Source organism: Candidatus Regiella insecticola LSR1, assembly GCF_000143625.1.
Taxonomy (GTDB): domain Bacteria; phylum Pseudomonadota; class Gammaproteobacteria; order Enterobacterales; family Enterobacteriaceae; genus Regiella; species Regiella insecticola.
On the sequence record NZ_GL379589.1, the window covers coordinates 326,841 to 384,511 of the forward strand.

Consider the following 57,671-nt stretch of genomic DNA (forward strand, 5'->3'; position numbering starts at 1 on the left):
AGCTTGTACAGATGACTGCTTTACTTTTTTTATCAACGAGCACTTGTGTTTTTAAGGTGTGTCGTTTCTTTTTTCCTGAGTAAAACGGCTTTTGTTTTTTTGGGGACGTTCAATCGGCGTTTCTGTGGCATCAATAAGAACCAGCTCATACTCCCTATCCCTTTTTAATACAGCTTTGCGTCCAGGTAGGGCAAAATCAGGATGCTTTATTAGCGTATTCTCTATCCATTTAATCGTTTCATAGCATGTGCTCTCACTCACGCCATAGCTTTGGCTGACATGAAAATAAGTGCGATATTCTCGTATATACTCCAGTGCCATTAATAAGCGCTCTTCTAAACCCCGCTTGGGTTTCCGACCTCCTTTCCCTTGCTTACTCTTATCTGCTTCATTCAATATCTTTATCATCTTTTCAAATGTACTGCGTTTAACACCCGTTAAGCGACGAAATTTTTCCTCTTCCAGTACTTTTATTACTTCATATTTCATGGCGGCTCCTTGTTCAGGAGTGTTTTACCAAAATTCTTATATGAATGCTAGTTTCCGAAGAGGTCTATTCAACCCTTTTATCTGATCACAGTGAAATCGTGCTTAACGACGATGCGGTGAAACATGTCAGTCTTGTGCTACGTATGAAAAAAGGACAATTGCTGCACTTATTTGACGGTAGCAATCGACTTTTTACTGCTGAAATTATCCGGCTGGATAAAAAAAAGGTATTTGTTCGAGTGGATGCAGGCTGTGTGGAAGATCGTGAATCGCCTTTACATTTACATCTAGGGCAGGTTATTTCGCGGGGCGAAAGAATGGAATTGACTATCCAAAAATCTGTTGAATTAGGTGTCAATGTGCTGACCCCCTTGTTTTCAGAACGTTGCAGTATCAAGCTATCAGAGGAACGTTTGGAGAAAAAAAATCAGCAATGGCGAAAAATAGCTATCGCGGCCTGTGAGCAATGTGGTCGCAATGTTATTCCTGAAATTCGTGCGGCTATGTCTCTGTCCGATTGGTGTCAACAACAGGATGACAGCTTGAAATTAACGCTGGATCCGCAGGCAAAAAAACAGATGAATACTTTACCGCTATCCGTAGATAAGATTCGTTTACTGATAGGCTCAGAAGGCGGTTTATCTGCTGATGAAATTGACATGACGTTTAATAATGGCTTTGAAGGTATCCGCATGGGGCCACGTATTTTTCGCACAGAAACGGCCGCCATTGCTGCGATTACTGCGATTACTGCGATTACTGCGTTACAGTTGCAGTTTGGTGATCTGGGGAGGGGAAAAAATGATCAAGCTTGGTATCGTGATGGATCCTATTTCATCGATAAATATAAAAAAAGATAGCAGTTTTGCGATGCTGCTAGAAGCGCAACGTCGTGGCTGGGAACTGTATTACATGGAAGTCGTTGATCTTTATCTAGAAAATGGTAAAGGTAAGGCATGTATGCGTCCAGTGGAAGTCACTGACGATCAGAAAAATTGGTATCAGTTTGGTAATGAGCAGGATCTGCCATTAGATGAGCTTGACGTTATTCTGATGCGTAAAGATCCCCCCTTTGATACTGAATTTATTTATGCCACTTATATTTTAGAGCGAGCGGAAGCTGAAGGCTCTTTAGTGGTTAATAAACCGCAAAGTCTGCGCGACTGTAATGAAAAATTATTTACCGCTTGGTTTCCTGAATTAACGCCACACACGCTGGTAACGCGCCAAAAAGAAAAAATCCGTGCATTTCATCAAGATCATGAAGATATTATTCTGAAACCGTTAGACGGTATGGGAGGAGCATCAATTTTTAGGATAAAAAAAGATGACCCGAACCTATCGGTTATTATTGAAACCTTGACGCATCACGGTCAACATTTTTGTATGGCGCAAAATTTTTTGCCGGCTATTGCAGAAGGCGATAAGCGTGTATTGGTTGTGGATGGTGAACCTGTGCCTTATTGTTTAGCACGTATCCCGGCTCAGGGTGAAACCAGAGGTAATTTAGCCGCTGGTGGGCGTGCTGAAGCAAAGCCACTGAGTGAAAGTGATTGGCAGATTGCGCGTACCGTTGCTCCGCGGTTAAAAGAAAAAGGATTGATTTTTGTTGGATTAGATATTATTGGCGATCGTCTGACTGAAATTAATGTCACCAGTCCAACCTGTATTCGCGAAATTGAGGCGGCGTTTTCGATTTCTATTACTGGTATGCTAATGAACGCCATTGAAAATATCATAGCTAAGAAACAACGGTAATGATTAATCGCACTATTATGGCTTTTGATTTTGGTACTAAAAGTATTGGTGTCGCTATCGGCCAAACTATCACAGGTACAGCAACGGCTTTATCGGCATTGAAAGCACGGGATGGCATTCCTGATTGGTTGCAGGTAGAAAAATTACTGGGGGAATGGCAACCGGAATTAGTGGTAGTTGGATTGCCCCTGAATATGGACGGCACTGAGCAACCCTTAACAAGCAGAGCCCGTAAATTCGCCAATCGTTTGCACAGTCGTTTTAACGTAAAAATTGCATTGCATGATGAACGCCTTAGTACAGTGGCTGCGCGGGCTCATTTGTTCAATCATGGGGGATATCGGGCGCTGGATAAAGGCAACGTTGATGCTGCCTCGGCTGCTGTTATTTTATGCAGTTGGTTTGAACAACATGCACAATAATTTAGCAAAATTCGCCGGAAACCATAACCCAATGCGGGCGGGGATATAAGGCCTGATTCTGAACATATTTCTTAACAACTTAATGTCAGCTATTAATTTTAGGAGAAGAGGAGGTCATTTTTTTCTTCAATTGGAGTATACGTTGATAATTATCCTCAATTATGTCCGGATGAATTTTGCCTGATATTACTACTGCACGGTAAATGAGATCGATGATGGCTTCAGGGTTTTGCCAATCTTCAGCTGGTTGATTCGAAACTGACGGATGGCCAAAAATCAACATATTGACGCCCGCATTGATAGAAAGTTCGAGTGCTTCCTCCAGCGTATAATTATCTTGAATCGCTTTCATCTGCATGCAGTCGCTGACAACAATCCCCTGAAACCGGATTTTTTGGCGCAATATTCCTTCTATTATCGCTCGAGATAGGGTGGCAGGTTTGCCGCTGGGATCGAAGGTGAGATGGGTAACATGTGCCGTCATAACCATGGAGCAAGCATCTTCCTGATTCAGTAAGGATTTATACGGCCCTAATTCTTCTGATTGCCAAGTTTTCGTCACGTCGACAAAGCCCTTATGACTATCGCCTGCGGCGCTACCATGTCCTGGAAAATGTTTATAAGTACAGTCTATTGTGGCATTTTTATGAGCTTGAGAAATTAATTGGGCATTCTCTGCTACTTCTTTTGGTAACGCTGAAAAACTGCGTTCTGCGCCGGCAATAAAGGTTTCTGGCCTATGTAAATCAACAACTGGGGCAAAATTGGTATTGACCCCCGCATCTACCAATGTTTCAGTCATGCTTTGAACTAGTTGTTGTTTTTGCTTAATAGGCAGCTGGGCAAACTGTTGAGCAGAGTAGGTTGTTGGAAAATAATGATGCTTGAACCGATTGACCTTTCCACCTTCGTGGTCAACCGCAATGATTAAATGTTGGCCAGATTTTGCTGCCAAACGTTGCAAGTCTGTTGTTAATTGTTTTACTTGAGCGGGATTTTCAATATTCCGCAGGTATAGAACAACACCCCCGATCTCTCCGTTTTTGATCAGGTGAGCAATTGGACTGTTCTCTTCTACCGTAGTGCCATGAAAACCCACAATCAGCATTTGCCCTATTTTTTCTTTCAATGAGACTTTATCCGGCAACTTCTCTGTTATCTCTGATGGAGATAAGCAGCCAGTAATCTTATTATTTCCACCCTAGAATTTGGGAGGCTGCTCCGTAGTCATACGGATTCCTGATAATAATTCTGCAATCTTGCTATTTGGTGGATTTTTTTCCCCCAGAAATGGCATATCACTCGTATCATTTGAGGGAACTCGAGGGCAAAAACCATAAGTCATAAGAAATTTCCACTTAATCTATAAATAAACAATAGTAAGCACAAAAAACCTAAATAGGAAAAAATCTTGTAAACAGATGTTTCGCTCTGTTATACCCTTTGCCTTTCAAGTTACGGCGGCTTCAAAGACGAAGGGTATAACCTAAATCATTCTGATCACTCCAAGGTACCCACGATATCCAAATCAATATTATCGGGTATCTCATTATAAGAGAGGACATTTAAGCCTTCAGCAAACAGCCGAGCATAACGCGCGATGATCGGCCTGATTTGCGGTGCTACCAATAGTATCTGCGTGCCGCCTTGCGCTTTCATTTTTTCTTTAATGATCGGCATATCTTTTTGTAACTGATTTAAAATATTAGGGTCAACAGGGAAATTATCTAGCGCGACTTTACTGGTTTGCTGAGCATGGTTTAATGCCTCGAGCAATATGTTTTCTAGCTTATTATTGATGGTATAAACCGGTAGATCTTTTTTACCTTTATTTAATTCGTTGACGATAGCATGACGTAACGCATAGCGCACATCGGCGGTCAATAACATCGGATCTTTGGTTATCGCCGCGCTTTCTATCAGTGTGGCCGCAATACGTACGATATCTTTTAACGGCACTTGCTCAGCCAATAGTTGGCGATAGATGCGCAATAATTGACTAAAATTTAGCGTCGTGGCCAGATCTTCGGCTAAACGGGGTGATAATCTAGCCAATCTTCCGTGCAGTGGCGTAATATCATCATAATTAAACAACTCGGGCAGATGGTGACGTACGACTTTATTGACATGGGTCGCCAATACACTCGCACAATCGACCACCTGATAGCCTAGCCCTAGCGCCTGAGGTTTCTCCTCAGGATCAATCCAAACAATGGCGATGCCATAAGCCGGATCGTTATCCAATATTCCATCGATTTCACCGTATAACTCAGGGTGGGGATAGCCATCAATTTATCGACATGCACTTCACCCTCGGCGACCTTGACGTTATTAATGTTAATAGAATAGACCTCTTCGGAAACTATCATTTATCTAATTTCCATGTTATAAATTGCAGCAATCAGATTAAATCTTAATCCAAAACGTTTTCGCCTGTTTCGATAACGGTCTGATACAATTTTAAATCTTTTAATCATACCAATGACATGTTCGTTTAATACACGCTGGCTTGATAACGCACGATTGTTGCGTTTATCTTCTTTTGTTAAGGGATTTTTCTTTGTCTTTTTCTTAGGCAACGCCGAGTTTGAATGAATCTTGCCAAGCCCTTGGTAACCTGTATCGGTAACTGTTTTGATGTCAGGATGTATTCGCACACCAGACTCCTTAAACAACCTAAAATCATGGCGCCTCCCATTCGTAAAGCTTGTACAGATGACTGCTTTACTTTTTTTATCAACGAGCACTTGTGTTTTTAAGGTGTGTCGTTTCTTTTTTCCTGAGTAAAACGGCTTTTGTTTTTTTGGGGACGTTCAATCGGCGTTTCTGTGGCATCAATAAGAACCAGCTCATACTCCCTATCCCTTTTTAATACAGCTTTGCGTCCAGGTAGGGCAAAATCAGGATGCTTTATTAGCGTATTCTCTATCCATTTAATCGTTTCATAGCATGTGCTCTCACTCACGCCATAGCTTTGGCTGACATGAAAATAAGTGCGATATTCTCGTATATACTCCAGTGCCATTAATAAGCGCTCTTCTAAACCCCGCTTGGGTTTCCGACCTCCTTTCCCTTGCTTACTCTTATCTGCTTCATTCAATATCTTTATCATCTTTTCAAATGTACTGCGTTTAACACCCGTTAAGCGACGAAATTTTTCCTCTTCCAGTACTTTTATTACTTCATATTTCATGGCGGCTCCTTGTTCAGGAGTGTTTTACCAAAATTCTTATATGAATGCTAGTTTCCGAAGAGGTCTATTGGATTATGGCTATCCTTACCGCCTGCTACCGCTCAATCACTTGGTTCGTTAGTTGATATCGAAGGGATCCGGGGTAATCAGTTGGTCGGTTATAGCTTGGTGGTGGGATTAGACGGAACCGGAGATAAAAATCAGGTTAAATTTACCGGTCAATCCATGGCAAACATGTTGCGTCAATTTGGCGTACAGCTGCCAGCAAAGATTGATCCTAAAGTCAAAAATGTCGCGGCAGTCGCTGTCAGTGCTACTCTGCCATCGATGTATGGCCGTGGTCAGTCAATTGATGTTACGGTTTCATCCATTGGTGATGCTAAAAGTTTGCGCGGTGGAACACTATTATTGACACCGTTACGTGGTGCCGATGGTGAAGTTTATGCTTTGGCGCAAGGCAATTTGGTCGTGGGTGGGGTGAAAGCGGAAGGCAATAGCGGCTCCAGTGTGACGGTCAATACCGCCACCGTGGGGCGTATTCCCAATGGGGCGAGTATTGAACGCCAGGCGATCAGCGATTTTCAAACCAACAACCAAGTGATCCTCAATTTAAAGCAACCTAGCTTTAAATCGGCCAATAATGTTGCGGGTGCACTGAATCGAACATTTGGTGCTAATACCGCAATGGCGCAAAGTGCCACTAACGTGGTAGTCAATGCGTCCCAAGATCCTGGTGCGCGTGTGGCTTTTATGTCGATGTTGGAAGAGGTACAAATTAATGCGGGCAAACCGACACCACGCATCATATTTAACGCCCGTACTGGCACGGTAGTGATTGGCGATGGTGTCGCCGTGCGAGCGGCGGCAGTCTAACTGTAAATATTCGTGAAGATTACAAGGTCAGTCAACCCAATGCGTTAGCTGGGGGGGAAACGGCAGTGACACCGCAAAGTGATATTGATGTGATGGCTATTTTGCAAGCATTACATGAAGCCGGGGCATTGGATGCTGAATTAGTTGTTATTTGAGGAAAAATAACCATAACAGTAAATTAAATACTGCAATCGCATCAAAAATAGCTGAAGAAAAATCCCCGGGTTTTTTGAGAGATTTAATTCGTCAAGCTTATAAAAATAAATAGCATCGAATAGCCAATCTATAGTGCTCGTTAATATTATTAGTCAAATCAGTTTAGTTTGATTTATACCCTTCGCCTTTGAAGCTGCCGCGTTGTTGGCTGCGGGTGTTCGCCGAATCACGTAGTATGTCTACGCTCATCGGTCTCACCCCCTTGCCGCCTAGCGGCAACTTCAAGGGCTGTGGGTATAAGTGTTGTCGTCGCTTGCCGTACTATTTGTATTGTCTGCGCTCCTCCGCCTTGAATCAAATTAAACTGATTCAGCTCTATCAGGCTGTTAAGCCTAAGTCAGAGTGAGTCGTTTTGCTGTTAAAGATGAAATATAAAAAAACGATTTATTATTATTGGTTAATACGCAGGAAAATGTCGAGATGGGTGATCTTCATATTATAACAAGTGGATTAAAAGTTGCCCAAGCCGGGTTAAAAACTGTTGAAACGAATATGGGAAATAAACTGAATTCAAACTATTCAAACCAAGAGATGACGATCAGTACCACTGGCCCTGGCTTAAATAGTGGTATCAATCCGGGCAATGGGGCGAAAATTGAGGGGATTTACCGTAGGGTCAATGAATCTCATATTAAGCAAGAATCACAGACGAGTAGCGAGTATCATTATTCTGAAACCATGAGTGACTCTTTAACGTCACTGGAAAAGTCTGTTACCGTTAATTTAAAAAACCGATTGCAATTAAAGCTGAATGATTTTGTTGTCCAATTATCCGAAGCCGAACTTCATTCTACAGATAAAACTACCCGTCTTTCAGTCATCGAAAAAGCCAAGGGGCTGGCATCCACTTTTAATGATTTTAATCAACAGATTAATCAACAAAAAGAAAATTTGGCTGAAAAAAGTAAATCTGTGGTTAACGATATCAATCAATTGTGCGCTCAGATCGCTCAGGCTAATCAAAAAATCATCGAATACCAAAGCAATGGCACTACTAATAATAGTTTATGTGATCAACGCGATGCTACTGTGAGAGAACTCAGTACTTTATTGGAAATGGATCTGCATAGAGATGCTAAGGGTCAGTATAATATTTCGTTGAAAGACGGCAAGCAGTTAGTGGATGGTAATATGGCAAGAAAGCTGGAACTCACGCCATTACCACAGGGAGGGCAAACAGTAAAATTGCACTATTCACACACCTCTGATGCCATTAATCCCGCTTGTGGGGGACAATTAGGCGCCATAAACGATCTCGCTTTCGAGACGCTAAGCGATCTGCAAAAAAATATTCAGACTATTGCACAAACCCTCGCTGATAAATTTAATCAGCAGCTACAAGCGGGGTATGATTTAAATGGAAATAAAGGTGAGCCATTATTCAAGTTTTTTAATAATGATCCTCAAGGGAAAATATTGCAAGTTGAGCAAATCACCCCTGATCAATTAGCCTTTTCTGCTGATGCTACTTTGCCTAATGATAACGGCAATATAAAAGAATTAGAAAATTGTCTCATTCTCAATAAAGAAGTACGCATTAATACTATGAGTGAAATGACGATTAGAGAGACTCTCGATGCAGTGATTAATCAATTTACGATGGGAGTAGCAGGACATCAAGAAGTCACTAAATTAGCAAAAATGAATTTGGAAGAAATATATCAAATACGTACAAGTCTCAGTGGAGTAGACGAAAATGAGCAATACGCAAAATTTATGGAATTTACGCAACATTATCAATCCATGATGGAATTAATATCGTCTTATAAAAAGATATTTGATTCACTGTTAGCAGCAATAAGATAATCAAAAAGGGGAAATCATAGATGAATACTTCTGTTGGTTTTATAGAAAATGGAATGAGAAATCCTATTGCGGTGATACAAAAAGAGATTAATCGAACCTCCAAACAAATTGAAAATGAAAAACAAGTGAATTGCCCTTCAGAAAATCCTATCGCCAGTGCTTATAACACGCTAATAGAGCGCGAAATAAAACAGCTGGGATCTTATAAGAAAATTAATCAACATCTCACCTCTAGCTTTTCGAGCCAAAAAAATTCTATGGGGAATATTGAAGACACATTAAATAGGATAAAAGATATATTATTGCTGGTAGCAAATGATGTGCACTCCACTGAAGATAGGCGGGTTTTTGGTCAGAAATTAGCGGGGAATATTGAGCGGATAATGTCGAGTCTTAATGCTCAAAATGAGGAAAGGAATTATCTTTTTGCTGGCACTAAAAGCAATGAGCAGGCAGTGAAGGAAAGCAGTGGCAGTTATAGTGATAACGGTAATCAACAGTATAAAGAAGTGAGCGTAGATAAGAATAGACGCATGAAAACTAACGTTAATATCACATCTGCTTTTTCAACCAATAATGACACTCGCTTGGATCTGCTCGATAGACTCAAAAAGCTCAGTGATGATATGAAACAGGACAAACCTCTGGCTGATTATCAAGGTGAAATCAATGATCTCTTGGAGCCAACCGAAAATGCGATAAACAGTATCATCGCGGCAAACGCTGAATTGGCAATACGAATAGAAAGTCTAGCCTCGTTAGATAAAAATCAACAAACGAAAATTGAACTCCATAAAAATTTATCGCAACAACTTGTGGGAATGAATGAGATAGAAAAATACCAATTCATAGATCGATTACTTGAATTACATTTAAGTAAGGAAGTTTTATCGAAGATCCTTAGTAAAAATAGCGAGTTTAGTATTTGGCAATCTATTAGGTAAAAAAATTTATATGTCGGTAAAATTACAGACCACCGCAGCAGCAAGCAAAGGGCTAAGAAAACAGCGGGCTGTTGCCAAAGTTAATCACAGCAGAGTGCAAAAAAGTCGTCAATTAATCACCACTTTTCCTGATTATCCGCTGATTTCTAGTACGCCATTACGTTATAACGTGCAGCTAAATCAACAGCTCACCTCGGTTCAGCAAGCTTATGATTATTTAATTAAACTCGAATCTCAGTTATCCCATCTGTATTCGATAATAGATCAGGAAAAAGATCTGAATGTGATTCAACAGCAGGCAAATACATTATTCTCATTGTTATTGCAGAGAACCACACTTTCTGCTGGTACTGTGGATAGACAGCTAAAAATTGTATTGGCCGGCAGTGCAAAAGTTAATTTTTTCTCAGATGAGTTTGATAAGTTATTACAACAATCAGCAGGTGAAACCCTCCTCTTTTCTTTAACGGGGCAAAAAGAGGAGATGATTGGGCTGAAGTTGCCAGAACAAAGCTTGCCGAAACAAAGATTACTACAATTAAATAAAGGATTAGGGCGTTTAGGCATTCATGGCCGATACAATGATCATGATCAAGTGGTATTTACCATAAATGAAAGCCGTTGGCGCCGTCTCAATAATCATCTTAAAGTGAAGGGGGAAGGCCACTGTTATCCTGAAAATGAATTTGTTTTAGTCCAATTGCGGCTTGAAAGTGCATTGGAACAACAGATCCAGCACATCATCAGCGATCCTAGCGGTGCTAAAAGCTATCTTGATCAGATAAAAGCTTCTTTACATCAGATAACACAACAGCTGCATTGGCTTGCAATACATAAAAAAAATGTCGGTAACCGTATTACAGCGATGTCTACTTTTCCTGAAGCCGGGACGGCGATATTAGCTTCGCATGCTTTATTTCAGCAGCTCAGTGATGACAATATAAGTTACAGCACACTATCACAAGCCATTAGTGGGCAAGGCAATGTGCGTACTGCGACGGTGAAGAACTTGCTGTTGGGTTATGCCTAAGAGCCTATTCGAAATCTCTTATGCTCGCTGATACTTCGTCAACAACGAGCTCAAAGAAGATTTCGAATAAGCGTTAAATTTGGTAAAAGGCGGATTAACGTACTGAGTATCGGTGGCACGAATCGAAATCTATACCCTTCGCCTTTCAAGTTACGGCTTTGTTGTCTGCGCGGGTGTTCGCCGAATCACGTAGTATGTCTACGCTCATCGGTCGGTCGCCCTGGTCGCCTTGCCGTAACTCGAAATTCATTGGGTATATACCAAAAATGCTCCTGAGGTGTAAAAGTTTTATGCCAAGAGTTTAATACCGTGATCACTGTGATCTTGCGCTGGCTCAAGCGTTAATTCCATTGCTACTATCATGTCATTCAATCGCTGATGAAAAGTTCGCAATGTTGTTTCCAGCTTATCTTGTACTTCTAATGTTTTAATTTTTTCTGCCTGCCAACCTTTACTTTTACTGTATAAACCCAGTTGATAAATATAAGTGAATCCTCCTTCTTTAGGTTTTAGTTCTACCCACCAGCCCCAAAACTGGCGTTTTTCAGCACTCAGTTTCACATTGATGCATATCGCTAAACAATCAAAAAAGAAGTGGTCATTTCGGCATTGATCTTCACGCAAATAGGGTCCTAACAGGGCGAAATTTTTCATCAATTTACTTTTTGGATGAGCATTTAACGTCATTCTTCAATCTCCTTATTTTTATTACAATCTGTTCCAAAGCTTCTTGAGCGACACTCAATTGATGAAATTAATGAGATTCCGTTATTTTAGTATCGGGTAATGTTAAGCGTAGCAGAAGATAACCTGTCACTGCCGCAGCTGTTGAACCCAGTAAAATGCCCAGTTTGGAATAAGTCAGTAATGCGCTATCTACTTCATCAAAAGCCAGTGAAGCGATGAATATAGACATGGTGAATCCGATACCACAGAGTACAGAAACTGCAAAAATATGTTTAAGATTAATTTTATGAGGCAATTTAGCAACACCGGATTTAACCGCTAACCAACTAAAAAGAAAGATACCGAGCGGTTTACCGATGAATAAACCACAGGCAATACCCAAGGGTAATAAAGTGGTTAGACCCGATAGCGACACGCCTGAAAGAACCACGCCTGCATTTGCAAATGCAAATAATGGCAAAATTAAATAAGCAACCCATGGATGCAGACTATGTTCTAATGTTTCAGAAGGGGTAGCTTTTGTTTTAGTATGCAGTGGTATCATAAACCCAAGGATAACGCCAGCTAAGGTAGCGTGTACACCTGATTTTAGTATTGCCACCCAAAGTATGAGTCCTACGCTCAAATATACTGAAGTCTTTCCTATCCCACGATAATTCATGTAACTTAACAACGCTATTGCTGCTGCGGCAACCCAGAGTGCAGGCAAAAAAACCTGATTAGTATAGAAAAAAGCAATAATAACGATAACCCCGAGATCATCAATAATAGCCAAGGCTAATAAGAAAACTTTTAGACTGGTCGGCACTCGGTTACCCAACAGCGCCATCACGCCTAAGGCAAAAGCAATGTCTCTGTGGCGGCAGGAATCGCCCATCCTTGCCGAGTTATCTCATCGGCACCATTAAATAGTAGATAGATCATAGCGGGCGCTAACATGCCGCCTAACGCTGCGATAGCAGGAAAGAGCGCTTTATCATATCCGGCTAGGGATCCTTTCAATAACTCCCGTTTTACTTCTAATCCTACCACTAGAAAAAAAATGGCCATTAAGCCATCGTTAATCCATAACAATAGTGGTTTACTGATATTCAGTGAAGCAATTTTCACCGCAATGGGTAAATCGAGAAACAACTGGTAAACATAATCTAGGGGGCTGTTCGCTAGTATGAGCGCCATAATGGCAGCAACCATTAAAATGAGACCACTGGCTGCCTCTAACCGTAAAAATTGACGAATAATATTTGTCACAATGAATACTCCTTAAGCATCAGACTAAACGCCAGGATTTGGCTGGAAAATAAAGTATGAGCTTGAATTAAATATCAATAAACTTCTTGCATAACCTACTGCGTGGCGCGAATTCTACGTTACGCGGTGCTCATAATAACGAGGGTTGTGGGGGCAGAGTGCTTTGATTTCACTTCCCTCGCTACGGTTTCGCAAGAAGTCTAATTAAAAAACGTGCTGTATAGCCAAATCAGTTTAATTTGATTCTGCGTTGTCGTCGCTTGCCGTACTATTTGTCGCTTGCCGTACTATTTGTACTGTCTCACTCCTGCCGCCTTGAATCAAATTAAACTGATTCGGCTATAATTAAAGATACCAAAACATTTTATTTATAATAGCTCTTTACACTACTGATGTTACCCCCTGATTCATCTGTAAAAGTTGTTGAGTGTAGGTGATCACCGGACAGTGTGATTGAGGTGGCGGCGTTTACCATGGCGGTTTTGATGCCGACTAGGTACGGTTAATTTTTTGAGTTTTTTTAATCAATGAATATTAAATATACCCACAGCCAACAACGCGGTGGCTTGAAAGGCGAAGGGTATATAGCCGAATCAAATTAGACTGATTTGGTTATACGCTGGGACTTGCGCTTACAAGAACGCTCCCACGATAAAAAAATCCTCGCTTTAATCGAGGATTTTTATTTTACTTAGCAAATTTCGATGAAAAAACAACAAGAGGCTCTTAATCAACGCGTTAAATGATCAACAAACTTTTTAACCCGATCTAAAAATTTTTGAGAGAGTGGACTATTTTTTTCACCTGCGCTACCTGAAAAACTTTCGTTCAACTTAGATAACAGCTGTTTTTGTTCTTCATTCAATTTAACCGGTGTTTCAACGATAACACGACAGTGTAAATCACCTGGGCCATCACTACGAACAGATTTAACACCTTTGCCAGCACAACGAAACAATTTACCGGTTTGCGTTTCTGCGGGTATTTTTAATTTAACAGGTCCCTGTAAGGTAGGGACTTCAATTTCACCCCCTAGCGCTGCTAGCGTAAAATTGATCGGCACTTCACAAGACAAATTATTGCCGTCACGTTGAAAAATGAGATGAGGTTTGATCTGCATTTCAACATAGAGATCGCCCGCGGGTCCACCGTGAGTACCCGCCTCTCCTTCCCCCGTTAAACGAATACGATCCCCCGTATCGACGCCGGGGGGAATTTTTACTGCCAGGGTTTTTGATTTTTTTATCCGCCCCAGCCCATGACACTGAGTACACGGATCCTTAATGATAGCTCCCTGTCCATGACATTTCGGACAGTTTTGTTGTATCTTCAAAAATCCTTGACCCATAATCACTTGTCCAGCGCCACCACAGGTCGAGCAAGTCATTGGAGAGCTTCCTGGTTTTGCACCGCTACCATGACAATAGCCACATTTTTCTTGTGTTGGAATGGTGATTTCTTTGGTGACTCCTTTTACTGCTTCTTCCAAAGTTAAGCTAATTGGATAACCGAGATCTGAGCCCTTTGATGGACTACGATTACGGCCTCGTCGAGCACCGCCATCAAAAATATCAGAAAAATGGCTAAATACGCTACCGAAAGCCTCTTCGAATTGCGTATTATAATGAGCTCCGCCGCCTTGCTGATCAAAGGCAGCATGGCCATATTGATCGTACGCGGCACGTTTTTCCTTATTGCTTAAAATTTCATTGGCTTTGTTAACTTCTTTAAATTTAGCTTCAGCATTTTTGTCGCCAGGACAACGATCCGGATGACATTTCATTGCTTGTTTTTTATAGGCTTTTTTGATTTCATTCTCTGTCGCATTTCTGTCGACGCCTAAAATTTGGTAATAATCTTTATCCGCCATTTGTTTTTTTCCTACCCCTCACATGCGTGCACAGGCGTATATCCTTCGCCTTTGAAGCCGCCGCGTTGTTGGCTACGGGTGTTCACCCGAATCACGTAGTATGCCTACGCTCATCGGTCTCACGCCCTTGCCTCCTATAGCCAAAGCAGTTTAATTTGATTTAAGTGTTGTCGTCACTTGCCGTACTATTTGTACTGTCTGCGCTCCTCCGCCTTGAATCAAATTAAACTGATTCGGCTATAGCGGCAACTTGAAGGACTGTGGGTATAGAGTTGCCTCGACGCCCGTGCCGGTTTCCAGCTATAGTAAATATTACTACTGCTGTGCCCGCCGCTTAAGGGCGATTATTTTTTATTCTTCTTTTGTTCGTCATCTTTCACTTCTTCAAATTCAGCGTCAACAATATCCTCTTTTGGTGGGGTATTGTTATTACTATCAGCACCAGCAGCCGGATCATTAGTGTTTTGTTGCGCTGCTATTTCTTGTAATTTGCTAGAGACTTGAATTAACGCCTGGCTCTTCGCTTCTATATCAGCTTTATCTTCACCTTTTTTCGCGGTTTCCAATGCTTGCAATGCTGCTTCAACGGCGGTTTTATCTTCTGCTGCTAGCTTATCACCAACCTCTTTTAACTGTTTTTCTGTGCTATGGGTCAGTTGGTCGGCTTCGTTACGTATTTTTACTAATTCTTCAAATTTACGGTCGGTTTCAGCATTTGCCTCAGCATCTCTGACCATTTTTTCAATTTCCTCCTTACTGAGACCTGAAGATGCTTGAATGGTTATTTTCTGTTCTTTTCCACTATTTTTGTCTTTAGCAGAGACATGCAAAATACCATTAGCATCAATATCGAAGGTGACTTCGATTTGCGGCATACCCCGTGGTGCGGAATTAATACCATCGAGGTTAAATTGTCCTAAAGATTTATTATCGCTAACACGTTTACGTTCACCTTGTAACACATGGATGGTGACGGCAGATTGGTTATCTTCTGCAGTAGAAAACACCTGGCTATGTTTAGTAGGGATAGTGGTATTTTTTGAAATCAGTGGTGTCATTACCCCACCCATGGTTTCAATACCCAGCGACAGAGGAGTTACATCGAGTAACAGTAAGTCTGTTACATCACCAGAAAGCACCCCTCCTTGAATAGCAGCACCGACCGCAACCGCTTCGTCGGGATTGACGTCTTTACGGGGTTCTTTACCAAAGAATTTCTTCACTTTTTGCTGCACCAGCGGCATACGTGTCTGGCCACCCACCAGAATGATATCGCTAATATCACTGACAGATAATTTTGCATCCTCTAATGCCTTTCTCAACGGCTCAATAGAACGGTCAACCAGATCTTCTACCAATGATTCCAGTTTTGCCCGTGTCACTCTGATATTCATGTGCTTAGGGCCGCTGGTATCGGCAGTAATATAGGGCAAATTAACATCCGTCTGTTGAGCAGAAGAAAGTTCGATTTTCGCTTTCTCTGCTGCTTCTTTTAAACGCTGCATAGCTAAGGGATCATTAGTGAGATCAATTCCCTGATCTTTTTTGAATTCAGCTACTAAATAATTAATCATTCGATTATCAAAGTCTTCACCACCGAGATGGGTATCACCATTGGTAGCCAGTACTTCGAAAACTTTATCACCGTCGGTATCATTTATTTCAATGATTGAAATATCGAAAGTTCCCCCGCCGAGATCATAAACAGCGATAGTACTGTCACCTTTATCCAATCCGTATGCCAAAGCAGCGGCAGTGGGTTCATTGATAATACGTTTTACTTCTAAACCGGCAATGCGCCCCGCATCTTTAGTGGCTTGGCGTTGTGCATCGTTAAAATAAGCCGGCACGGTGATAACCGCTGCTGTGACTTCTTCCCCCAAATAATCTTCCGCCGTTTTTTTCATTTTTTTCAGGATTTCGGCAGAAATTTCCGGCGGCGCTTTTTTCTTATCTTTGATATCAACCCAAGCATCGCCATTAGCAGCTTTAACGATTTTATAAGGCATGATTTTTTCATCACGTTGAACTTCTTGATCCTCGAATTTACGACCAATCAAACGTTTGATAGCATGCAATGTGTTTTTCGGATTGGTGACGGCTTGCCGTTTCGCAGGTTGTCCGACTAATGTTTCGCCGTCGTTGGTATAGGCAATAATTGAAGGCGTGGTACGATCTCCTTCCTGATTTTCTATAACTTTAGCTGTCTTGCCTTCCATCACAGCAACACAAGAATTCGTTGTACCTAAATCGATCCCAATAATTTTACCGCTACGTTTTTTTTGTTCAGTCATCTGAAGTTACTCCCAAAGAAATTTATAATCGATATGTGAACGGATTGTTAACTTTAATGGTCTATTAATTTCACCACGCCACAGTATTATTCATTACAGTTAGGAGATAAGATGGGGTCATGCATCCCAGCATCAAGGGGAAAAATGAAAAAATTATTTTTTATCGCGTTAAATCGTTTTTATTTCTCGTTGAAAACAGTTATTTAACACGAGCAACATATTCACCGGAGCGGGTATCAACTTTAACAATTTCACCGATTTGGACAAATAAGGGTACCTTAACGACCGCGCCGGTACTCAAGGTGGCGGGTTTACCACCGGAACCTGCCGTATCTCCTTTTAAACCAGGATCAGTTTCAACAATTTCCAGTTCAACAAAATTAGGTGGGGTGACCGCAATAGGCTGACCATTCCACAATGTCAGAATACATTCGGCCTGTTCAACTAACCATTTCGCATTGTCGCCAGTGGCTTTAGCATCGGCGGCGAGTTGCTCAAAAGTATTATTATTCATAAAATGCCAAAACTCGCCATCGTTGTACAAATAGGTTAAATTCATATCAACTACATCTGCAGCGGCTACGGTATCGGTAGATTTAAAGGTTTTTTCTAATAATTTTCCGGAAATGAGTTTACGAATACGGGTACGAGCAAAGGCTTGGCCTTTGCCGGGTTTAACGAATTCACTTTCAATCACTGAACAAGGTTCCCCGTCTAACATGATTTTAAGACCGGAACGAAATTCGTTGCTAGAATAAGTTGCCATGATGACCCTCTTGAAATGAGTAACTAAATCAAAAAATGACGACCATTGTAACCTTAAATAAGCCAATTATAGAAGATTGGTTGCAACAGCTTGCGAACGTGATCACTGATCCTGATGAGTTGTTGCAGCTTTTGCAATTGGATACCCATCCTGAGCTTCCGCAAGGCAAAAGCGCGCGGCGCCTGTTTCCTCTGCGGGTTCCTAGAGCGTTTGTGGCACTAATGAGAAAGGGTGATGCCAATGATCCATTACTGAGACAAGTGCTCACTTCCTCTGCTGAATTTATCAGCCCAGAAGATTTCATCACTGATCCACTGGCAGAACAGCGCACTGCGGCACCGGGTTTGTTACATAAATACGGTAATCGGGCGCTTTTATTAGTGAAAGGAAGCTGCGCTATCAATTGTCGCTACTGTTTTCGTCGCCATTTCCCTTATCAAGATAATCAAGGCAATAAAAAAAATTGGCAATTAGCCCTAGATTATATTCGCCAGCATCCTGAATTGGACGAAATCATTTTTTCCGGGGGGGATCCTTTGATGGCGAAAGATCGCGAACTCAGTTGGTTAATCGATGCGTTAGAAAAAATTGCGCATATTAAGCGATTACGTATTCATACTCGTTTACCCGTCGTAATCCCCGCACGTATTACTATCGCACTCTGTCAAAAATTTCATGCATCACGTTTACAAATTGTACTGGTGACACATATTAATCATGCTAATGAAATTGACAACGTATTATGCGATAGCATGGCAAAACTTAAAACAAAGGGGGTCACTTTACTCAATCAAAGTGTATTACTCCGTGGTGTCAATGATAACGTCGAGGTGCTGGCTCAGCTTAGCAATGCTCTGTTTAATGCAGGTATTTTACCTTACTACCTTCACGTTTTGGATAAGGTAAAAGGTGCCGCCCATTTTATGGTCAATGATGATGAGGCTCGACGACTCATCAACGGATTATTAGGCTGTATTTCTGGTTATTTGGTTCCACGTTTAGTGAGAGAGATTGCTGGAGAAAAAAGTAAAACGCCGCTGACGCTAAGCTAATACAAAATCAAGGCTCGTTTTTGCAAAACCATAGCGATTTGACAAGTGGTCTAAGAGCCTGTTCAAAATCTTCTTGAGTGACGTTCAATATGAGAAAAAAATGAGCGAAAAAATGCAGTTTCTTTTTATACTTATGCGCTCTTTTTTGACAAAGTATTAGCGAGTACAAGGGATTTAGAATAGGCGCTAATAGACTTCTTGCAAAACCGTAAGTAGGTTATGTAAGCAGTCTAATGATAAACTATCGACAAACCGTTTAAAAAAGATGAAAGGAATACCGTCGTGTCAGATGATTTAAAAAATGACGTGGATCCAGTTGAAACCGGCGACTGGCTACAAGCCATCGAATCGGTTATCCGCGAAGAAGGGGTTGAGCGTGCCTATTATTTGCTTAACCAAGTGTTGAATGCTGCCCGCAAAGACGGCGTTAACATTACCCTGGGTGCCACAGATTATATTAATACTATCACCTTAGAGGAAGAGCCGGCTTATCCCGGCAATCTGGAGCTAGAACAACGTATCCGTTCTGCTATCCGTTGGAATGCAGTAATGATGGTACTGCGCGCATCGAAAAAAGATTTAGACTTGGGTGGCCACATTGCCTCTTTCCAATCTTCAGCGACCTTTTACGAAGTGTGTTTTCATCATTTTTTCCGTGCCCGTAACGAAAAAGACGGTGGCGATTTAGTTTTTTTCCAAGGCCATATTTCTCCAGGGATATACGCCCGTGCTTTTCTTGAAGGCAGGCTGACGAAAGAGCAGCTAAATAATTTCCGTCAAGAAATCGACGGTAAAGGGCTTTCTTCTTATCCTCATCCTAAATTGATGCCCGAATTTTGGCAATTTCCGACCGTTTCTATGGGATTAGGGCCAATCAATGCTATTTATCAGGCAAAATTCCTCAAATATCTCAATCACCGTGGCTTAAAAAATACCTTGGGGCAAAGGGTTTATGCTTTCCTCGGTGATGGTGAGATGGATGAGCCTGAATCTAAGGGTGCAATTACCGTAGCCAGCCGTGAAAAACTGGATAACTTGGTTTTCGTGATCAATTGTAACTTGCAACGCCTGGATGGTCCGGTTATCGGTAATGGTAAAATTATCAATGAACTAGAAGGTATCTTTGCCGGTGCGGGTTGGCAAGTGCTAAAAGTCATTTGGGGCGATCGCTGGGATGCCTTATTACGCAAAGATACCAGCGGTAAATTAATTCAACTCATGAATGAAACCTTGGACGGCGATTATCAAACCTTAAAATCTAAAGACGGGGCTTATGTCCGTGAACATTTCTTTGGACGTTTTCCAGAGACCAAAGCATTAGTCCAAGACATGAGTGATGATGAAATTTGGTCACTCAATCGCGGAGGGCATGATCCCAAGAAAATTTTTGCTGCCCTGAAAAAAGCACAAGACACTAAAGGCAAACCGACGGTGATCCTTGCGCATACCGTCAAAGGTTATGGTATGGGTGAAACCGCGGAAGGCAAAAATATCGCTCACCAAGTCAAAAAAATGAATATGCTGGGGGTTCACCACTTACGTAATCGCTTTGAGGTACCTGTTACCGGTGCCGATATTGAAAAATTGCCCTACATCACTTTCGATAAAGATTCCGAAGAATATCAATACCTCCATGCTCGCCGTGAGGCATTGTCAGGTTATTTACCAACTCGATTAACAAAATTCACTGAAAAATTAACCTTACCCACCCAGGCAGATTTTAGTGCGCTGCTAGAAGAACAAAGCAAAGAAATTTCCACTACCATTGCTTTTGTACGTGTATTGAATGTGTTGTTAAAGAATAAATCGATAAAAGATCGCATCGTGCCTATTATTGCTGATGAAGCACGGACTTTTGGTATGGAAGGGTTATTCCGCCAAATTGGTATTTACAGCCCAGAGGGTCAACAATACACCCCGCAAGATCGTGAACAAGTGGCTTACTACAAAGAAGATACAAAAGGACAAATTCTACAAGAAGGCATTAACGAATTAGGAGCAGCCGCCTCTTGGCTCGCCGCGGCAACATCATACAGCACTAATGATTTGCCGATGATCCCCTTTTACATTTACTACTCGATGTTTGGTTTCCAACGTATTGGCGATCTCTGTTGGGCAGCCGGTGATCAACAGGCACGGGGCTTCCTTATCGGCGGCACCTCGGGTCGTACTACGCTCAATGGTGAAGGTTTACAACACGAAGATGGCCATAGTCATATTCAATCACTCACCATCCCCAACTGCATTTCTTATGATCCGGCCTATGCATATGAAGTAGCCATTATTATGCATGACGGCTTAGAACGCATGTACGGATCAAAGCAGGAAAATATTTACTACTACATCACCACATTGAACGAAAATTACCACATGCCTGCCATGCCAAAGGGGGTAGAGGAAGGTATTTGCAAAGGTATTTACAAATTAGAAACGCTTGAAGGCAGTAAAGGTAAAGTGCAGTTGATGGGATCAGGCGCTATTTTGCGTCATGTGCGTCAAGCGGCGCAGATCTTATCTGAAGACTATAACCTAGGCTCTGATGTGTATAGTGTCACTTCTTTTACCGAATTAGCACGTGATGGTCAAGATTGTGAACGTTGGAACAGGCTGCATCCAACAGAAACACCACGTACACCTTATATCACGCAAGTGATGCATGATGCCCCTACCATTGCTTCGACTGACTATATGAAATTATTCGCTGAGCAGATCCGGAGCTATCTTCCAGCCCGTCAATTTTGCGTATTAGGCACGGATGGCTATGGTCGTTCTGATAGCCGCGAAAATTTACGTCATCACTTTGAAGTTGATGCATCTTATGTGGTGGTCGCTGCCTTAAGCGAATTTGCTAAACAGGGTGACATTGATAGCAAGGTAGTGGCAGAAGCCATCATTAAATTTGGTATTGATGCTGATAAGATCAATCCTCGTTTGGCATAACAGGCTAGCAATATAAAGGTAAAACTATTTATGTCTATTGAAATCAAGGTACCGGATATTGGTACTGACGCAGTGGAAATCACCGAAATTATGGTCAAAGTAGGTGATACGATTGAAATTGAACAATCATTGCTGACCGTTGAAGGGGATAAAGCGTCGATGGAGATCCCTTCTCCTCACGCGGGTATCATCAAAGAAATCAAAGTGGCGCTAGGTGAAAAAATCGAAACGGGCAAGCTTATCATGATCTGTGAGGCAGCTAGTGATAATCATACCCCTGCGCCCGCGGCTGGCAATGTAGAAGAAAAAACCGCTGTGGAAACAGCGCCTATCGCCACGGATAACAGTCATATTGATAAGACAAAAATCGATAACAACGAGGCGGATCACAGTCAAATAGCAAACACTGATGATTTTACCGAAAACTCAGCTTACGTGCATGCAACACCCGTTATCCGTCGCTTGGCACGTGAGGTCGGTATTAATTTGGCAAAAGTGACGGCCACTGGTCGTAAAGGACGCATCCTACGTGAAGATTTACAGCGATATGTAGAAAAAGTGGTCAACGCTGCTGAATCGGGTGCCGTTACTACCGGGGGCTTGCCAGGCATGTTACCTTGGCCGCGAGTGGATTTCAGCAAGTTCGGTGAAGTTGAAGAAGTCGAATTGGGGCGCATTCAAAAAATTTCAGGTGCCAATCTAAGCCGTAACTGGGTCGTTATTCCACATGTCACTCAATTTGATGAAACCGACATCACTGAGCTTGAAGCTTTCCGCAAACAACAAAATAGCGAAGCAGAAAAGAAAAAATTGGCGGTAAAAATCACCCCATTAGTGTTTGTCATGAAAGCGGCAGCCAATGCACTCGAGGCTTATCCACGTTTTAACAGCTCGCTTTCCGCAGATGCACAGACACTCACGCTAAAAAAATATATCAATATTGGTGTAGCGGTTGATACCCCTAATGGTTTAGTTGTCCCTGTATTTCGTGATGTTAACAAAAAAAGCGTTATAGCATTGTCACGGGAATTGGCCTTAACTTCTCAAAAAGCACGTGAAGGCAAGCTGACGGCGGCTGATATGCAGGGGTGCTGTTTTACCATCTCCAGCTTGGGAGGCATTGGTGGTAAAGCATTTACGCCTATCGTTAATGCGCCGGAAGTGGCGATCCTGGGTGTTTCCAAATCTTCTATCAAACCGATATGGAATGGTAAAGAATTTGAGCCGCGCTTGATGTTACCGCTCTCCCTTTCTTTTGACCATCGTGTGATCGACGGGGCAGCGGGTGCCCGTTTTGTTAGCCATATTGGCAGTATCATGGCGGATATCCGTCGTTTGATTATGTAATCATTATCTATACCCACAGTCCTTCAAGTTGCCGCTAGGCGCGGCCAGGGCGTGAAACCGATGAGTGTAGACATACTAGGTGATTCGGGCGAACCCCCGTGGCGGCTTCAAAGGCGAAGGGTATACTAGACAAAAAATGCAAGAGGGCATGATGAGTAAAAAAATAAAAACTCAGGTGGTGGTAATAGGCGCTGGTCCGGCAGGCTACTCGGCTGCTTTTCGCTGCGCAGATTTAGGCCTAGAAACCGTATTGGTTGAACGTTACGACACCTTGGGTGGTGTCTGCCTCAACGTTGGCTGCATCCCTTCCAAAGCGTTATTACATGTGGCGAAAGTGATCAACGAAGCCAAGGCGATTGGTAATCATGGCATTGCGTTTGGTGAACCTAGCATTGATCTGGATAAAGTGCGGGGCTGGAAAGAAAAAGTCATCTCGCAATTGACCGGTGGTTTAGCGGGGATGGCCAAAGGCCGTAAAGTTAATGTGGTCAATGGAAAAGGTAAATTTACCGATGCTAATACATTAGCAGTAGAAAATACAGCAGGTGAAATTACTGCCACTATTACTTTCGATAATGCCATTATCGCCGCAGGCTCTCATCCAACAAAACTTCCCTTTATCCCTCATAAGGATCCGCGCATATGGGATTCCACCGATGCACTGGAGCTGAAAAGCGTTCCTAAAAAATTGCTTATCATGGGTGGAGGCATTATTGGCTTAGAAATGGCGACGGTTTATCGTGCGTTAGGCTCTGAAATTGATGTGGTTGAAATGTTTGATCAAGTGATCCCAGCGGCAGATAAAGACGTCATTAAGGTTTTCACTAACAAGATCAGTAAACAATTTAACTTAATGCTCGAAACCAAAGTCACCAAGGTTGAAGCGAAAACAGATGGCATCTACGTGACGATGGAAGGCAAAAAGCCTACAGAGCCTCAGTGTTATGACGCGGTTCTGGTTGCGGTTGGCCGCGTAACCAATGGCAAATCTCTGGATGCGGGAAAAGCAGATGTTGAGGTAAGCGAGCAGGGTTTTATTAACGTTGATAAACAGTTACGCACCAATGTGCCACATATTTTGGCCATTGGTGATATCGTTGGCCAACCGATGCTAGCACACAAAGGGGTACATGAAGGTCATGTTGCTGCAGAAGTGATCGCAGGCAAAAAACATTATTTCGATCCCAAAGTGATCCCCTCTATCGCCTACACCGAGCCAGAAGTAGCTTGGGTGGGTGTAACCGAAAAAGAAGCAAAAGAAAAAGGCATCAGCTTTGAAACGGCAACATTCCCATGGGCCGCATCAGGGCGAGCGATTGCCTCTGATTGTGCTGAAGGGATCACCAAACTGATTTTTGATAAAGAAACTCACCGCATCATCGGTGGTGCCATTGTTGGCAGCAATGGTGGCGAATTATTAGGTGAAATCGGTTTAGCGATTGAAATGGGTTGTGATGCAGAAGATCTAGCGCTGACCATTCATGCACACCCAACCTTGCATGAATCAGTGGGGTTGGCGGCTGAGATATTTGAAGGCAGCATTACTGACTTACCTAACCCGAAAGCTAAAAAGAAATAAATTTTTTTCAATAGACTTCTTGCAAAACTGCTCTGCGTGGCGCGAAATCAAGTCGCCCGCGACGACGCACAGCAATCTTCGTCAATATAAGTACATGAGGATTGCGTGCACCGGGTAACGCAAGATCCGTATTTTGTAGTAGGTTATGCACGAAGTCTACTGATGATTCAGATTTATCTTAATCATCCTGCCAGATTTGTTCTGTTTTTGTGTCGGAAGACGTTGATGGTTGTTGATGATTGTCATCCCACTTAAAAGCCATGTCTTCCGATGTTTTTTCTTCTACCGGCAGCATTTTGGGCTGAGTATTGATGAAATTCATCACATCCCAACAAAGTGCCTCAACACCATGCCGATTGACCGCCGAAATAGTATAATATTTTTCCTGCCATCCTAAAGCAGCGGCAATGGTTTTAGCGCGTACTTCGGCTTCTTTTTCGTCGATTAAATCGACTTTGTTGAAAACTAACCAACGGGGTTTATCAACAAGGTTGGCATTGTATAGCTGTAGTTCGTTAATAATGATTTTTGCATTTTCAACCGGATCGGAGCCATCTATAGGCGCGAGATCAATCAAATGTAATAACACCCGGCATCGTTCTAAATGTTTCAAAAAACGAATACCTAAACCGACTCCCGCCGATGCCCCGGCAATTAATCCAGGAATATCCGCCACCACAAAACTTTGTTGATGATCCATTCTCACTACACCCAGGCTTGGGATCAAAGTAGTAAAGGGATAATCGGCAACTTTAGGTTTAGCGGCAGAAACCGCGCGAATAAACGTAGACTTGCCGGCATTCGGTAGCCCTAACATGCCTACATCGGCCAACAATAATAGCTCTAATGCCAGCTCTCGCGTTTCACCTGCTGTACCCAATGTTTTTTGGCGAGGGGCGCGATTAATCGATGATTTAAAACGTGTATTTCCTAATCCGTGGAAGCCTCCTTTTGCCACCATCAGACGTTGCTGGTGATGCAGCATATCTCCTAGTATTTCGCCCGTAGTTTGGTCAAAAATACGGGTTCCTACTGGCACATGAATGGTAATATCTTTGCCGCGTTTCCCTGTACAGTCACTGCTTTGCCCATTTTGGCCGCGTTCGGCACGGAAAGTTTTTATAAAACGGTAGTCGATCAATGTATTCAAATTTTCATCAGCCAGTAAGTAAATATCGCCGCCATCACCCCCATCGCCTCCGTTAGGGCCACCGTTGGGAATATATTTTTCGCGTCGAAAACTAACACAGCCGTTACCACCATCACCTGCCACGACCAGGATGGTAGCCTCATCTACAAATTTCATTTAATACTCTCCATAATTCATTGGCCTGGCTACTATACCCTTCGCCTTTCAAGTTACGGCTTTGTTGTCTGCGGGTGTTCGCCTCATGGTATGTCTACGCTCATCGGGTCTCACACACTGGCCGCCTTGCCGTAACTTCAAGGAATGTGGGTATATAATGGGTCGATTGGTTGTTTGTCTTGCCTCTCTTTTGACAAAGTATCAGCAAGCACAAGAGATTTCGAACAGGTGTTAAGTCATCTTTTTTATCAGGGGCTATAGCAAAAAGCCCCGCAATTTCTGCGAGGCTTATATCTTATTCGATAAAATAAAGAAAATTTATTCAGCTTCAATGCTAACAAATTTACGATTTTTTGCACCCTGAACATTGAACTTTATCTTGCCATCAGTCAAGGCATATAAAGTATGATCTCTACCGCAACCGACGTTAACCCCAGCGTGGAATTTTGTACCGCGTTGACGAACAATAATACTACCTGCTAGAACCGTCTCTCCACCAAAACGTTTTACGCCAAGACGTTTACTTTCAGAATCGCGACCGTTACGTGTCGAACCACCTGCTTTTTTGTGTGCCATAAATTCGCTTCCTTAATAAAACTAAGCGCTGATGCCAGTTATTTTAATATCAGTAAATGACTGACGGTGGCCTTGTTGCTTACGGTAATGCTTACGACGATGAAATTTAACAATTTTAATTTTTTCACCTCGACCATGAGCCATTACGGTAGCTGTAATTTTTACACCATCAAGCCAAGGCGCTCCAATTTTGATGTTTTCACCATCCGCTACCATTAGCACTTGATCGAACTCAACTATTTCACCTTCTTGGACGTCTAACTTTTCTAGACGAACGATGTGTCCTTCGCTGACTCGGTGTTGTTTACCACCACTTTGGAAAACCCCGTACATATAAACTCCGCTTTCCGTACACCCCCACCATAGTTAACCGAGAGCGCACTATAAATATTCACATGAAAGCGGAAATTCTACGTAAAAAGAGTACAGATCACAAGAATAGAATCAAGACTAAAATAGAAAAAAGAGTGGAGTGCCAACATAACGTTTATTTAGCGCATTTTTTAAGTACAATAAGACAATTTCAAAAGCTGAATAATGAGAAAAAATGCTGAATAATGCAAGTATATTGGATGAAGTTAAAGAATTAACAGCAAAAGATATGGCTACCGTTAACGATACGATTGAAGAGCAAATGCGCTCTGATGTTGCATTAATCACAGAAATTAGTCACTACATTATCAATAATGGCGGCAAACGTATTCGTCCTATGATTGCTATTCTTGTTGCTCAAGCACTAGGATATAAAGGTAATCAGCATATTACCATTGCCGTATTAATAGAATTTATTCACACCGCTACATTATTGCACGATGATGTGGTCGATAATTCTGATTTAAGGCGCGGCAAAGCAACAGTTAATGCTCAATTCGGTAATGCAGCAAGCGTATTAGTCGGCGATTTCATTTATACCCGTGCTTTTCAAATGATGACTCAACTCGGCTCGATGCGTGTATTAGAAGTGATGTCTACCGCAACCAATATGATCGCTAAAGGTGAAGTACAGCAGTTAATAAATTGTAAGGATCCACGGATCACGGAAGAAAACTATTTGAGCGTGATTGGTAGTAAAACGGCCAAATTGTTTGAAGCGGCATCACAGTCCTCTGCTATATTGGCAGGTGCTAATAAAGAAAAAGAATTAGCGTTGCAACGTTATGGCCACCATATCGGTATTGCTTTTCAATTAATTGATGATTTGCTTGATTACAGCCCAGAAAATAGTACAGGGAAAAAGAGTGGTGCCGATCTTGCCGAAGGAAAAGTAACACTACCATTATTACATGCCATTGAGAAAGGTACGCCAGAGCAAACAGCTCTACTTTGCAACGCGATTCAGCAGGATAATGGTCGTCACTTGTTCACTTCCGTGCAGCAAGTGCTAAAAGAATATGGTTCTTTGAACTATACCCGCCAATGTGCAAAAACAGAAGCCAATAAAGCGATTGCCGAATTACAAGTCTTGCCTGAAAATCCTTACCGTATAGCATTAGAAAAACTCGCAAAATTTTCTATTATGCGTGAATATTAATTATATTTTTTAACATTTTATAGCAATTTTTGAGTATGAAAATAACTTGATGATTTTTTATTTTATTTAAAAATGATTTAATCTTCCTGTTTTAAAGGACTTTTTTCTTGTGGATTATCAGCTTGTCGTTGATCAATAAGCTCGATAAGTCCTTCAGTTCCAAAACTTGTTATAAAACTGATCACTTTTTCGCGTTTAGATTCAGTTAAACGCTCAATAGCTTCAATCAATATTGATGAGCTTTCCCTTTTATTTACGTGATATTGGACATTTTTTTCTTTTAATTTCAATATATTAAGAATATTATCTGGTAAATTATCAATATGATATTCCAGTGCTTTACCTTGAACACCTGAGCGCCGCCGTTTTTTCCAGTCATCACGCTTAGCCCGTAGGTTAATTCCTTGTGGTGATGATGGAAATCCTGGAATACCTGCAAGTTCTTTGGCTGCATACCATTCTTTTTTCATAAAGTTATCTTCTCTAATTATGTCTATTTTATTGTAAATATTTTCCTAAAAAATGGAAAAATTTGGAAAATAAATGCTATAATTTTCTAAATTACTACTATTTGTTATTGACACACTTAACGATAAGACGTTAGTTATACCACTAATAGATTAATATCTCAGTAGAAAAAAGGACTAAATGATGATATTAAGGAAATCTTCTGATTGGCATCCTGCCGATATCATTGCGGCATTACGCAAGAAGGGCACTACCATGGCGGCGTTATCTAGAAAATCTGGATTAAATTCTTCCACGCTTTCCAATGCCCTGACACGAGCATGGCCGAAAGGTGAATGGCTTATAGCGGAATGTCTTGGTATTCATCCCTCGAAAATATGGCCTAGCCGCTATTTCGATAAAAATACAGGGACACTGATTGATCGTAAAAACAAAATGCGATCAAATCGTGCTAGGAAAGGCAGCAAGGCTGAGGAGCCTGAACGGTACTATTATGAATCAATAATACTATGGAAACACTGAAGAACCTGCCATAAATTTTATATTTGGCGTTAATAGCGCTAAATTTTTAAAGTCATTCGATAGAAGAGGAGGTCAATAAGCTCTTTTTTACGGTGTATCCCCTTCATTTTTGCCAGAGATTCGTGGTGATTTATTTAGCTGATGTCGGGGGCATGCCCCATATGTGCTAACTAAATTTAAATTGCGTGATCGCTTCAGTCTGGTAGCGCCGTTTTCTGTACTGTGAGCCTTTGAGATAGTGCTGAATTTTATTCCATTAGACCTCTTCGGAAACTATCATTTATCTAATTTCCATATTATAAATTGCAGCAATCAGATTAAATCTTAATCCAAAACGTTTTCGCCTGTTTCGATAACGATCTGATACAATTTTAAATCTTTTAATCATACCAATGACATGTTCGTTTAATACACGCTGGCTTGTTATGGAAACCCTGAAGAACAGATAAAAGTAGTCTATTCTGTCATTAATAATTTTTTTAGGTTAATAGTGAAATGAAAACGAAATCGACGAGCCGAGCCGAGCCGAGCCGACTTTTTAGCGCAAATGAATAGGATAGTTCCCTGGGAAAAAATGCTGGCCAAACTCAGTCGTCATTACCCCAAGGCAAGCCCTAAAGGCGGCAGGCCGGCGAAACCGTTAGAAGTGATGCTGCGGATTTATTTTTTACAGAATGGGTTTAATTATGCTGATTTATCGATGTAAGAAGCGTTATACGACATCCCCTTATTACGTCAATTTGCTGGGGTATGTGTCGATGCCATTCCCTCCGATCCCACTCTTCTGCATTTTCGTCATTGGCTGGAAAAACATCATTTAAGCGAAACGCTGTTTGAAGAAGTTAATACGCATTTAGCTTCGCTTAAGCTATTTATCAAACGGGGTAGCATTGTCGATGCTACGATTATTCATGCGCCCAGTTCAACTAAACCTGGTGGGAACCTCGGCGAATGTAGCCGATGTGACGCAAGTTCATCACCTTCTTCACGGTCAAGAAGAGGTTGTTCATGGTGATGCCGGTTATAAAGGCGTGATGCGACGCAGCGAACATCAACATCGCGTGGTCACCTGGCACATCCCCCGACGGAGGGTATTGGCCTTGCCAGGGCAGGAGCATCTGTATACCGTAAAAAAGAGCTCATTGATTTCCTTTTTTATTACATGACTTTAAGAATTAACGCTATTAGCTCAAAATATAGCATTCATTATCGGTTTTTCAGGATTCGGCTATATTTTCAATAAACTGGATGCCAATTGGGATAAATTCTTGTGGAATATAACGATCAAATCCGGCTTTATGGCAGAATTTTTTAAACTCTTGTAAGGAATTTACTTTCGATTTTTGATATATCCTGCACAGATTATTTTCTATTGTTCTGTGAGAGCGATAGAGTTTCCTTGCAACCTCCTTAGCACTCATCGACTGTAATATAAAAAATATGATTCTTAGCTCTGATTGATTAAATAATTTTATTGGTGGATCCACTGCTAATCCTGAGGGGGTGATCTTGCTCACGTATTGTTGTGGTGAAATAAAATCCAATTTTTTGCCATAAAACACCGTGCCTACGCATTCATTATTTTCATTATAGAGCGGAAATTTTTCATACCAATAAGGTTGCAATTTTTTTTCTCGACCAAAAAAGTGGGTTTTAATGAGAGTCACTCTTTGCCTACTGCTGATGGCATCTAGATCTTGTTTTTTCAGCTCAGAGGCAAATTCAGAAACCGGTGTGGGGAGATGCTCATCGCGTTTTCCTTCAATTTTGAATCTGGCAGGGATATTTAAAAACTCACGAAACGCCCGATTAGTATAAATAAATCGGGATTCGCAATCTTTTATGCCCCAAATATCGTTACTACTTTCCATTATGGATATTAGGGGGAATGATTTTAATGCATTATTAATATTGGTCATGGTCAGTCACCTCCACTCAAATGGGTTCTTATTTGTAAATATATTAATAATGATTTCACTTTTTTATAATATAAACAGTCTTTGCCTGATTATTTTGTTATCAAAAAATATTTTTAATATTTATTAAATAGGAATAAATTTCACAATTAAATTTATAGTTTATAATTGTACCAATTATTGGCTTCGCTATATTTAAAATACTTAAATCACCAAGGCAACATAAAAATAAAAATTTAGTGGATTAAATTATTATACTTAATAATTTTCTGCCTACTATCTAGACGGAATAAATCCCGAAAACTATTTTATCTGACAAAATATTTTTTAATTCCTATAATGAATTTATTTTATCTTTTTTATATATTACTAGGATCTGTTGATATTCCATCATAACAAATTGAAAAAAATGAAATAGCCAATCCGACATTTTTATAATAAAGATTAATTTTCAATCTTTGGCCAGTGGTTGACTTGTTATGTTATTCCTGCCTTATCTATTTATATAGGTAGCAGATACCTTACAGATAGGGTATTACTTACCTATTTGAAATACAGCACAGAGAAGGGCGAAGGGAGAGCTATTTCATCAAAAATTGTTGTCGGAAATGACGATGTCAATTTACTTTTTATCTGGTATGCCGCAAAACCTCGGCCTTTAGTGTGGGGATATATAGCTGAATCAAATTAAACTGATTCGGCTATATTCTATTATGAAATGCATGACACTGTTGGCATATCTCGTTTTCGGTTTCTTTTTCAAATTCGGAACGTTCTGATTTGTAAAAATTTATGTGGAAGATAGCGGTGGAAATCGTGTTGCTCACAAAAAGAAATAAAATCCTCGATATGATTTACGCCTGCTTTATTATATAAGCGTTCCAGCGCATGTTCTATTGTGCGGGGAGAAAGACATAATATGTTACCAATGCTTTTACTTGTCATACCCTGTAGTTTCAGGAAAATAATTTCATATTCTCTTTCCGAAAAAGATTTATCCGGTCTATTAAGTAACAGCGATCCCGGCAGTTTGCCCCTCACAAAATCGTTAGGAGAAAATACTTCCAAATACTTCATTGAGCAAAACACACCTATGATCTCGTTGTTACTGTTATAAAGTGGTACTTTTCTTATTATATACGGGGAGTTTACCGCGTCTGGATGTACTTCAAGCATAGCCAGAGGCTTTCTCGTTTCACTAATTCTTTGATCTTGTAACCTCCATGCTTTGAGTGAGTCTTCGTCCTCGTAAAGAAGTGAAGGAATTTCATAATCAAGTCGATCTATAATATCACCGACTTTTCTAAGACCTACTAATTTAGCCACTGCCAAATTAGCATACAAATGACGAGAGTCATATCCTCTAACGGCATAAGGATCAGGCAACAAATCTAAAGAGCGGGTTATATTAGAAAGCACTCTTTCATTATCTGTATTTTCTGTGATAATCATACAGGCTTCCTCTCATTTAACATATTAGTCAAATTAGCTATCATACTCTCTACTTCACTGTCAACCAACTCGAGTTTTCCGGCGGCTTTTTCCTAGCTTGAATACTGTAAGGTACAAATTGCAATTCATGACAAATATCTGTGATATTAATCACATTTTGTAGCACAATGTAGTTAGCAATCAACGTATTATGCTTATTGACCTCCCCTCACTGAAATGTGGTGAGGGGGAAAATAAATAAAATAATGCAAAAAAAATATAAAAATTATATGATTTTGTCTGAAAAAAATAGGAATATGAGAGATGTTAATTATTAAAATAGCAGATAAATTTGTTAAAAATTTTCATAATAAAATCAGTAGTATATTTTTATTCTTTATGTTGATGGTCATTACGAGTTATAGTTTTCATGCTTATGCTAGCGTAGAAAAAAATATTCGATATGAAGTCGTTTTCGATGCGGGGAGCAGTGGGACACGGGCTTCTCTCTATCAAATAGACAAAAACGCCATGAAAATCACTCCACTCTTTGATGTAGAAAAAAACTTCCTCTGGAAAAAGTGGATAATATAAAAACAGAACTTATTAATCCCATGCTAGGAGAGATAGCCACTTTTTTATTACAAGAACATAAAATTAAACCAGATGAAGTTGTTGTCAGTATATTAGGCACAGCAGGTATGCGTAAGGTCACAGGAGTGAATCAAAAAGAGATTTATGCGCGTGCAAAAGAAGCGGTAAGTGATAATAATTTTAAACCTGGTGAATTTAGAACGATCAGTGGTCAAGAAGAAGGTGTTTATGCATGGGTTGATGTGAATTATTTGAATGGTACGTTAGAGAAAAAGAAAACAAAAGGAATTATCGAAATAGGTGGATCATCTGCCCAAATCGCTTTTGCTACTGATAAAACTAAGCATCAAGATGATAACATCATGTCTATAAATATAAATGATGTAAATTATAATATTTATGCGGTGAGTTTTCTTGGTTTAGGAAGTAATGATTTCAATCTTTCAATTACCGAAAAATCAGAAAAAGATTTTTGCTATCCGAAGGAATACAATGAGAATAATATTAGTGGTAATTTCTCTTTGGAAAAATGTAGCGCTATAGTAGATTCAATATTAACTCAATTTCCTAATTTAAAAAAATTAACTCAGAATAAAGAATTTTATAAAAGCGAATTTTTTGCTATCAGTGGGTTATATCAAACGTTAAATTTCTTTGGAGTGAAAGATGAAGACAAAACAGGGCTGACTAATAAGATTAAGTATCTCTGCAAAAAAGACTACCCTGATATAGTTATATATAGTGAGAATAGAGATAGATATAATACATTCAATAAATGTGCTAATGCTTTGTTTGCTAACGAGCTTTTATTTAATGTACTTAATCTACCAAATTCACATATAAAAGCGGTGAAAAAGATCAATAACACCAATATACGTTGGACGTTAGGATACGCAATTTTATCTCAAAATCTCTAATGCCTGAAAATTTTCAAATCGATTGTTCCATCATATATAGCCAATGAGTTTCGAGTTACGGCAAGGCGGAGATGAGCGTAGGCATACTACGTGATTCGGCGAACACCCGCAGCTAACAGCTTCAAAGGCGAAGAAGATAGTACGGCAAGCGACGACAACACCAAATCAAATGAAACTGATTTGGCCATATCAATAAGGGGCTTGAGTTGAGCAGACCTAGCCAGGTCATCCGAGTAGGCTCCTCCTGAGAGCCTGTTCGAAATCTTTTGTGTGCTTGCTAAAGAAGATTTCTAATAGGCTCTTAGGTTATTAACTCATGATTTAGGCAACGTGTTGCAAAAATTCACGCAACCTTTCACAGGGAGGATTAGTCATTAAGCTATTAGGGGCGCCATCTTGTGCAATGCGTCCCTGATCTATGAATATGAGGCGTGATGCGACCTGATGAGCAAAACCCACTTCGTGCGTGACAATGACCATGGTCATTCCCTCTTCGGCTAGATCTTTCATTACCGTTAAGACTTCATGACGTAGCTCTGGATCAAGTGCAGACGTCGGCTCATCAAACAGCATTAATTTTGGTTTCACTGCCAGCGCTCGGGCGATCGCAACTCGCTGCTGTTGCCCGCCCGATAGCTCCCCTGGGTAATGATGAGCACGTTCTGACAACCCTACTTTTGCGAGCAGGTCAAGAGAGAGCTTTTTTGCTTCTGTTTTTTGAATGCCGCGGACGCGGATAGGACCAAAAGCCACATTTTCAAGCGCGGTTAAATGTGGAAATAGATAAAATTGTTGGAAAACCATGCCTGCTTCTCGGCGAATCAGACGTTCATCAATGTTAGGATCGTTAATATCCAAGCCATCAAAGATTAATAGCCCTTCAGTGATCACTTCCAATTTATTAATACAGCGTAATAATGTTGATTTACCCGAACCAGAGGGACCGATGATGACAACCACTTCTCCTTTGGTGATATTTAAATTAATGTCATGGAGCACCTGGGTTTTTCCAAAATGTTTGGAAACGTTTTTTAATTTAATCATATTATTTTCAGCTTTTTTTCTACCTTACGCAGCACAAAACTAAGTGCTAGCGTGATAACGAGATAAATTACCGCCACTGCAGACCATATTTCCATTGCTCGAAAATTACCAGCAATAATTTCCTGCCCTTGGCGCGTCAATTCAGCAACACCAATCACCATAAACAGTGAGGTATCTTTGATGCTAACAATCCATTGATTTCCTAAAGGCGGTAACATGCGACGCAGTGCTAAAGGGGCGATGACATAACGCAGAGTATCACGCTTAGATAGACCTAAAGCCAAACCCGCTTCGCGAAAACCCTTGTGAATGGACAGTACAGCGCCACGGGTGATCTCAGCAATATACGCACCAGAGTTAATCATAATGGTTACCACTGCTGCGGTGAAAGGATCGATACGGATGGGCATCATGATCGGCATGGCAAAATAAATAAACATGACCTGTACAATAATAGGGGTGCCACGAATAAGCTCGATAAATACCAAGGCAATATTGCTGCTAATTTTACCACCATAAGCACGAGCAAAACCGGCAACAACCCCAATAATCAAACCGCCAAGTAATCCAAGGATTGAAATCCATAACGTTAACTTAGCACCTTCAAGCAGGATTGGGAGGGCGGGCCAAATAGCACTCCATTCAAACTGCATGGATATTCTCCTGATTTAGATAATGATCAACATAAACACGCATTAATTAGGTTCTATAACCCTTCGCCTTTCAAGTTACGGCGGCGTTGGCTACTCACACTTATCTCAGTCATGTACCACACTCCTGGGATTCGACTGATTGCCGCCTTGCCGTGACTCGAAATTCATTGGGTATCACCGAACCATTTTTTATAGATTTCAGCATAAATGCCTTTTTCATATAATACCTGTAGCGCCTGATTAACTTTTTCTCGTAATTCACTGCCTTTTAGAAAAGCAATACCATATTGTTGCGCTTTAATAGGGGCACCAACCGCCTTAAATCGGTCATTGCCGGCAGTTTTGATGAAGTACAGTATATTGGGCGCATCATGCAATACCGCATCGGCTCTGCCTGTAGCGAGTTCTAGATAGGCGTTATCAATGTTAGGGAATTGACGCAGATTTTTGGTTTTAATGTTTGTTTTTGCATAATCTACTGAGCCTGTGCCCATTTTTACCGCAACCACTTTTCCTTGTAGATCCTGCTCACCTTTGATGTCGTTATTATTATTTTTGACCATAATCAGCAGGCCACTGTCATAATAACCATCAGAGAAATCTATGACTTTCTTGCGGTCATCAGTAATAGTAATACCCGCTAGTGCTACATCGACATTTTTGGTTTGTAAGGCAGGAATAATGCCACTGAAATCCATCGGTTTTAGTTGGTAGTCGACATGAAGTTGTTCAGCGATAGCTTGCCAGAGGTCGATATCAAAACCGACATAGTTATCTCCTTCTTTGAATTCGAAGGGAACAAATGCGGTATCGGTGGCGACAATCAGTTTTTTTTGTTCACAGTAAGCACTAACGGCAAAGGCTAAGGTTAATCCAGCCAATAAAATTTTCACAAGCAACTTCATAGGAGGATGTTCCTTATTTTAGATGGAAGAGATAGATTTTTATCATTTTGTGGTATTTTTATTGAATTTTAATCAATATTTCAGTTAGTTAAGTCAAATTAATGTCGTAGATTAAGTTGTCAAGAAACATGAGGAATAGATTTACGTCTTAGTTAAGAGCCTATTCGAAACCTTCTTTGAGCTGAGCTCAATTGAGAAAAAAATGAGCGAAAAAGCGCAGTTGACATAGCGTAAATGAGCATTTTGAGCTCGTTTTTGACGAAGCATCAGCGAGTACAAGAGATTTTGAATAGGCTCTAAGAAAAATTCAGCCATCAACGAGCCTCATCGCTTTACGCCGAGGCAGTATAACAGAAATAATTCGTCATGCCGACTGAGAGATTTTTCTAAAAACCTATTGAAATTTGCATTAGGCGCTAACAAAGGCGTTTCACAGAACATGAGAGGGCAGTTTGGTGAAAAGATAACAATCTGCAATAATCACCGGTCATTCCTTTTATTATTAGAGATACTAATGCTGTACCCGATTAATGAGATTTTTCAGTCGTTGCAAGGAGAAGGGTATTTCACCAACGTACCGGCAATTTTCATACGATTACAAGGCTGTCCAGTCGCTTGTAGTTGGTGTGATACTAAACATACCTGGGATATAAAAAAAGATAAAGAAATTGATATACAAGGTATTACGGTAAAAACCGTCGCCAAGGATACATGGAGTAATGCCAATGAGCAGCAACTGGTTGCTATCTGTAAAGAAAAATACCAGGCGCGTCATGTAGTTATAACCGGTGGAGAGCCTTGCCTTTACGATTTACAGCCTTTAACTTCTTTGTTGGAAGAAAATGGTTATCGTTGTCAAATTGAAACCAGCGGCACCCATCCAGTTCGCTGCTCTACAGCCAGTTGGGTGACGGTATCGCCGAAAATAGGGATGAAAGGGGGGTTAAAATTACTTGATCAGGCATTACAACGGGCTGATGAAATAAAACATCCGGTGGCGCGAGAGCGAGATATTGAGCGATTAAATAATTTATTAGATAAGCTGAACGATGGTAAAAAACCTGTTATTGCTCTACAGCCGATCAGAAAAACAGAAAAGGAGTCAGAAGAAGCAACCAAGCTTTGTATAGAAACGTGCATTAAACACAACTGGAGGTTATCTGTGCAAATGCATAAATACCTTAAGATCCGTTGAATTATCCGATATACCGTTCGCCTTTGAAGTTGCCTTCGGCTGCCAGGGCGACCGACCGATGAGCGTAGACATACCATGAGGTGAGCACCCGCAGCCAACAACGCGGCGGCTTCAAAGGCGAACGGTATAAAACCATTCACTTCAAGTTGATGAACATAAATGATGACACACACTCCTGATCCTATAGCAAGTTGGTTTCAAGTGCTCAAATGTGGCCAAAAATACATGAAGACGTGGCCATTAGACAAACGCCTAGCGCCTATTTTTTTGGAACATCATGTTATCAAAGTCACCCGGTTTGGCATCCGCTTTATGCCGCCCCTCGCTATCTTTATGTTGACTTGGCAGATAGCGCTGGGAGGGTCGTTAGGGCTTGCTGTTACTGGTGCACTCTTTGCCTGTAGTTTGCCGTTACAAGGATTATGGTGGTTAGGTAAGCGGTCGATGATGCCGTTACCGCCGCGACTCGTGCGTTGGTTTCATGATATACATCAAAAATTAGCTCAAGCCGGCAAGGTCGTGGTAGTGGCTGAACAATGCCTCACTTATCAATCGCTGGCCGAGTTACTTAAAGGGGCGTTTAAGCAATTGGATAAAACACTTTTTGACGGTTTGTGATGGTTTTTAACCGAATCAAATTAAAATGATTTGGCAATACAGGTAATACCACACCACTATGCTGATTATATCGCGGGTGAATCATCGCTAATTTCATGTAATGATAATTTGAAACTGGGAACAAACACTTTCATAAAATAGTCGACTGCTGGACTGCCATATTTTTCCAAAACGTCTCTTAAGCGCTTTTCAGCACAAATAAATTCATTATTGTGCGCGGCCAATTCTTCTAAGCATTTTAGATAAGCACATAAAGTATCAGCCTGTTTCACTATTAATTTTTCCTCTTTATTGCAACTGCAATCATCCGATTTACTGCAATCACAGTCATCCGAGATGAAACGAAAATCCTTTTGTAATGCTGTTGGTAGCATGGCAATCAATTTTTTTTGAGCTGATTTTTCAATTTGTTTGTATTCATGGGTGATTTGTGGATTGTGGTACTTGACGGGTGTTGCCATATCACCGGTGAGCACTTCACTGACATCGTGGTACATCGCCAATAATGCAACGCGCTCGGCGTTAAAGTTAGCCTCGAACAGGCGATTTTGAATAATGGCTAACGCATGAGCAACAAAAGCCACTTGCAAACTGTGCTCTGAAACATTTTCGCTCCGCACAGTGCGCATCAACGGCCAGCGGTTAATCAAGGAAAGCCGAGACAGATGGGCAAAAAAGTGGCTTTTATTTTCAGGTTTAGAACAAGTCATAATGAAGACTCTCTTTTTATTGTAAGGACACCGCTATTTTTTATCGGTTTCAGGTGGGGGGTTGATGATACGTTTCCAAAAATTGCCCTAACTTAGCGATAGCCCCCTTTAACTCATCAACGCAAGGTAAGATGACAATACGCACATGATCAGGGTGAGGCCAGTTAAAGGCTCTGCCTTGCACCAATAATACTTTTTGCTGCAATAATAAATCTAACACCATTTTTTCATCGTCATGTACATTAAAACCTTTGCGATCGATGCGTGGAAACATATAGAGCGCGCCCATAGGTTTAACACAAGAAACGCCAGGGATCTGAGTCAGTAACTCCCAGGCTAGGTTGCGTTGTTCATATAAACGTCCCCCAGGCTGAATAAATTCATTGATACTCTGATAACCGCCTAAAGCGGTTTGAATAGCGTGTTGCATGGGTACATTGGCACAAAGACGCATTGAGGCCAATATATCTAGCCCTTCGATGTAACTTTCTGCGTTTTCTTTAGGGCCATTGAGCACCATCCAGCCTTGGCGAAAACCGGCAACTCGATAGGTTTTGGATAAACCGCTAAAGGTTACGGTTAATAGATCTGGCGCTAACGCGGCGATAGAATAATGTTTTGCATCGTCATAAAGAATTTTATCGTAGATTTCATCGGCGAAAATAATCAGATTATGTTTTCGGGCGAGGGTAACGATTTCTTTTAATATCGCCTCGCTATAAACGGCTCCGGTTGGATTGTTTGGATTAATGATCACGATGCCACGGGTGCGTGGGGTGATGTTTCTTTTTATATCTTCAATATCAGGAAACCAATACGCGGCTTCATCACAGCGGTAATGTACTGCTTTCCCACCAGAGAGTGATACCGCTGCGGTCCACAGTGGGTAGTCAGGCGCTGGGATCAGCATTTCATCACCGGTATTGAGTAAAGCTTGCATGGATTGCAAGATCAGCTCAGAGACACCATTACCGATATAAATGTCTTCTATCGTCAGATCACAAATACCTTTTGCTTGATAATGCTGCATAATCGCTTTACGCGCTGAATAAAGTCCTTTCGAATCACAATAGCCTTGCGCTGTAGGTAAATTACGAATGACATCAACCAAAATTTCATCGGGTGCTTCAAAGCCAAAGGGCGCAGGATTGCCGATGTTGAGTTTCAACACTTTGTGGCCTTCTTCTTCAAGACGTTTTGCCTCTTTTAAAACTGAGCCACGGATATCGTAACAAACGTTATCTAATTTATTGGATTTTTTAATTTGTGACATAAAAAATACGCCTTGGTTGGTAAAACGCATCATGATAATTTCGTAAGTTATATAAAAAGTCTATTATTTGTTTTGTGGAAATATTATTTTTATGTCTATACCCTTACTCGTTACGGTTTCCAAAGAGATCTAATATTGAAGAATAGTTGATCAATATCCATAATAACCATTGTTATTTTTCTAAGAGCAGCTAAAAAATGGGTAATTCTGTTAAACAAGCAAACCTTAATAAACGGTTCAAAGAACTTTTAACAGAGGAAAAATGTCGCTCTCACAACGAGATTGTGTTGCTGTTACAGGATGAAGGATTTGAAAATATCAATCAATCAAAAGTATCACGCATGTTGACAAAATTTGGCGCTGTTAGAGTACGTAATGCCAAAATGGAAATGGTTTATCGCCTGCCCATCGAACCCTTGTTGCCTACTGTCAGTAGTCAATTAAAAAATTTAGTATTAGATATTAAACATAACCATTCTCTGGTCGTCATTCACACTAGCGCTGGTGCCGCACAATTGATTGCGCGCCTGCTTGATTCTTTAAGGGAAACAGAGGGTATTTTAGGCAATATTGCTGGCGACGACACTATTTTTACTACGCCAATTAAAGAGGTTAGCACTGAGAATTTATATAAATCGATGCGAGCATGGTTTGGTATTAAGCAGGCACAAGAGATTTCAAATATATAGCCAAATCATTTTAATTTGATTTAAGTGTTGTCGTCGCTTGCCGTACTATTTGTACTGTCTGCGCTCCTCCGCCTTGAATCAAATTAAACTGATTCGGCTATACCCACAGCCTTTCAAGTTGCCGTTAGGCGGCCAGGATGTGAGACCGATGAGCGTGGACATACGACCTGATGAGGCTAACCCCCGCAGCCATATAGCCTCTAAAATTACGCTGACTAAAGGGAGTAAGCAGGTGTCGCGATACCCTATTTTTTATTTTTTGTGCGTTATCTTTTTTGTTATCCCCTTTGCTCATGCCACTCATATCCAATTTCAGGTTAAAGGTCTTAGCGGAGAATTAGAAAAAAATGTGAATGCACGTTTATCAACCATAAAAGGTGATAACGTCAACTTTGATGGCCGTTTTCAAGCGCAGGTGAATGTTGCCGTTCGTCAGGGATTGCGTGCATTAGGTTATTACCATCCTGTTATTCATTTCAATTTGCAACCCGGATCGGCTGACCGCTCGACACTTATTATCAATGTGATAGCAGGTAAAGCGGTATTGATTGCTGGCACAGATATCAAATTACAGGGTGCCGCTAAAGATGATCAGGAGTATCAAACGTTAATCATTAAAGAGACACCGAAAATAGGTTCAGTATTACATCATGGCAAATTTGATGATTTTACCGGCTCCCTTTCTACTCTGGCATTACGTAAAGGTTATTTCGACGCTGATATGATTAAAAAACAACTGGGAGTGGCTGACAAATTACATCAAGCTTTTTGGGATATTGATTTCGACAGTGGTCAACGTTATCGCTTTGGTAAGGTTGTATTCCAGGGAGCGCAAATTCGCGAAGATTACCTACAAAACTTAATCCCCTTTGAGGTTGGAAATTATTATCATTCTGACGATCTTGCCGAGTTCAATCGTCGGTTAGCGGCGACCAATTGGTTTAATTCAGTAGTGGTATCTCCTAATTTTGAAGACGCCAAGATCAATAAAATTCTGCCCTTGGATGCAATAGTGACCCCTCGAACGAAAAATACAGTTGAACTCGGTGGTGGGTATGCAACTGATACTGGGCCGCGGCTAAAAGCGAGCTGGCGTAAGCCTTGGCTCAACAATCGTGGCCATAGCTTTACCAGCAATGCCAATATTTCCGCTCCGGAACAAAGTCTTGATTTTAGTTATCGTATTCCATTATTAGAAAATCCACTCGATCACTATTATTTACTGCAAAGCGGATTGAAACGTAAGCGGGTAAATGATACTAGATCAGATCTCACTACTTTGAACGTGGCGCGTTTTTGGAAAATGTCCAGTGGATGGCAGCCGTCTGTTAATTTACGCTGGAGTTTAGATCACTATACTCAAGGACAAGTCATCAACACGACGATGCTACTTTATCCTGGTGTCAGCATCAGTCGTACACGTCAACGGGGAGGAATGATGCCAACCTGGGGCGATAGTCAGCGGTATTCGTTTGATGTATCAAATACGCGCTGGGGATCAAATGTTGATTTTGGCATCATACAAGCACAGCAGGTTTGGATCCGCTCATTCGGTGAAAAAAATCGTGTGATATTACGTGGACATCTCGGTTGGATAGAAACCAATGATTTCGACCGGGTGCCCCCTTTATTGCGTTTTTTTGCCGGAGGAGACCGTAGCATCCGTGGCTATAAATACCAAAGTATTTCACCCCTTGACAGTGAAGGTAAACTCAGTGGTGCGTCAAAATTAATCACCGGCTCTCTTGAGTATCAATACAAGGTCGCTAATCGATGGTGGGGGGCTATTTTTGTCGACGGAGGAGAAGCGGTAAATGATATCCGCCGTAGCAATTTTAAAATAGGGGCTGGGATGGGTATACGTTGGGAATCACCACTGGGTCCATTAAAGTTCGATATCGCGTTACCGGTTGGCGATAAAAAAGAAAATTCTGTCCAATTTTATATTGGGTTAGGACCTGAATTATGAGTTGGATAAAAAAACTGAGTCTTGCCCTGTTGCTCATTGTGTTATCGCTTGTGGGGACTACTGTCACTTTACTGAGTACTGAGGGTGGGTTACATTTTTTGCTTAACCGTGCTGTCGGTTGGGTGCCTGGGTTACAAATGGCCAGTGTTAGCGGTGGTTGGCAAGATCTGAGGCTGAAAGGGATCGAATATCAGATGCCTGGCATGATAGTAAAAACGGGTCAGTTAGATCTTTCACTGCAATTTTCATGTCTAAAAAATAAAGAAATCTGTATCAATGCGCTGACAGCACAAGATGTTGTTGTCATGATTAATAGTAAAGCGCTTCCCGTTAGCGATCCTGATCCGGCTGATAAGCCATTAACTGACCTACGTACGCCTTATCCAATAATATTAAAATTATTAGCGCTCAATCGAGTTAAAATAACGGTAGATAACCAAACGATTTCTTTAGAGGCGTTACGCACTGCTGCTCGTTGGCAACAACGTAGCTTATCACTGATGCCAACTCAAATTAATGGATTGCTGGTTTCTTCAACCTTACCGCCAGTAGAAAAACCGGTTAGCCCAAAAAAGCACGAAGCACCCTTGCCTGAAATCTCGTTGGTTGAACATCTGCAGACATTTTTTGCTACCCCCTTATTACCAAAGCTCCCCGATTTTTCTTTGCCGCTAGATATTCAGATAAAAGAAATTTTGGCTCAACAAATACGGATTAAGGGTGATCAGGATGTCTTGATCACTCATTTTTTATTAAAAGGCTCCACTCAGGGTCAACAGGTTCAGTTGGATGATTTGCAGATTAAATCACCACAGGGTGAATTATCTGCCAAGGGAAACCTGACATTAGCGGGTAAATGGCCGTTAGATATTGTGGCTAACAGCACGCTTAATATTGCGCCGCTAAAAGAGGAAAAGATTAAACTCAAGTTGGCGGGTGATCTGCGGGGACAATTAGCGCTGGCGTTAAATCTTTCCGGCTCAGTTAGTGCGCAATTAACGGCAAAAACCCAGCTATCAGAAATCGGATTACCGCTATCGGCCACTTTGCAAAGTCAGCAATTACGTTGGCCGTTGACCGGTGATAAGCAATATCAACTTAATAATTTCAATATGCGTTTTGATGGCAAAATGACGGATTATGCATTGTCATTACGCTCTGATTTTCAAGGTTTGGATTTACCTTCGGCTCAATTCACCCTCGAGGGTAAAGGTGATCTAGCGCAATTTTATCTGACCGCTTTAAACTTAGCGGCTTTACAAGGTAATGCTCATCTGACTGGCAGGGTGGATTGGCGCAATGCTATCAACTGGCATCAGATATTGACCGTAAGCGGTATTAATACGGAAAAACAATGGCCAGCATGGCCAGCAAAACTTGATGGTAAAATTACCACTCAGGGCAGTGTCAGTCGTGATGGTCACTGGCAAATGCAAATTCCAGAATTAACATTAAATGGCAATATAAAACAAAAACAGCTGACAGCCCGGGGCGCGATCAGCGGAAATTCTGCTGGACAATGGCATGTCCCCGCTATCAACCTGGCGCTGGGTCGTAATAGCCTCAATATTAAAGGTGATCTCGATAAAAATTGGGCATTGGACGCTAGCCTTGATGCGCCTGAATTGAATGGTGCTCTACCGGGATTAGGCGGCGTGGCGAAAGGGGTGGTTAAATTGCGCGGGAGTTTAAAAACGCCGCAAGTGTTGGCCGATCTTAGTGCGTACGGATTACAGTGGCAAAAACTGAGTATTAAAGGTGTAAAGATTGAGGGTAATTTGTATTTAGAGGAGCGAATGCAAAGCCAGCTAATGATACAGATTGAGCAATTGAAACAGGAAAATTTTGCGATCAGTGGATTAACGCTCACGGCCAAAGGCAGCGAAAAGCAACATCAGCTACATTTGACATTAGCCGGTCACCCCATGGCGGGTCAATTAGTGTTAAATGGCCGTTTTGATAGACAGCAACAACGCTGGTGGGGCAATTTGAGTGACACCTATGTTGATACCCCGGTGGGTGAGTGGCGTTTAAATCGCGTGGCCACGCTTGAGTACCTCAATATGCCACAAAAATTGACCATTGGATCACATTGTTGGCAACATGCTAATGCAGAACTTTGTGCGCCCGGTCGCATTGAGATAGGTGAGAGTGGACAGGCGCATGTGCTCCTCAAACGCTTTGATTTAGCAATGATGAAACCATTGCTGGGTTCAGATACGCTCTTGAGCGGAATTTTTACTGGGCGGGGCGATATCAGTTGGCAAGCTGATGATACCTTGCCCCAGTTTGATATGGCGCTGGTGGGACATGGCGTAAAAGTACAACAAAGAATACAAAGTAACCTAGTGCCTATTGCTTTTGATACGCTAAACTTAAATGCAGGGCTGAAAAAAGGCAATGCACAGATAGATTGGCTGATTAAGCTAACAGACAATGGGCAACTTGATGGTCAGCTAAAAATCGAGCAACCACAGGGGCAGCGTAATTTATCAGGCAATATTACGGTCAGTGATGTTTCACTGGCGATGCTCAATCCTATCTTAAGTTATGGCGAAACTGCTTCCGGCGTGCTGAACAGCAAACTACGTTTGGCAGGGAATGCAAACAATCCTCTGCTGTATGGGCAATTGGCATTAGATAAGATAGGTTTTGATGGTAGCTGGATGCCATTTAAGATCAACGAAAGCCGTTTGTTGATGAACTTTAATGGTATGACATCGACATTAGAAGGCTTGATTCGTACTGCTCAGGGGCAGCTTAATTTGATAGGTGAAGCTGACTGGCGCACTCCTGATGCTTGGCATGCTAAAATTGCGGCTAAAGGAGATAAACTGCGGGTGACGATGCCACCTATGTTGCAAGCCGATGTTTCTCCCGATTTAGCATTTGTAGCCTCGCCTCAATCGTTGAAATTAGAGGGACAGGTTGATATCCCCTGGGCGCGGGTTTTGATAGAAAAAATACCGGAAGATGTGGTGGCGGTCTCTTCAGATGAAGTGATGCTGAATAATCAGTTACAACCGATAGCCCCACGGAATACGGCTATGGCCATTCAGAGTAATTTGAATATTGTTTTAGGCTCCGATGTACGTATTGACGCTTTTGGCCTGCAAGCTCAATTACAGGGCGCATTAAAAGTGGTACAAGATAAACGCGGTTTGGGATTACATGGCCAGATAACCATCCCGCAGGGTAGTTTTCATGCTTACGGGCAAGATCTCATTGTGAAAAAGGGAGAACTCTTGTTTTCTGGGCCTGCTGATCAACCCTTATTGAATATTGATGCGATACGTAATCCGGAGACGACAGAAAATAAAGTTACCGCGGGTGTGCTAGTAACCGGTATGGCTAATGCGCCACGGGTAGATGTGTATTCTGATCCCGCTATGTCACAGCAAGAAGCTTTGTCCTATTTGTTACGGGGGCAAGGTTTAACCAACTCGGGCGCTGATGGTGGTGTGATGACTTCAATGTTGATTGGTATTGGCGTAGCAAAAAGTGGTAAATTGGTGGGCAAAATCGGCGAAGCATTTGGCGTCAGTAATTTGACGCTGGATACTGAAGGCGTAGGGAATAGCTCTAAAGTTGTTGTCAGTGGTAATGTGACAAAAAACCTGCAAGTGAAATATGGTGTTGGTATATTTGATTCATTAGCGGCCTTAACGTTACGTTATCAATTGATGCCTAAATTATATTTAGAAGCGGTATCTGGCATTAATCAAACGCTAGATATGCTTTACCGGTTTGAGTTTTAACTATGAAAGTGATTGTTTACGGTAGTTTACGACGCAAACAAGGCAATAGCCGTTCGATGACGGCGGCTCAGCTATTGGGAAAATATGATTTAGAAGGCTACGAAATGTATAATTTAGGCTATTATCCCGCCGTTATTCCTGGCAAAAGGTCTGATACATTAGACCTCTTCGGAAACTAGCATTCATATAAGAATTTTGGTAAAACACTCCTGAACAAGGAGCCGCCATGAAATATGAAGTAATAAAAGTACTGGAAGAGGAAAAATTTCGTCGCTTAACGGGTGTTAAACGCAGTACATTTGAAAAGATGATAAAGATATTGAATGAAGCAGATAAGAGTAAGCAAGGGAAAGGAGGTCGGAAACCCAAGCGGGGTTTAGAAGAGCGCTTATTAATGGCACTGGAGTATATACGAGAATATCGCACTTATTTTCATGTCAGCCAAAGCTATGGCGTGAGTGAGAGCACATGCTATGAAACGATTAAATGGATAGAGAATACACTAATAAAGCATCCTGATTTTGCCCTACCTGGACGCAAAGCTGTATTAAAAAGGGATAGGGAGTATGAGCTGGTTCTTATTGATGCCACAGAAACGCCGATTGAACGTCCCCAAAAAAACAAAAGCCGTTTTACTCAGGAAAAAAGAAACGACACACCTTAAAAACACAAGTGCTCGTTGATAAAAAAAGTAAAGCAGTCATCTGTACAAGCTTTACGAATGGGAGGCGCCATGATTTTAGGTTGTTTAAGGAGTCTGGTGTGCGAATACATCCTGACATCAAAACAGTTACCGATACAGGTTACCAAGGGCTTGGCAAGATTCATTCAAACTCGGCGTTGCCTAAGAAAAAGACAAAGAAAAATCCCTTAACAAAAGAAGATAAACGCAACAATCGTGCGTTATCAAGCCAGCGTGTATTAAACGAACATGTCATTGGTATGATTAAAAGATTTAAAATTGTATCAGACCGTTATCGAAACAGGCGAAAACGTTTTGGATTAAGATTTAATCTGATTGCTGCAATTTATAATATGGAAATTAGATAAATGATAGTTTCCGAAGAGGTCTATTGTGAAGTTTATCGTATTGACTCCGCTACGCTAACTGAATTAGATGAGCTCAAAAACAGCCCAGGGGCTTACCGACGTAAGTTGCTTAAAACGCCCTTTGGCAGAGCTTGGATTTATCTTTACTGTCTTAACGTCGTCGGTTTACCTCGTATCCATAGTGGTGATTGGTTAAAACGTAATGAAGAAGTTGGTCAGATAGTGAAGAAAGATACACCGCCTTGAGCCTTATATACCCTTCGCCTTTGAGAGCTAATGACAAAAATAAATGACAAAGATATAAGGCTCTTAAGCGGTGTTTAAGAACTGAAGATTATTCTTTTTTCTCTTTCTCTTTCTCTTTTGCGGCACGTTCAGAGGATTCTATAATTTCTTGTTTAGCCGCTTCTGCGCTTTCCCAACCACCAATTTTCACCCATTTTCCTTTTTCTAACCCTTTATAATGCTCAAAAAAATGTACGATTTGATTTTTGAGTAGTTCGGGCAAATCCTTTACTTCTTTAATTTTGTCATATTCTGTGGTTAATTTACTGTGTGGAACCGCCACTACTTTGGCATCTTCTCCTCCGTCGTCGGTCATTTTTAACATGCCGATGGGACGACAACGGATCACCGAACCGGGTTGTAATGGATACGGGGTTGGTACCAACACGTCAATCGGATCACCATCTAACGACAGTGTGTGGTTGATATAACCGTAATTACAGGGATAAAACATCGGAGAAGAAATAAAACGGTCAATAAATAATGCGCCGCTTTCTTTATTGACTTCATATTTGATTGGATTGGCGTTAGCTGGAATTTCAATTATCACATAAATATCATTTGGTAACTCTTCACCTGCGGATACCAGGTTTAAACTCATATCGTTTTCCTCTTATTTTAACAACATTGGATGAGGGGCTCTCAGCATCAGAAAGTGTTTTTAGAAGATTCGGCTATTAATTGCTCTACCTTTTCAACCATAGACTGGGAGCCAATAAAAAGTGGCGAGCGTTGATGGAGCAGTTTTTTTGGATCAATCTTCGGGTTTTGACGAAGCTCGTTTGGATAAGGATCAATATCTAAAATAAGGCGCGTTCCATCGGTTGCTTTGCCTCCGGCTTCTTCGGCTAAAAATGCCATTGGATTACATTCGTATAACAAGCGCAATTTACCCTGTCGATAGCTAGCGGTTCATGGATACATATAGATACCGCCTTTGAGTAAATTGCGGTGAAAATCTGCCACTAACGAGCCGATATAACGAGAGCTGTAAGGACGCCCCGTTGCTTCGTCTTTTTGCTGACAATACTTAATATATTCCTTTACTCCCAACGGAAATTTAATGTAGTTACCTTCGTTAATGGAATAAATATGACCCTGAGTAGGGTAACGTACTGTTTCGTGAGAGAGACAAAACTCACCTAATGAGGGATCATAAGTAAAAGCGTGAACACCACAACCTGTGGTGTAAACCAGCATGGTTGATGAACCATAGACGATATAACCTGCGGCAATTTGAGCGCGGCCAGGTTGCAAAAATCGGCTTCAGTAATGGGTAAGCCGATTGCTGTCGTTCGTCGGTAGATAGAAAAGATAGTGCCAACGGAGACATTAACGTCAATATTAGAAGAGCCATCTAATGGATCCATTAGTACGACATATTTAGCGTTTTTTTCTTTTTCACCTTTGAAAATAACAATACATTCTTCTTCTGATGCGATGCCAGCGACTTCTGTGCGGGCTTCCAATGCTGCTTTTAATGCGTCATTAGCGAATTTATCCAACTTCGTTTGTGCTTCACCTTGAGCATTGGTAACACCATTGGCACCAAGAATATCGAGCAACCCGGCTTTGTTAATATCACGGTTGATGATTTTAGCGCCCAGTTTGATGGCAGAAAGTAACGCTGTTAACTCACCGGTGGCATGGGGAAAATCATGTTCTTTCTTTACGATAAATTCGCCTAATGTTTGCATGTTATAGCCCCAATTATGGTCGATTGCCGGTGTATTTTGTTAGACTTCTTGCAAAACCGTCGCCAGTGGTGTGAATTTCTGTGTTGCGTGGTGCGCGCAATCCTCATGTACTCTTGGCTTGTAGTCTTCTCACGCCAACAATTATACTTTGGCCTATGATAAAAGAAAACGCTATACCCAATGAATTTCGAGTTACGGCAAGGCGGCCAGGGCGACCGACCGATGAGCGTAGACAACTACGTGATTCGGCGAGCACCCGCAGACAACAAAGCCGTAACTTGAAAGGCGAAGGGTATATTGAAAGGCTAGGCGGTTATTAATCCTTATGATTTCAACGTACGCTCCAGTTACCGCCCCCTTATTCCTTAATTTCATATAATGATTGGCAGTTTCCTCAAGAGGTTTTATGTTAAACAGTATACTATTGATTCTTTTTCTCATTGCAGTCAGTGCTTTTTTTTCTTTATCGGAGATTTCACTTGCCGCATCACGCAAAATAAAATTGAAAATTATGGCGGATGAAGGCGATGTTAATGCTACACATGTTCTAAAAATGCAAGCAACACCAGGAACCTTTTTCACTGTAGTGCAAATTGGCCTTAATGCTGTAGCGATTCTCGCAGGGATTGTCGGTGATGCTGCTTTTTCGCCTTCATTTACCGTGTTTCTTGAAGAGATTATCCCCTCTATCTCTTCTGAATTGGCGGTACAAATCAGCTCTATCTTCTCATTTGTTTTGGTAACCAGCCTATTCATTCTATTCGCCGATCTTACCCCAAAGCGCATTGGCATGATTGCACCTGAGGCGGTTGCCGTCCGTGTTGTTAATCCCATGCGTTTCTGTTTAATGGTTTTTCGTCCATTGGTTTGGTTTTTTAATGGGATGGCGAACCTCATTTTTCGTATTTTCAAACTTCCTATGGTTCGCAATGATGATATCACTTCTGATGACATTTACGCGGTAGTAGAGGCCGGCGCATTGGCGGGGGTTTTGCGAAAACAAGAGCATGAATTGATTGAAAATGTGTTTGAGATGGAATCACGCACTGTGCCTTCTTCGATGACATCGCGTGAGAACGTGATTTATTTTGATCTTGGTGAGAGTGAAGACAAGATCAAAGAAAAAATTTCTGTCCATCCTCATTCTAAATTTTTAGTTTGTGATAGTAATATTGATAAAATAGTGGGTTATGTTGATTCGAAAGATTTACTTAATCGGGTGCTCAGTAAGCAAAGCTTAGTATTAAGCAGTGGTTTACAAATTCGTGCGGCTCTTTTTATACCAGATACTTTAACATTATCAGAAGCGTTGGAAAGCTTCAAAACGGCCGGTGAAGATTTTGCCGTTATTATCAATGAATACGCACTGGTTGTAGGTATTATCACACTAAATGATGTTATGACGACACTGATGGGTGATTTAGTAGGACAAGGTCAAGAAGAGCAGATTGTTGCTCGTGATGAAAATTCATGGTTGATTGAGGGAGGCACTCCTATCGATGACGTAATGCGGGTCTTGCATATCGATGATTTTCCTCAATCGGGTAATTATGAAACTATTGGGGGCTTTATGATGTGTATGCTGCGTAAAATTCCCAAACGCACTGACTTTTTTAAACATGCAGGCTATAAATTCGAAGTGATTGATATTGATAGCTATAAAATTGATCAGCTACTAGTGACTAAGTTAACTGATAAATCTACCTCCATGGTGTCAATATCAAAGAAAGAAAAAAATTTATAATGTTAAAAATAATTTTACAACAATAAATTTTTCTAAAAAACCGCCGTTAAATTCATTTTTTTGTTAATTAACTTATTTCTGTTTGCAAACGTTGCACTTGTCGATTGATTTCTGACATGACGACAAAATGGCGTTTATCACGGATTTTAGGGAGTAAAATTTTACCTTTATCGAATTCAAAAATACCCATATTCCTGATATATAAACGGCCTCGGAAAAGTGCTTTGACATACATTGCAACTTTAATAGGATTGTAACGCGGGAAAATTCTCATTGTATTACTTCCCTTTTACGATACTCGACATCCAGATAAGAAAAAATAGGTGAGAAAGTACAGTTTACATAGAATTTTCGAGGGATCAACCTGATGATTTAATAATCATAAAAAAAGAATTATTATAACATTTTACTAAATCTGTATAAAAAGAACTCAGTTGATTTCCCAATGCTAGATCTATGACTTAAAAATACCGTATACTCCCCCACAGTTTGGCCCCTTAGCTCAGTTGGTTAGAGCACACGACTCATAATCGTTTGGTCGCTGGTTCAAGTCCAGCAGGGGCCACCACTCTTAACCATCCCCACTTCTTTTTTAGCGCCTGTTCGAAATCTCTTTTACTCTCTGATACTTTAGACTGCTGGTATAACCCACTGCCTGGTGTGAATTATTAATTAAACCTCTTTCCAAACCTACTACGTGACGTGAATCCTGCGTTGCCCGGTGCTCGCAATCCTCATGTACTTATGGGGTATAACGAAGGTTGCTGTGCGCGCCGGGCGTCCCTTGACCTCACAACACTCGCTACGGTTTGGAAGGAGGTCTATTGCGCTGGGGTTGCCCCAAGAATGCCTGCCACTTTCGCTCGAATACGAACGGTGTTGCCGGGCATGTAAGCCAATGGTATTGCTTCGAGCTCTATGGTTTCGATGGAATCGGGTTGAGCGCCTATCGCGATGGCTTGTGCAATAGCTTGATTTTGAGCCTCTTTCAATCCTGCATTAAGATCATTATGTCTATCAAGTGCAACTAAAATATCGACGTCTCCACTGGCTTGCGCGACAGAAATACCAATGGCATTAGCGACCCCTGCATTCTCAGGTCTAATAACCTGCGATGCTCCCTGTAATGTGGTAGGAAGTAGGATGGCTCCGCCGCCGACTAACACAACAGGAGTAGGGTCATTATTGGTCTTCATTTTATCAATAACTTTTTCTACCATTGTGACGTAATGCGCAAAGACTTTTTCAACCCACTCTGCTGATAAGTGCTGAACAAGCGTAATATCACCAAGATGTAATAATCCTTTGGCGACAGCAATATCAGTAACAGTAATGATATCGCCACCAAATACCAACGCTTGCTCAACCAGTTTATATCCGACGCTTTCTGGACCTATTTTAAATGCGCCATTGGCTAAAGGTGTCACTATGGTACCGCCCCCTAAACCAATGGAGGCAATATCTGGCATCCGAAAATTGGTACGCACTCCGCCGATTTCAGCTGCAATGAGTGATTCGCGTGGAAATCCGTTGGTCAGTACACCCACATCGGTGGTGGTTCCCCCCACATCGACGATTAATGCATTTTTTAAACCGGTCAGGTATGAAGCACCGCGAATACTGTTGGTGGGTCCAGAAGCAATGGTGAGGATAGGAAATGATAGCGCGTGTTTGAGAGGCATCAATGTGCCGTCGTTTTGACCAAAAAAAATCTCTGCATTGATATGATGAGCCTGTAATGCTTGACTAAATCCATTGGCAATATTTTGCGCGGTGCTAAAAAGCACGGCATTTAAAATGGATGCATTTTCGCGTTCTAATAAGCCAATCGACCCTATTTTATGCGATAAGGACACGGGTATTTCTGAACCTAGTTCTTCATGGACTAATTCAGCAACCCTGAGCTCTTGTACGTTGGAAACAGGAGAAAAAACACCACAAACAGAGAACACATCAACTTTACCTTTCACTGCTCGTAGATGTTGACGAATCTTTTCTTCATCAAGTGGGGATAATATTTTGCCGTTATAATTAAATCCCCCTTCAACAATAAATAAATACGTTGTCAAATGATTGCGAAAATCATCCGGCACATCAGTCAGTGGCAGGATTGCTAGTGTGGCAGGTGCTGCGAGGCGAAAATGCGCCACGGAATTTAATCCCTTGCGCTCAACAATCGCATTAGTACAGTGGGTGGTGCCAAGCATGGCCTGTGTAATGGTTGATTTATCAATATCAGCTTCACTGAGTAAAGAGGCAATAGCTTTCTCAATACCGGTGATCACATCGCCCGTCGTTGATTGTTTAGTTCGCGCTATCACCCTCTTATCGTTGTTTAAAAGTACAGCGTCAGTATTGGTTCCACCGACATCTATGCCAATACGGTGCGTCATTTTTATTCTCTTCTATTTGCTGCTACTAATTCTTCAACAGATGTGAAATTAACATCATAGTTAAAATACTGTGGTCCAGTGACCTTAAGTCCCTGAGGAGTGCACAATTTTTTATCAGCCGGTACGCCCAATGCAACAACACGGCTGCCATATCGCAAACGCTCGGCCAGAATAGGAACACCCGTATCTTCATCCAATAAGATGATAAGATCAGGCGTACTACATAGCAGAAGGTCACCACATTGTGCTAATAAATATTCATTTTGAAAGGATACGTTGAATGTTTTCCCTTTATCTGTGTCAACGCCATCAAAACAGGCAAGGCCACAAGTGAATCCCCCTGTTACACGTAGATCTATTTTATTTGCTCGGCCGCGAAACAATACAAAGCCCTTCAATAGATTGGTCAATACTTGCACAATGTCAGCTTTTTCATTTCTTGCTTTTTCTAGTGTTTCACCAATCTCCTGTGCACGGCTAATGGTTGCTAAAATGCCTGATGCTTTGGCTACAGCGGGTGTTATCGGGTAGGCGGCAAATAAAGCTAATCCCCCCATTTCGATACAGAGGGCGCGGCTTTTTTTTTCTGTTTCATAAGCATCTTGTGCTTGAATTAAGCAGATATTTGCTTTTGAATCGACTAAAACGAAGGGAGAAGAATTAATCCCATCGAGATAAAATGTTGTCATATGAAATTCGGGGAAGGCTCTACCCATTGCATCAACGTCGATCAGAGGCACGCCTAGATGAGCCGCGGTTGCTAAGGGTAACAATGAGTTGGCTCCTCCTACTTCAATGGGATAAATGGCGGCAATTTTTTTGCCTAAATATCTTTCCATAAACCGACAGGCTTCTATCGATTCACTGTCATTGGGCAGTTTTTCTATCATCACACTGGGTGAGCCAATCATACCGGTAGCAACGATTAAAGCATCTGGATGTAATTTATCCAGATCGACATTGAGATCGAGCAATTCTATTGGGCGTCCGTGCTGTTTTATTGCGTTAAGCGCCATGATTTTGCCAATGTGAGGGTCTCCGCCCCCTCCACTGCCAAGAACAGAAGCCCCTGCCGCGATATGATGAATGTGTGTTTTATCCAATAACCTCATTTGTTATATCCTTGAACTGCGCAACGAGGGATTGATTTTAGCCAATCCGCCATAAACCAGGCCGGCAACCAATATTGAATTTAATGATGGAATACCAAATTTAATGCCCAAGCCGGCTAAAGTGCCGACGACACAAGCAAAGACGGCAAGCCAACCTATTTGTGGTGTTGATGCTTCCGTCGGCAGCTTTTGTTCAGCTCGAGCAGCATCGAATAATTGACGGCTGGTGCGTAAAATATAATAGTCGACTAACATAACGCCAGCGATAGGAGGAAAAACAACACCGAGTATAATGAGAAAGCGAGTGAACTCCTCTAAAATTCCCATGATTGACAAAGTTGTGCCTATGATACCTAATCCCAGCGTTAGCCAAGTATGGCGCCATTTTTTGCCAGTCACTCCTTCCACTGTGTTAGCGAAAGCCAAAGATGAAGAGTATAAATTCACATCATTAATTTTAACGGCAGAAAGAATGACTGACAGCAGCCCAAGCACTCCGGCAGTCTGCGTCATAATAGAAACAACATCATCGGTGTTAAGTGCATGTGCAATTAATATTGCGATACTATTGACGATAAATTCACCGACAATGATAGACCAAGTTACCATCCAAAAGACGTGGCGTTCATTTTGACAATAACGACTGATATCCGCTGTTGTTAATGCACAGACGATATATCCGCCGGCAACAGCCGTTGCTGCTGCACCTAGTGTTAACGGCGTCCCAGCGGGAGCAGAGGTAATAAGAGCAACGATATTATGGCCTTCTAATAGAATCAATGAGATCCAAGCAATGACGAAGAAAAATAAAGGAACGGCAATTTTTGCCGTCCAGCTCAAAGCCCGAAATCCAAAGGCCACTAGTACGGTAATCACCATACCGGAAATCGCCGCCGACCAAGCAAATCCGAGTTGACCATCAAAGGCGTAATTTAAGCCATTAGCAAAAACGGCGTTTTGTACCCCAAACCAGCCTAATAAACTGACGGCGATCACCAGTCCAATCAGCACTGATCCTAAGCGTCCAAATCCACACCAACGCGCCAACAAACTGGTTGATAGGCCTTCACGTGCACCGGCGATCCCGAGTCCCAGGCTAACAAATTCTAAAATTAAGCTGCCAAGAAAAGTAGCCAGTAATGCTTCACCGAATGTCATGGCATGACCCAACATCGCCCCCAGCATAAACTGTGCTAGCGCGGTCATGATGCCTATGCGGATTAAAGTGACAGTGAACAGATTTGAACGTGCATTAAGTGGGACAGGTTTAAAGGCATAATCCTCTCCACTAGTAACATTGTTTTTATTCATCGTATATTTTTTTAGATCTAAAATAAGTGATTGAGTATCATCAGGCATCAAGTACAAAATTACAATACTATAAAATAAATATCTCACTTCGCGTGCTTATTTTTATGCCAGATAAATCAGATGTTGATGATAATGAAGATTAATAGCGTTACTGTTTTATTTGATGCATTTTCTATAATCGGAATGATTCTGCTTCAGAATCATTATAATCGCTGACACAATTTATCGTATTACTACCACACCTCAGGAATTTCGGTGGGATGTATTTATCTAACTCCCTTTCTCGACAATAGTCTTTTAAACCCTTTAATGAACAGACAGTGGCTTTTCTATATATTTCTTGCATTTTATTTTCTATGGTTCTGTGAGAGAGATTTAATTCTCTCGCTATTTCTTTAGCACTAAAAGATTGTAATGCATAAAATATAACATCAAGTTCTTTTATGCTAAAAGTTTTGCATGGGGAAGATAAAAGCAGTGAACTCGGTAGTTGATCATGAACACAATTCATTGGTGAGTAAAATTGAAGTTTTTTGGCATGAAAAATAGATCCTATGCAGTTGCCATTTGAATCGTAAAAAGGAAGTTTGTCAAAAATATAAGGTTGGATTATTTTTTCTCTTCCATAAGGATGAATATCAAGTACTGATACCTTTTTTTGTGATTCCTGAGCTTGACGATCTTGTTGCCTCGACTCAGAAGAAAATTCACTGATAGGATGAGGCATTTCACGATCCAATCGACCTTCAATATTAAAGTTTGAAGGCAGATTTAATAGCTCAAGATAGGCTTTATTGCCATACATATAGCATGAATCGACATCTTTAATTCCCCAAGGATCCGTACTACTTTCACATAAAGATAAAAGTTGTTGCGAAATCGGTGAAGTGGCGGATTTCACTGGATCAGTAAAATCTTTTTGCTTGATTTTATCCATGTTAGCTCCTCGTTAAAAGTTAAAAGCCCACCATACTTAACCAGGGTAAATCTTGCAATAGATCGTATAAAAAGAAATTTGAACCTAGTTAAAGAGATCATGCTAAAAAATCGATGGATATGGGGCTTCTTTCTCTTTAGCATAGGTTATACGAGAAGAAACATCATAAGCTCATCATTTTATTTTTTTATCCAAAAATAAAAGTTTCTATCATTATTGGAGCACAAAAAAATTTCAAAGAGCGTCTCACTTAAGGAGAACACCAATGACGATGAAAAAAGTAAGCCTAGAAATATAAAGAAGGGCAAGATCATGAAAAACGGATGACAGTAGCATTTGATGTTCTCCACCCAACGCAGGGTACTGATGTGATAGATGTGCGAGCCTTAGGTGAAAAAGGTTATTTTACTTTTGATCCCGGTTTTACCTCCACCGCTTCGTGCGAATCAAAAATTACTTTTATCGATGGTGACGAGGGGATACTGCTCCATCGTGGTTTTCCCATTGAACAATTGGCTGAAAAATCAACTTATTTAGAAGTTTGCTATAT

Annotated in this window: 47 protein-coding genes, 1 tRNA gene and 10 pseudogenes (1 of these 58 only partly in view); 29 read left to right on the forward strand and 29 right to left on the reverse strand. The window is 41.2% G+C overall.

All coding sequences use genetic code 11. The annotated features are described in order from the left end of the window. A pseudogene (locus REG_RS02035) lies at window positions 1-489 on the reverse strand (IS5-like element ISRein1 family transposase); the annotation flags it as partial. 44 nt (window positions 490-533) lie between these two features. Between REG_RS02035 and rsmE the strand changes: the two are divergent. The 3 genes and pseudogenes from rsmE to ruvX form a co-directional block, all read left to right on the forward strand. After that, window positions 534-1,280, forward strand: a pseudogene (gene rsmE, locus REG_RS02040) (16S rRNA (uracil(1498)-N(3))-methyltransferase); the annotation flags it as partial. 10 nt (window positions 1,281-1,290) lie between these two features. Then, window positions 1,291-2,247 carry a glutathione synthase gene (gshB, locus tag REG_RS02045; RefSeq protein WP_006704263.1) on the forward strand — a complete coding sequence of 319 codons (957 nt, stop codon included), beginning with the start codon at window positions 1,291-1,293 and terminating at the stop codon, window positions 2,245-2,247. Beyond that, a complete protein-coding gene (ruvX, locus tag REG_RS02050) occupies window positions 2,247-2,669 on the forward strand; it encodes a Holliday junction resolvase RuvX (protein WP_006704264.1) in 423 nt (140 codons plus the stop codon). Before gshB ends, ruvX begins: the two co-directional genes overlap by 1 nt. Before the next feature lie 85 nt (window positions 2,670-2,754). Here ruvX and REG_RS02055 read toward each other — a convergent pair whose 3' ends face one another. The 3 genes and pseudogenes from REG_RS02055 to REG_RS11795 all read right to left on the reverse strand — a co-directional run bounded on the left by REG_RS02055 (window position 2,755) and on the right by REG_RS11795 (window position 5,862). Next, window positions 2,755-3,816 carry a glycoside hydrolase family 3 N-terminal domain-containing protein gene (locus REG_RS02055; protein WP_006704265.1) on the reverse strand — a complete coding sequence of 354 codons (1,062 nt, stop codon included), beginning with the start codon at window positions 3,814-3,816 and terminating at the stop codon, window positions 2,755-2,757. A 353-nt stretch (window positions 3,817-4,169) separates the two neighbouring features. Then, window positions 4,170-5,017, reverse strand: a pseudogene (locus tag REG_RS02060) (FHIPEP family type III secretion protein); the annotation flags it as partial. 21 nt (window positions 5,018-5,038) lie between these two features. After that, window positions 5,039-5,862, reverse strand: a protein-coding gene (locus REG_RS11795; protein WP_260200023.1) for an IS5-like element ISRein1 family transposase whose coding sequence is annotated in 2 segments (ribosomal slippage) — window positions 5,039-5,475 and window positions 5,475-5,862 — 825 coding nt in all. Because the reading frame shifts where the segments join, the coding sequence is not laid out codon by codon here. Between the two features lie 66 nt (window positions 5,863-5,928). On the opposite strand from REG_RS11795, the pseudogene REG_RS02070 reads away from it, so the two are divergent. After that, window positions 5,929-6,890, forward strand: a pseudogene (locus tag REG_RS02070) (flagellar basal body P-ring protein FlgI). A gap of 163 nt (window positions 6,891-7,053) precedes the next feature. On the opposite strand, the gene REG_RS14000 reads toward REG_RS02070, so the two are convergent. Further along, window positions 7,054-7,176: a hypothetical protein gene (locus REG_RS14000; RefSeq protein WP_260200143.1), complete on the reverse strand. Its 123-nt coding sequence runs from the start codon at window positions 7,174-7,176 to the stop codon at window positions 7,054-7,056. 195 nt (window positions 7,177-7,371) lie between these two features. On the opposite strand from REG_RS14000, the gene flgK reads away from it, so the two are divergent. From flgK to REG_RS02085, 3 genes are read left to right on the forward strand one after another with little or no spacing between them, the layout of a single operon-like run. Continuing rightward, window positions 7,372-8,757, forward strand: coding sequence for a flagellar hook-associated protein FlgK (gene flgK / locus REG_RS02075; RefSeq protein ID WP_039906930.1), 1,386 nt, complete (start codon window positions 7,372-7,374; stop codon window positions 8,755-8,757). Between the two features lie 20 nt (window positions 8,758-8,777). Further along, window positions 8,778-9,701: a flagellin N-terminal helical domain-containing protein gene (locus tag REG_RS02080; RefSeq protein ID WP_006704269.1), complete on the forward strand. Its 924-nt coding sequence runs from the start codon at window positions 8,778-8,780 to the stop codon at window positions 9,699-9,701. Window positions 9,702-9,711: 10 nt separating this feature from the next. After that, complete coding sequence (locus tag REG_RS02085) at window positions 9,712-10,731, forward strand: hypothetical protein (protein ID WP_006704270.1); 1,020 nt, start codon at window positions 9,712-9,714, stop codon at window positions 10,729-10,731. A gap of 288 nt (window positions 10,732-11,019) precedes the next feature. On the opposite strand, the gene crl is transcribed toward REG_RS02085, so the two are convergent. From crl to efp, 5 genes and pseudogenes are all read right to left on the reverse strand, one after another. Then, complete coding sequence (gene crl, locus REG_RS02090) at window positions 11,020-11,418, reverse strand: sigma factor-binding protein Crl (protein WP_006704271.1); 399 nt, start codon at window positions 11,416-11,418, stop codon at window positions 11,020-11,022. 67 nt (window positions 11,419-11,485) lie between these two features. Then, window positions 11,486-12,669, reverse strand: a pseudogene (nhaA, locus tag REG_RS02095) (Na+/H+ antiporter NhaA). A gap of 730 nt (window positions 12,670-13,399) precedes the next feature. Then, window positions 13,400-14,539, reverse strand: coding sequence for a molecular chaperone DnaJ (gene dnaJ, locus REG_RS02100; protein ID WP_006704272.1), 1,140 nt, complete (start codon window positions 14,537-14,539; stop codon window positions 13,400-13,402). A gap of 344 nt (window positions 14,540-14,883) precedes the next feature. Next, window positions 14,884-16,833: a molecular chaperone DnaK gene (gene dnaK / locus REG_RS02105; RefSeq protein ID WP_006704273.1), complete on the reverse strand. Its 1,950-nt coding sequence runs from the start codon at window positions 16,831-16,833 to the stop codon at window positions 14,884-14,886. Window positions 16,834-17,032: 199 nt separating this feature from the next. Beyond that, a complete protein-coding gene (gene efp, locus REG_RS02110) occupies window positions 17,033-17,599 on the reverse strand; it encodes an elongation factor P (RefSeq protein WP_039906931.1) in 567 nt (188 codons plus the stop codon). Window positions 17,600-17,634: 35 nt separating this feature from the next. Here efp and epmB point away from each other — a divergent pair, with 35 nt between their 5' ends. From epmB to lpdA, 4 genes are all read left to right on the forward strand, one after another. Next, window positions 17,635-18,651 (forward strand): EF-P beta-lysylation protein EpmB, encoded by a 1,017-nt coding sequence (gene epmB / locus REG_RS02115; protein WP_006704275.1) that lies wholly within the window; start codon window positions 17,635-17,637, stop codon window positions 18,649-18,651. Between the two features lie 282 nt (window positions 18,652-18,933). After that, window positions 18,934-21,591: a pyruvate dehydrogenase (acetyl-transferring), homodimeric type gene (gene aceE, locus REG_RS02120; RefSeq protein WP_006704276.1), complete on the forward strand. Its 2,658-nt coding sequence runs from the start codon at window positions 18,934-18,936 to the stop codon at window positions 21,589-21,591. A 30-nt stretch (window positions 21,592-21,621) separates the two neighbouring features. Further along, on the forward strand, window positions 21,622-22,938 hold the full coding sequence (aceF, locus tag REG_RS02125) for a dihydrolipoyllysine-residue acetyltransferase (RefSeq protein ID WP_006704280.1): 1,317 nt from the start codon (window positions 21,622-21,624) through the stop codon (window positions 22,936-22,938). 151 nt (window positions 22,939-23,089) lie between these two features. Further along, window positions 23,090-24,517, forward strand: coding sequence for a dihydrolipoyl dehydrogenase (lpdA, locus tag REG_RS02130; protein WP_087943365.1), 1,428 nt, complete (start codon window positions 23,090-23,092; stop codon window positions 24,515-24,517). A 178-nt stretch (window positions 24,518-24,695) separates the two neighbouring features. Here lpdA and cgtA read toward each other — a convergent pair whose 3' ends face one another. The 3 genes from cgtA to rplU all read right to left on the reverse strand — a co-directional run bounded on the left by cgtA (window position 24,696) and on the right by rplU (window position 26,732). Then, window positions 24,696-25,823, reverse strand: coding sequence for an Obg family GTPase CgtA (cgtA, locus tag REG_RS02135; RefSeq protein WP_006704283.1), 1,128 nt, complete (start codon window positions 25,821-25,823; stop codon window positions 24,696-24,698). A gap of 318 nt (window positions 25,824-26,141) precedes the next feature. Then, a complete protein-coding gene (gene rpmA / locus REG_RS02140) occupies window positions 26,142-26,399 on the reverse strand; it encodes a 50S ribosomal protein L27 (protein ID WP_006704285.1) in 258 nt (85 codons plus the stop codon). Between the two features lie 21 nt (window positions 26,400-26,420). Continuing rightward, window positions 26,421-26,732 (reverse strand): 50S ribosomal protein L21, encoded by a 312-nt coding sequence (gene rplU, locus REG_RS02145; RefSeq protein ID WP_006704286.1) that lies wholly within the window; start codon window positions 26,730-26,732, stop codon window positions 26,421-26,423. 214 nt (window positions 26,733-26,946) lie between these two features. Between rplU and ispB the strand changes: the two genes are divergently transcribed. Next, entirely contained in the window at window positions 26,947-27,930 is a 984-nt protein-coding gene (gene ispB / locus REG_RS02150) for an octaprenyl diphosphate synthase (RefSeq protein WP_006704287.1), read from the forward strand. 77 nt (window positions 27,931-28,007) lie between these two features. On the opposite strand, the gene REG_RS02155 is transcribed toward ispB, so the two are convergent. Beyond that, complete coding sequence (locus REG_RS02155; RefSeq protein WP_006704289.1) at window positions 28,008-28,400, reverse strand: DNA-binding protein; 393 nt, start codon at window positions 28,398-28,400, stop codon at window positions 28,008-28,010. Window positions 28,401-28,581: 181 nt separating this feature from the next. On the opposite strand from REG_RS02155, the pseudogene REG_RS02160 reads away from it, so the two are divergent. Next, a pseudogene (locus REG_RS02160) lies at window positions 28,582-28,839 on the forward strand (helix-turn-helix domain-containing protein); the annotation flags it as partial. A 361-nt stretch (window positions 28,840-29,200) separates the two neighbouring features. Here REG_RS02160 and REG_RS12505 read toward each other — a convergent pair. Further along, window positions 29,201-29,347 (reverse strand): annotated as a pseudogene (locus tag REG_RS12505) (IS5/IS1182 family transposase); the annotation flags it as partial. 120 nt (window positions 29,348-29,467) lie between these two features. Here REG_RS12505 and REG_RS12510 point away from each other — a divergent pair. Continuing rightward, entirely contained in the window at window positions 29,468-29,626 is a 159-nt protein-coding gene (locus REG_RS12510; protein WP_141553595.1) for a transposase, read from the forward strand. Between the two features lie 190 nt (window positions 29,627-29,816). Next, window positions 29,817-30,086, forward strand: a complete 270-nt coding sequence (locus REG_RS10640; RefSeq protein ID WP_050749290.1) for a DDE transposase — start codon at window positions 29,817-29,819, stop codon at window positions 30,084-30,086. 51 nt (window positions 30,087-30,137) lie between these two features. Here REG_RS10640 and REG_RS02170 read toward each other — a convergent pair whose 3' ends face one another. Together REG_RS02170 and REG_RS02175 are read right to left on the reverse strand one after the other, a co-directional pair. Continuing rightward, the gene (locus REG_RS02170; RefSeq protein ID WP_006704290.1) at window positions 30,138-30,839 is read right to left on the reverse strand and encodes a helix-turn-helix transcriptional regulator; all 702 of its coding nucleotides are present in this window, start codon (window positions 30,837-30,839) and stop codon (window positions 30,138-30,140) included. Between the two features lie 756 nt (window positions 30,840-31,595). After that, complete coding sequence (locus REG_RS02175; RefSeq protein ID WP_006704291.1) at window positions 31,596-32,288, reverse strand: helix-turn-helix transcriptional regulator; 693 nt, start codon at window positions 32,286-32,288, stop codon at window positions 31,596-31,598. Window positions 32,289-32,591: 303 nt separating this feature from the next. Here REG_RS02175 and REG_RS02180 point away from each other — a divergent pair, with 303 nt between their 5' ends. Together REG_RS02180 and REG_RS02185 are read left to right on the forward strand one after the other, a co-directional pair. Further along, window positions 32,592-32,861 carry a hypothetical protein gene (locus tag REG_RS02180; RefSeq protein ID WP_039906936.1) on the forward strand — a complete coding sequence of 90 codons (270 nt, stop codon included), beginning with the start codon at window positions 32,592-32,594 and terminating at the stop codon, window positions 32,859-32,861. Further along, complete coding sequence (locus tag REG_RS02185) at window positions 32,849-33,778, forward strand: acetate and sugar kinases/Hsc70/actin family protein (RefSeq protein WP_006704292.1); 930 nt, start codon at window positions 32,849-32,851, stop codon at window positions 33,776-33,778. The genes REG_RS02180 and REG_RS02185 overlap by 13 nt, the downstream gene beginning before the upstream one ends. A gap of 321 nt (window positions 33,779-34,099) precedes the next feature. On the opposite strand, the gene glnQ is transcribed toward REG_RS02185, so the two are convergent. The 3 genes from glnQ to glnH form a co-directional block, all read right to left on the reverse strand. Next, window positions 34,100-34,822, reverse strand: a complete 723-nt coding sequence (glnQ, locus tag REG_RS02190; protein WP_006704293.1) for a glutamine ABC transporter ATP-binding protein GlnQ — start codon at window positions 34,820-34,822, stop codon at window positions 34,100-34,102. Further along, window positions 34,819-35,475 (reverse strand): glutamine ABC transporter permease GlnP, encoded by a 657-nt coding sequence (gene glnP, locus REG_RS02195; protein ID WP_006704294.1) that lies wholly within the window; start codon window positions 35,473-35,475, stop codon window positions 34,819-34,821. The genes glnQ and glnP overlap by 4 nt, the downstream gene beginning before the upstream one ends. Before the next feature lie 164 nt (window positions 35,476-35,639). Next, on the reverse strand, window positions 35,640-36,380 hold the full coding sequence (gene glnH / locus REG_RS02200; RefSeq protein ID WP_006704295.1) for a glutamine ABC transporter substrate-binding protein GlnH: 741 nt from the start codon (window positions 36,378-36,380) through the stop codon (window positions 35,640-35,642). A gap of 514 nt (window positions 36,381-36,894) precedes the next feature. Between glnH and queE the strand changes: the two genes are divergently transcribed. After that, entirely contained in the window at window positions 36,895-37,575 is a 681-nt protein-coding gene (gene queE, locus REG_RS02205) for a 7-carboxy-7-deazaguanine synthase QueE (RefSeq protein ID WP_039907103.1), read from the forward strand. Between the two features lie 162 nt (window positions 37,576-37,737). Next, window positions 37,738-38,193 carry a terminus macrodomain insulation protein YfbV gene (gene yfbV / locus REG_RS02210; protein WP_039907104.1) on the forward strand — a complete coding sequence of 152 codons (456 nt, stop codon included), beginning with the start codon at window positions 37,738-37,740 and terminating at the stop codon, window positions 38,191-38,193. Between the two features lie 65 nt (window positions 38,194-38,258). On the opposite strand, the gene yfbR is transcribed toward yfbV, so the two are convergent. After that, a complete protein-coding gene (gene yfbR / locus REG_RS02215; RefSeq protein ID WP_006704298.1) occupies window positions 38,259-38,903 on the reverse strand; it encodes a 5'-deoxynucleotidase in 645 nt (214 codons plus the stop codon). A gap of 49 nt (window positions 38,904-38,952) precedes the next feature. Continuing rightward, window positions 38,953-40,176 carry a pyridoxal phosphate-dependent aminotransferase gene (locus REG_RS02220; protein WP_039906938.1) on the reverse strand — a complete coding sequence of 408 codons (1,224 nt, stop codon included), beginning with the start codon at window positions 40,174-40,176 and terminating at the stop codon, window positions 38,953-38,955. A gap of 197 nt (window positions 40,177-40,373) precedes the next feature. Between REG_RS02220 and argR the strand changes: the two genes are divergently transcribed. From argR to REG_RS02255, 6 genes and pseudogenes are all read left to right on the forward strand, one after another. Then, complete coding sequence (argR, locus tag REG_RS02225; RefSeq protein WP_006704300.1) at window positions 40,374-40,865, forward strand: transcriptional regulator ArgR; 492 nt, start codon at window positions 40,374-40,376, stop codon at window positions 40,863-40,865. 232 nt (window positions 40,866-41,097) lie between these two features. Continuing rightward, window positions 41,098-42,834: an autotransporter assembly complex protein TamA gene (gene tamA, locus REG_RS02230; RefSeq protein WP_039907107.1), complete on the forward strand. Its 1,737-nt coding sequence runs from the start codon at window positions 41,098-41,100 to the stop codon at window positions 42,832-42,834. Then, window positions 42,831-46,592, forward strand: coding sequence for an autotransporter assembly complex protein TamB (gene tamB, locus REG_RS02235; protein WP_006704302.1), 3,762 nt, complete (start codon window positions 42,831-42,833; stop codon window positions 46,590-46,592). The genes tamA and tamB overlap by 4 nt, the downstream gene beginning before the upstream one ends. A gap of 2 nt (window positions 46,593-46,594) precedes the next feature. Then, window positions 46,595-46,735: pseudogene (locus tag REG_RS02240) on the forward strand (gamma-glutamylcyclotransferase); the annotation flags it as partial. An 83-nt stretch (window positions 46,736-46,818) separates the two neighbouring features. After that, window positions 46,819-47,642, forward strand: a protein-coding gene (locus REG_RS11800; protein ID WP_260200023.1) for an IS5-like element ISRein1 family transposase whose coding sequence is annotated in 2 segments (ribosomal slippage) — window positions 46,819-47,206 and window positions 47,206-47,642 — 825 coding nt in all. Because the reading frame shifts where the segments join, the coding sequence is not laid out codon by codon here. Window positions 47,643-47,660: 18 nt separating this feature from the next. After that, window positions 47,661-47,888, forward strand: a pseudogene (locus tag REG_RS02255) (gamma-glutamylcyclotransferase family protein); the annotation flags it as partial. An 88-nt stretch (window positions 47,889-47,976) separates the two neighbouring features. Here REG_RS02255 and ppa read toward each other — a convergent pair. Beyond that, a complete protein-coding gene (ppa, locus tag REG_RS02260) occupies window positions 47,977-48,528 on the reverse strand; it encodes an inorganic diphosphatase (protein ID WP_006704303.1) in 552 nt (183 codons plus the stop codon). A gap of 47 nt (window positions 48,529-48,575) precedes the next feature. After that, a pseudogene (fbp, locus tag REG_RS02265) lies at window positions 48,576-49,624 on the reverse strand (class 1 fructose-bisphosphatase). 155 nt (window positions 49,625-49,779) lie between these two features. Here fbp and REG_RS13005 point away from each other — a divergent pair. Both REG_RS13005 and REG_RS02270 read left to right on the forward strand, forming a co-directional pair. Then, complete coding sequence (locus REG_RS13005; protein ID WP_176603365.1) at window positions 49,780-49,944, forward strand: hypothetical protein; 165 nt, start codon at window positions 49,780-49,782, stop codon at window positions 49,942-49,944. 86 nt (window positions 49,945-50,030) lie between these two features. Further along, complete coding sequence (locus REG_RS02270) at window positions 50,031-51,368, forward strand: hemolysin family protein (RefSeq protein WP_039906939.1); 1,338 nt, start codon at window positions 50,031-50,033, stop codon at window positions 51,366-51,368. Window positions 51,369-51,435: 67 nt separating this feature from the next. On the opposite strand, the gene REG_RS02275 is transcribed toward REG_RS02270, so the two are convergent. Further along, the gene (locus tag REG_RS02275; protein WP_006704305.1) at window positions 51,436-51,642 is read right to left on the reverse strand and encodes a DUF1107 domain-containing protein; all 207 of its coding nucleotides are present in this window, start codon (window positions 51,640-51,642) and stop codon (window positions 51,436-51,438) included. Between the two features lie 217 nt (window positions 51,643-51,859). Between REG_RS02275 and REG_RS02280 the strand changes: the two genes are divergently transcribed. After that, a tRNA-Ile gene (locus REG_RS02280) sits at window positions 51,860-51,936 on the forward strand. Window positions 51,937-52,189: 253 nt separating this feature from the next. Here REG_RS02280 and REG_RS02285 read toward each other — a convergent pair. From REG_RS02285 to REG_RS02300, 4 genes are all read right to left on the reverse strand, one after another. Continuing rightward, complete coding sequence (locus tag REG_RS02285) at window positions 52,190-53,761, reverse strand: hydantoinase/oxoprolinase N-terminal domain-containing protein (protein ID WP_006704306.1); 1,572 nt, start codon at window positions 53,759-53,761, stop codon at window positions 52,190-52,192. Window positions 53,762-53,763: 2 nt separating this feature from the next. Beyond that, the gene (locus tag REG_RS02290; RefSeq protein WP_006704307.1) at window positions 53,764-54,873 is read right to left on the reverse strand and encodes a DUF917 domain-containing protein; all 1,110 of its coding nucleotides are present in this window, start codon (window positions 54,871-54,873) and stop codon (window positions 53,764-53,766) included. A gap of 3 nt (window positions 54,874-54,876) precedes the next feature. Beyond that, window positions 54,877-56,184, reverse strand: a complete 1,308-nt coding sequence (locus REG_RS02295) for a purine-cytosine permease family protein (protein ID WP_039907112.1) — start codon at window positions 56,182-56,184, stop codon at window positions 54,877-54,879. Between the two features lie 172 nt (window positions 56,185-56,356). Continuing rightward, window positions 56,357-57,121 carry a helix-turn-helix transcriptional regulator gene (locus REG_RS02300; RefSeq protein ID WP_006704309.1) on the reverse strand — a complete coding sequence of 255 codons (765 nt, stop codon included), beginning with the start codon at window positions 57,119-57,121 and terminating at the stop codon, window positions 56,357-56,359. 323 nt (window positions 57,122-57,444) lie between these two features. Here REG_RS02300 and REG_RS02305 point away from each other — a divergent pair, with 323 nt between their 5' ends. Beyond that, window positions 57,445-57,671: the beginning of a citrate synthase gene (locus REG_RS02305; protein ID WP_006704310.1), read on the forward strand. 1,018 nt of this gene lie beyond the right edge of the window; only the first 227 of its 1,245 coding nucleotides appear in the window; the start codon lies at window positions 57,445-57,447; the stop codon falls past the right edge of the window.

Bases quoted from the DNA above. Each gene is read 5' to 3' on its own strand.
- gshB (WP_006704263.1), top strand. From the start codon at position 1,291: ATGATCAAGCTTGGTATCGTGATGGATCCTATTTCATCGATAAATATA.
- ruvX (WP_006704264.1), top strand. From the start codon at position 2,247: ATGATTAATCGCACTATTATGGCTTTTGATTTTGGTACTAAAAGTATT.
- flgK (WP_039906930.1), top strand. From the start codon at position 7,372: ATGGGTGATCTTCATATTATAACAAGTGGATTAAAAGTTGCCCAAGCC.
- REG_RS02080 (WP_006704269.1), top strand. From the start codon at position 8,778: ATGAATACTTCTGTTGGTTTTATAGAAAATGGAATGAGAAATCCTATT.
- REG_RS02085 (WP_006704270.1), top strand. From the start codon at position 9,712: ATGTCGGTAAAATTACAGACCACCGCAGCAGCAAGCAAAGGGCTAAGA.
- crl (WP_006704271.1), bottom strand. From the start codon at position 11,418: ATGACGTTAAATGCTCATCCAAAAAGTAAATTGATGAAAAATTTCGCC.
- dnaJ (WP_006704272.1), bottom strand. From the start codon at position 14,539: ATGGCGGATAAAGATTATTACCAAATTTTAGGCGTCGACAGAAATGCG.
- dnaK (WP_006704273.1), bottom strand. From the start codon at position 16,833: ATGACTGAACAAAAAAAACGTAGCGGTAAAATTATTGGGATCGATTTA.
- efp (WP_039906931.1), bottom strand. From the start codon at position 17,599: ATGGCAACTTATTCTAGCAACGAATTTCGTTCCGGTCTTAAAATCATG.
- epmB (WP_006704275.1), top strand. From the start codon at position 17,635: ATGACGACCATTGTAACCTTAAATAAGCCAATTATAGAAGATTGGTTG.
- aceF (WP_006704280.1), top strand. From the start codon at position 21,622: ATGTCTATTGAAATCAAGGTACCGGATATTGGTACTGACGCAGTGGAA.
- lpdA (WP_087943365.1), top strand. From the start codon at position 23,090: ATGAGTAAAAAAATAAAAACTCAGGTGGTGGTAATAGGCGCTGGTCCG.
- cgtA (WP_006704283.1), bottom strand. From the start codon at position 25,823: ATGAAATTTGTAGATGAGGCTACCATCCTGGTCGTGGCAGGTGATGGT.
- rpmA (WP_006704285.1), bottom strand. From the start codon at position 26,399: ATGGCACACAAAAAAGCAGGTGGTTCGACACGTAACGGTCGCGATTCT.
- rplU (WP_006704286.1), bottom strand. From the start codon at position 26,732: ATGTACGGGGTTTTCCAAAGTGGTGGTAAACAACACCGAGTCAGCGAA.
- ispB (WP_006704287.1), top strand. From the start codon at position 26,947: ATGCTGAATAATGCAAGTATATTGGATGAAGTTAAAGAATTAACAGCA.
- REG_RS02155 (WP_006704289.1), bottom strand. From the start codon at position 28,400: ATGAAAAAAGAATGGTATGCAGCCAAAGAACTTGCAGGTATTCCAGGA.
- REG_RS12510 (WP_141553595.1), top strand. From the start codon at position 29,468: ATGAATAGGATAGTTCCCTGGGAAAAAATGCTGGCCAAACTCAGTCGT.
- REG_RS10640 (WP_050749290.1), top strand. From the start codon at position 29,817: ATGCTACGATTATTCATGCGCCCAGTTCAACTAAACCTGGTGGGAACC.
- REG_RS02170 (WP_006704290.1), bottom strand. From the start codon at position 30,839: ATGACCAATATTAATAATGCATTAAAATCATTCCCCCTAATATCCATA.
- REG_RS02175 (WP_006704291.1), bottom strand. From the start codon at position 32,288: ATGATTATCACAGAAAATACAGATAATGAAAGAGTGCTTTCTAATATA.
- REG_RS02180 (WP_039906936.1), top strand. From the start codon at position 32,592: ATGTTAATTATTAAAATAGCAGATAAATTTGTTAAAAATTTTCATAAT.
- glnQ (WP_006704293.1), bottom strand. From the start codon at position 34,822: ATGATTAAATTAAAAAACGTTTCCAAACATTTTGGAAAAACCCAGGTG.
- glnP (WP_006704294.1), bottom strand. From the start codon at position 35,475: ATGCAGTTTGAATGGAGTGCTATTTGGCCCGCCCTCCCAATCCTGCTT.
- glnH (WP_006704295.1), bottom strand. From the start codon at position 36,380: ATGAAGTTGCTTGTGAAAATTTTATTGGCTGGATTAACCTTAGCCTTT.
- queE (WP_039907103.1), top strand. From the start codon at position 36,895: ATGCTGTACCCGATTAATGAGATTTTTCAGTCGTTGCAAGGAGAAGGG.
- yfbV (WP_039907104.1), top strand. From the start codon at position 37,738: ATGACACACACTCCTGATCCTATAGCAAGTTGGTTTCAAGTGCTCAAA.
- yfbR (WP_006704298.1), bottom strand. From the start codon at position 38,903: ATGACTTGTTCTAAACCTGAAAATAAAAGCCACTTTTTTGCCCATCTG.
- REG_RS02220 (WP_039906938.1), bottom strand. From the start codon at position 40,176: ATGTCACAAATTAAAAAATCCAATAAATTAGATAACGTTTGTTACGAT.
- argR (WP_006704300.1), top strand. From the start codon at position 40,374: ATGGGTAATTCTGTTAAACAAGCAAACCTTAATAAACGGTTCAAAGAA.
- tamB (WP_006704302.1), top strand. From the start codon at position 42,831: ATGAGTTGGATAAAAAAACTGAGTCTTGCCCTGTTGCTCATTGTGTTA.
- ppa (WP_006704303.1), bottom strand. From the start codon at position 48,528: ATGAGTTTAAACCTGGTATCCGCAGGTGAAGAGTTACCAAATGATATT.
- REG_RS13005 (WP_176603365.1), top strand. From the start codon at position 49,780: ATGATAAAAGAAAACGCTATACCCAATGAATTTCGAGTTACGGCAAGG.
- REG_RS02270 (WP_039906939.1), top strand. From the start codon at position 50,031: ATGTTAAACAGTATACTATTGATTCTTTTTCTCATTGCAGTCAGTGCT.
- REG_RS02275 (WP_006704305.1), bottom strand. From the start codon at position 51,642: ATGAGAATTTTCCCGCGTTACAATCCTATTAAAGTTGCAATGTATGTC.
- REG_RS02285 (WP_006704306.1), bottom strand. From the start codon at position 53,761: ATGACGCACCGTATTGGCATAGATGTCGGTGGAACCAATACTGACGCT.
- REG_RS02290 (WP_006704307.1), bottom strand. From the start codon at position 54,873: ATGAGGTTATTGGATAAAACACACATTCATCATATCGCGGCAGGGGCT.
- REG_RS02295 (WP_039907112.1), bottom strand. From the start codon at position 56,184: ATGAATAAAAACAATGTTACTAGTGGAGAGGATTATGCCTTTAAACCT.
- REG_RS02300 (WP_006704309.1), bottom strand. From the start codon at position 57,121: ATGGATAAAATCAAGCAAAAAGATTTTACTGATCCAGTGAAATCCGCC.